This window comes from Streptomyces sp. NPDC055287 (assembly GCF_053646035.1).
In genome coordinates this window covers 384,979-440,540 of sequence record NZ_JBSHNE010000001.1, presented here as the reverse complement: position 1 = coordinate 440,540, position 55,562 = coordinate 384,979, and the positions used below count along the sequence as shown (strand labels likewise).

Below are 55,562 nucleotides of genomic sequence, written 5' to 3'. Positions count from 1 at the left end.
GTTCGTGCGGGTCGCCCTGGGAGAGCGGGACAACCCCTGCGACGGCAGGGAGGCACTGCACGCGCTGCGGATCGCGGAGGCCTGCGAGCTGTCGCGCCGGGAGCGGCGGCCGGTGCGGCTGGGAGAGATCCCCGCGTCATGACGACGGCCGCGGACGACGGGGCGAAGCTCTGGGCGGAGAGATCCGGTGAGGGGGAGCCGGTGATGCTGTGCCACGGCGGCCCCGGACTGTGGGACACGTTCGAGGACGTGGCGCGGCTGCTGGCGGACCGGGGGGCCGCCGTCTACCGCTGGGACCAGCGCGGCTGCGGGCGCTCCGAGCGGCGCGGGCCCTACTCGGTGGCCCGGTCGGTGGCCGATCTGGACGCCGTACGCAGGTACTTCGGGCTGGAGACGGTGACGCTGCTCGGCCATTCCTGGGGCGCGCGGCTCGCCCTGCACTACACGCTCGCGCATCCGGAGCGGGTGACACGGCTGGTGTACGTGTCGGGCACCGGCATCGGGCCCGACTCAGGGTGGCATCCGGAGTTCGTGGGGAATCTGCGCGCCGCGATCGGTGAACGGCTGGCCCGGTGGGAGGAACTCAGGTCCCGGGAGCGGCGCACGGAGGCGCAGGAGCGCGAGATGTGCGTACTCCAGTGGTCGGCGGACTTCGCGGGCCCCGACCGGGAGCGGGCGCTGCGGCTGGCGGAGCGGATGGCGACGCCCTGGTTCGGCGTCAATTTCGAGTGCACCGCGGAGATCGACGCCGAGACCCGGACGATGAGCGAGCATCAGCTCCACGCGGCCTGCGGCGGGCTGCGGATGCCTGTCGTGATCGTGGACGGCGCCGAGGACATCCGGCCGCGCGACGCCGTGGACTCACTGGAGCAGGCCCTGCCGCACGTGTCGCGGGTGACGCTCGCGGGGGCGGGCCACATGCCGTGGGCGGAGTCACCGGTCGAATTCGCGGCCGCGGTGCTGCCCGGCTGACCGCCGCCACAGCGGCGAAGTACAAAAAACTTGACTTCATGTCGGGGCTGCTTGACACTCCAGAGTGTCAGGTTTTCTTTACTTGGGGAGCGAGTGAGCCGAGTGGCATTCGAAGAGAAACGCGCCTGGAGCATGCTCCTGGTCGCTGTCGCGGCGTACGTCGCGTACCTGTCCGTCGTCCTCGTGCGGCCCGGAGACGCGCCCCTCGCCCAGACGCCCTATGTGGCGGCACTGCTGTGGACGGTCGGCGCGGCGATCGCCGCGAACATCGTGCTGCACGTCGCGCTGGCGGCGTTCTCGCCGGAGGACGCGAACACCAAGGACCAGCGCGACCGGGAGATCCACCGCTTCGGCGAGCACATCGGACAGTCGTTCGTCGTGGTCGGCGGCGTGGCGGGGCTCGTCCTTGCCATGGCCGGCCAGGACCAGTTCTGGATCGCCAACGCGATCTACCTGGCGTTCGTCCTGTCGGCGGTCCTCGGCTCCACCGCGAAGATCGTCTCCTACCGGCTGGGCTTCCACCCGTGGTGAAGCCGACCAGGGTCACCAACGCGATCCGAGCCCTGCGCTTCACCCACGGCGAGATGACGCAGGCCGAGCTCGCCGGCCGAATCGGCGTCTCCCGCCAGACCGTCATCGCCATCGAGCAGGGCCGCTACTCACCCTCGCTGGAGATGGCCTTCCAGATCGCCCGGGTATTCGGTGTGCCGCTCGACGAAGTGTTCCAGTACCCCCAGACCAACGCGGGAGAGACCCAATGAAGGCCATCACCCATGCCACCTACGGACCGTCGTCGGTACTGCGCCTGGAAGAGATCGACCAGCCGGTTCCCGGCAGCGGCGAGGTGCTCATACGGGTCCACGCTGCCGCCGTCGACCCCGGTGTCTGGCACCTCATGACGGGGATGCCGTACCTGATCCGCGCCATGGGCTTCGGCCTCCGGTCGCCCAAGGACCACGTCCGGGGCCAGGACCTCGCGGGGCGCGTGGAGGCCGTCGGCCCGGACGTCACCCGCTTCGCGCCGGGCGACGAGGTGTACGGCACCTGCGACGGGTCGTTCGCCGAGTACGCGTGCGCCAAGGAGGAGAACATCGCGCGCAAGCCCTCGAACCTCACCTTCGAACAGGCGGCCGCCGTTCCGGTCTCGGCCGTCACCGCTCTTCAGGCGGTACGCGACGCCGGACGGCTGCGGGCCGGGCAGAGCGTCCTCGTCATCGGAGCGGGGGGCGGGATCGGCCACTACGCCGTACAGCTCGCCAAGGCCCTAGGGGCCCACGTCACCGGCGTCTGCAGCACCGCCAAGGAGGATCTGGTCCGCTCCGTGGGCGCCGACGAGGTCATCGACTACACGAGCGAGGACCCGACGGACGGCACCCGCCGCTACGACCTCGTCCTCGACACGGCCGGCAACCGCCCCCTCTCCGCCCTCCGCCGCGCACTCAACCACCGCGGCACTCTCGTCATCATCGGCGGCGAGGGCGGCGGCGACTGGATCGGCGGCAACGGCCGGCAGCTGCGAGCCCTCGCGGTGTCACCGTTCACCGGCCAACGGCTGCGCGGGCTCGCCGTCATGAAACTGCACCACAGCGACCTCGACGTGCTCACGGAATACATCGAGGCCGGTTCGATGACCCCGGTCATCGACCGGACCTACCCGCTGGCCGACGTCCCCGAGGCCGTCGACTACCTGATGGCGGGTCACGTGCGGGGCAAGGTCGTCGTGCAGGTGTAGGGGGCGGCGTCGCTCACCACCGCACCTCCAGACGGCGCACCCCCCGCATGAGCAGCCCCGGCAGCCATTCCAGCGGTCCGCCGTCCGGGTCGAGCGTGAGGTCCGGGCAGCGTTCGAGCAGCGAACGGACGGCGATGCGGCCCTCCAGGCGGGCCAGTGGCGCGCCGAGGCAGAAGTGCAGGCCGTGGCCGAAGGCGAGATGCCCCGGGCCCTTGCCCGTCACCGCTGTCCGCGTGATGTCGAACCGGTCCGGATCGGGGAAACGAGCGGCATCACGGTCTCCGGCCGCGAGCGATACCAGGACCGGCTCACCGGCGGGAATGACCAGGTCGCCGACCTCGTAGGGCTCGCGGGTGAAGCGGAAAGTGGCGTTCTCCACCGGACCGTCGTAGCGCAGCATCTCCTCGACGGCGCTGTCGATGAGCCCGAAGTCGCCTCGCAGGGCCGCCATTTGATCCGGATGCGCGAGGAGGGCCCGTATCCCGTTGGAGATCAGGTTGACGGTGGTCTCGTGGCCCGCGATGAGCAGCAGGAAGGCCATGCCGATGAGTTCGTCGGCGGCGAGCCGGTCGCCGTCCTCCGCCTGTGTCCTGATGAGCGCGCTCAGCAGGTCGTCGCCGGGCACGGACGAACGCTTGTCCTCGACGAGTTCGGCGAGATAGGCCCCCATGGCCTGTACGGCCGCACCCTCCGCCTCCGCGCCGGTCGGCGCGACGATCTCGTTCGACCAGCCGCGGAAGGAGGCCCGGTCCAGGTCGGGTACGCCGAGGAGTTCGCAGATGACCGTCATGGGCAGCGGGAAGGCGAGCGCCTCGACGAGGTCGGCCGTACGGCCCGAGCCGGAGGTCATCACCTCCAGCAGTTCGTCCGTGACGCGCTGGACCTGCGGCCGCAGCGCCTCTATCCGGCGGGTCGTGAACTCCCTGGCGACGAGCTTGCGCAGCCTCGTGTGATGGGGCGGGTCGGTCTCCAGCATGTTGGTGTTGATCGGGTTGGCGGACGCCTCGTACAGGCCGGAGGTCCGCCAGTCCTTGCTGAGGCGCGGATCGGCGAGCGCACGCCGTGCCTCGTCGTGGCCGACGATCAGCCACATCCGTTCCACGTCGTCCGTCCGGACGAGGTGGGCGGGACCGGCCGCGCGCAGTTTCGCGTAGTACGGATAGGGGTCCGCCGCGAACTCCTCCGCGTGCCCCCTGAGATCGACGACTGTCATACTCCCCCGTCCCTCCGCCGCCCTGCCGGCTGCCTGCTGATCCGATCGTCGGATGCCCGCTGCTCGTTCAGCCTACGTCGCCGCCACGTCGCCACCCTCGTCGAGGAGGCCCGCGTCGTGCACCAACAGGGCGATCTGGACACGGTTGTTGAGGCCGAGCCTGGCCAGGACGCGTGACACGTGGGTCTTCACCGTCGGCACGCTCATGTAGAGCGCCGCGGCGATCTCCGCGTTCGACTGTCCACGGCCGACGGCGACGGCGACCTCCCGCTCGCGTTCGGCGAGTTGGCCGATCCGGTGGGTCGCCGTGTGCCTGCGGGGGGTGGCGGACGCCCCGGCGACATGGGTCATCAACTGCCGCGTGACCGCCGGGGAGAGCACCGGGTCGCCCGCGGCCACCCGTCGTACCGAGTCCACGATCTGCGCGGGCGGGGTGTCCTTCAGCACGAACCCGGCGGCCCCCACGCGCAGTGCCCGCAGCACCTGTTCGTCGGCGTGGAAGGTGGTGAGGACGACGATTTCGGGGGCGTCCGGGCGGCGGCGCAGTACCTCGGTCGCCGCGAGGCCGTCCATGACGGGCATCCGGATGTCCATGAGGACCACGTCGGGGTGGTGCAGATCGGTCATCGCGGTGGCCTCGGAACCGTCCGCCGCCTCCCCCACGATCTCGATGTCGTCGGCCCCGCCGAGCATGAAGGTGAGCCCGGCCCGTACGAGCGGGTCGTCGTCGACGATGAGCAGCCTGATGGTCATGCGGCCCACGGTAGCCAGGCGCCGACCCGGAACCCGCCGTCCGGGGTGGATCCGTGGTCGAGACGGCCGCCGGCGAGCGTGGCCCGTTCGGTCAGGCCGATCAGGCCCTGACCGGATCCGGGTACGGGCGGGGTGTGACCGTCGGGGGCCGGGTTGCGCACCTCGACGGTGAGGCCCTCGCCCGGTGCGCCGGTCAGCGTCACGGTGACCTCGGTGCCGGGTGCGTGTTTGCGGGCGTTGGTGAGGCCCTCCTGGGCGATGCGGTAGACGTTGCGGCCGGCGGCGGCAGGCACGTCCTGGGACCGGTCGATGCGGTTGTCGAGCGTGACCTTCATGCCGGCCTCGCGGGACTCGGCGACGAGAGCGTCGAGGGTCGCGAGCGTGGGCTGCGGCCGGTGCTCCTCGCCGGCCGCCGGTCCGCGCAGTACGCCGATGACGTCCCGCAGGTCGTTCAGTGCCTCGTGCGCGCTGTCGCGGATCACCCCGGCGGCGCGGGCGACCTCGGCGGGCGGGGCGCCGGGGCGGAACTCGAGGGCGCCGGCGTGGACGCTGAGCAGGGTGAGCCGGTGGGCGAGTACGTCGTGCATCTCGCGCGCGATGGCGTCGCGGGCCAGGCGCTGGGCCTGCTCGGCCCGGAGCGCGGCCTCGGCCTCGGCGCGGCGGGCGCGGTCGCGCAGCGATACGACGAGCTGCCGACGGGAGCGTGCGAACATGCCCCACCCGATGACCAGCAGCACGATCACGACGGTCGCGACCATCGAGACCAGGAAGGGCGTGGTGGGGTCGGGACGCAGGACTGTCTGGAGCAGCCCGCCCACGATGGCCGCGGAACCGACGGCGGCGACCGTCCTGAACGGCCGGTGCACGGTGAGGCTGAACAGCGCGACGACCGTGGCGCCGGAGGCGACGGGCGCCACGGTGGAGACGACGACCAGGGCGACCGCGAGGCCCACCGGCCAGCGGCGCCGCAGCCAGAGCGCGCAGCAGGCGGCCGCGCCGACCAACTGGTCCAGCAGGACGATGTACTCCGGGTTCCCGACGCTGTCGGCGACATCGGCCGCGCCCAGCCCGACGAGCGCCGCGAAGAGGAACATGACGAGGTCGACGAACCAGTCGCGCGGAGTACGGCGCGGCCGCTTGCCCCGGTCACCCGGCAGATCGGGGTCGGCCATCGCCGAGGGCTGGAGCCAGCGGTACTCCTGATCGGTCATGTCGACAAAGCTACGGTCGCGGGCGCGCGCCCGGAGCCCCGCGACCGTGTTCGGCGACCAAAGTCGCGAAGACTCAGACTTTCGGCGCACCGCCCGAGCCCGACGGCCGACGCGGGGGTCCGGCCGGCGACGCGAGGATCGGCGCATGAAGAGACTTCTTGAGGTGGCCGGGTTCGTGCTGTTCGTGTCGGGTGCGTCCGGTCTGGTGCACGAGGTGACCGGGTGGATGCCCAGGCTCTTCGGGTTCGTGCGGCTGCTGCCGTTCCTGGAGGGCCACGAGGTGTACACGAACATCGTGCTGGCGGTCGCGGGCGTCGCGCTGATGGCCGCCTCCGATCGCTTCCGGCGGGCGTAAAGAGGCCTGCGGGCGACGCACGGGTGCCGCTGCGGGGTGGGTACGCCATCCCGCGGACCGCCGCGCCGGAAGGTCGCCGGTCCTACGTCCGCGTCCCCGCCCGCCGGCCCCATGTCGTGCCCGCCAGCACCAGTACGCCGCCGACGAGGCCCAGCGCGCCCAGCCGTTCGCCGCCGATCGCGATGCCGGCTGCCGCCGCCCACAGCGGTTCCGTGCCGAGGAGGAGGCTGACGCGGGACGGGGAGCTCCGGCGTACCGCCCACATCTGCGCGAAGAAGGCGTAGAGCGTGCAGAAGACGGAGAGGAACACCAGTCCCGCCCATTCGCGCGGCCCGAAGCCCGCCGCGACCGTCCAGGGCGCGGGCCCGGTGCCGGGGACCGCTGCCAGGACCGCGAACACCGCTACCGCGCCGCCCAGTTGGACCGTCGTGAGCGACAGCGCGTCCGCGCCCCGGACAGACTTGATCCGGGCCATCGCGAGCACGTGGACGGTACGGGCGAGCGCCGCCAGGAGCATCAGCAGGTCGCCGAGCGAGGGCGCCGTGAAGCCGCCGCCCTGGGTCAGCAGCACCACTCCGGCCACCGAGAGGCCTGCCGCGCCGAGGAACGCGCGGGGCGGCCTGGTCCGCGTCACCACGGCCTCGGCGAGCGGCGTGAAGATCATGGTCAGGCTGATGATGAGCCCGGCATTGGTCGCCGAGGTGTGCACGACGCCGTACGTCTCCAGCAGGAAGATCACGCTCAGTGCGAGCCCGAGCGCTCCCGCGCCGCGCCACTGGGCGGACGTCAGCGCGCGCAGCTTCCGCCATCCGACGGCGGCCAGGACGGGCAGCACGACGGCGAAGCGCAGGACCAGGACCGCGACCACGGTCCGGGCGGTCGTGATGTCCTTGGCCGCGAGATAGCTCGCGCCCCAGACGACGGCGACGAGCAGCACCGGCAGGTCGGTGAGCCACACCGCCCGGTCCGGCGGCGACGCGGGGCCGGGAGCGGAAGCGCGTGCCGGTACGGGTGCGGGTAGGGCGGTCGGTGATGGTGCGGCGGCCACTGGCGCGGTCTCCCCCGGAGAGGGTGGTGTGGAGACTTCGGCGGCTCGCACGCGGAACGATCACCGTACCCGCGCGTCCCTCACTGGTCGAGCTCGAATGTGCCGTACGACGGCCTGCCCGCGGGCCGGTAGGTGTGGATGGCGGTGCCCGCCTCGGTGGTGGTGCTGGCGGTCAGTTCGAACGAGGTCGGCAGCCCGCCGTCCGCGAACAGCCGCTGTCCCGCGCCGAGGACCACGGGGTAGGTCAGCAGGTTGTACTCGTCGATGAGGTCGTGCCGCATCAGGGACCGCGCGAGCTCGCCGCTGCCGTGGATCTGGAGTTCACGGCCGGGCTGCGCCTTCAGGCGTCCGACCTCTTCCACGAGGTCACCGGTGACGACGCTGGAGTTGTTCCAGTCGGCCGTGTCCAGGGTCCTGGACACGACGTACTTCGGCAGATTGTTGAGACGGCTCGCGACCGGGTCGTTCTCGTCGGTCACCTTCGGCCAGTAGTCGGCGAAGATCTCGTACGTACGCCGGCCGAGCAGGAAGGCGTCGACGCGGTCGAACACCCCGGTGACGAACCGGCCCATGCCTTCGTCGGCGAAGGGGACCAGCCAGCCGCCGTGCTCGAATCCTCCGCTGGTGTCCTCCTCGCGGCCGCCCGGCGCCTGCATGACGCCGTCGAGCGTGAGGAACGTGGTGAGCGTGATCTTCATGGTCCCAAGCCCTTCTTCGGTACGTGTCACCAGCTCTGACTCCACGCTCGCACGGAACTCATCGGCCGACCCGGACACGGCGTCCGTTTGCCGCCAGCGCGCGCCGCCTGCCGCCGGTTTCATTGAACCCGCAACCATTACTGCGCACCTCACCCCTGCGCAGCTCACTACTGCGGACACACGGAAGAGGCAGCCGACATGGCTTCACTGAACGGCAGGACGGCCCTGGTCACCGGCGGCAGCCGCGGCATCGGCGCGGCGATCGCGCTGCGGCTCGCACAGGACGGCGCGGACGTGGCCCTCACCTACGTACAGGACGAGCAAGCCGCCCGGGAGGTCGTCCAGAAGATCGAGTCGACGGGCAGGCGCGGCATCGCGCTGCGGGCCGACGCGGCGGACCCGGCGGCGGTCACCGCCGTCGTGGGCCTTGCCGCCGACGAGTTCGGCCGGCTGGACATCCTGGTCAACAACGCGGGGATCGGCGTACTGGGCCCGATCGGGACTCTGACGCTCGCGGACGTCGACCGGGTGCTGGCCGTGAACGTACGGGCGATGTTCCTGGCCGCGCAGGCCGCTGCCTCCAGGATGGAGCGCGGCGGCCGGATCATCTCGACCGGCAGCTGCATGGTCCAGCGCGTGCCGGGACCCGGTGGGACGCTGTACGCCATGAGCAAGGCGGCTCTGACCGGCCTGAACAAGGCCCTGGCCCGGGAGCTGGGCGATCGGGGCATCACGGCCAACCTCGTCCACCCGGGACCGGTCGACACGGACCTCAACCCGGCGGACGGCCCGTACGCCGCGCAGCAGAGCGGGTTGACGGCCCTCGGCCGCTTCGGCGCCGCGGACGAGGTGGCGTCGGTGGTCGCGTTCCTGTCGAGCGACGAGGCCGCGTACATGACCGGCTCGGAGGTGGCGGTGGACGGCGGCCACGCGGCGTAGAGCCCCGGGGGCAAGGGGAACGGAGTGCACCGGGGCCGTCGCGACCCGGTGCACTCCGCGTTCGGGGAACCCGCGGGGGTGTCAGCCGGCCAGCTCCTGGTGGCGGGCGGCCAGGCGCGTCGCGCCCGTCCCGGTCAGGGAGCCGAAGAGACGCAGGCGGGAGATGCCGCCGTCCGGGAAGATGTCCATCCGGATCTCGGTCGCCGCCGGGACCGTGTCCAGCACGAATCGGTGGTTCGTGTCGGGCTGGAGCCGGGTCCGGGGCAGGATCTCGGTCCAGTCGCCCTCGGCTCCGTCGCGGACCGAAAGCGCGGCCCAGCCCGCCGAGTTGCCCTTCAGGTACGCCGTGTCGATCTCGACCGCGCGGATCTCGGCCTGCTCCACCAGGTGGTAGTGGATCCAGTCGTTGCCCTTGTCGCGGCGGCGGCGGGTCTCCCAGCCGTCGTCCATCTTGTGCGAACGGCCCGGCTGGATGGTGTTGGTGGCCGGGGAGTAGAAGCGGTCGGAGGCGTCCTCGACGCGGCCGCCGTTCTCGAGGGCGACGAGGTCGAACGTACCGAGAGTGGCCAGCCAGGCCGGGTCGGGTGCGACCTCGCCGTAGACGCGCAGACGGGCGATGCCGCCGTCGGGGTGCTGGTTGACGCGCAGGTGGGTGAAGCGCTGCTCGACGTCGACGGCGAAGCCGTTGGCCGCGTGGCCGCCGACTGCCGTACGGGGTACGAGAGTCACCCACTTCACCTCGCCGGAGAGGAGGTCCTCGGGGGACGGCGAGCCGGGCACCGAGGTGGCCTCGACGGAGACCGCCTGCGGGTAGTTGCCGCGGAAGTGGGCGGTGTCGATGACGACTCCGCGTACGACACCGGGCGCGCCGAGCCGTACGAGGGCCCAGTCGTGGTCCTCGTCGGTCGGGTGGGGCTGCTGGGCGCCGGCACCACGGCGGCGGCGGGTCTCCCAGCCGTCCATGATCTTGCCCTTGTGGCCGAAGTGCTCCGGGTCGAACTCCGCCGCTCCGGGCCGCAGCATGTTCTCGCGCTCGGCGAAGAACTCGTCGTTGGCGGCGATCACGCCCGCGCCGAGCCGCCGGTCGGCGAGGTCCGCGAGGTGCGTGAAGGGGAAGTCCGCGGTGCGGTAGTCGGCGTACGGGTCGCCGCCGCCGTACGGGTTCGCGTCACCGGTGAAGGAGGGGGTCACCACGATCAGTTGTTCCTTTCGAGCAGCCGGCCGGTCGGCTCGGCCAGGGTCCCGTTGTCGGCGATGCGGACGCCGCGCAGCCAGGCCGACTTGACGACGCCGTACAGGGTCTTGCCCGCGTACGCCGTGACCTGGTTGCGGTGCTGCAGCTCCGCCGGGTCGACGGTGAAGGTCTCGTCGGGCGCGAGGACCGCGAAGTCGGCGTCGCGGCCGGCCTCGATGGCGCCCTTCTGCGCCAGGCCCGCGAGCTCGGCGGGCGCGGCGGACATCCAGCGGACGACGTCCTCCAGCGAGCGGCCGCGGCGCCGGGCCTCGGTCCAGATCGCCGGGAGGCCCAGCTGGAGCGAGGAGATACCGCCCCAGGCGGAGGCGAAGTCGGGGGTCTTGAGGTCCGTGGTGCACGGGGAGTGGTCGGAGACGATGCAGTCGATCGTCCCGTCGGCGAGCCCCTCCCACAGCGCGTCCTGGTTCTCGGCCTCGCGGATCGGCGGGCAGCACTTGAACTCGGTCGCGCCGTCCGGGACCTCCTCGGCCGTGAGGGTGAGGAAGTGCGGGCAGGACTCGACAGTGATCCGTACGCCGTCGCGCTTGGCGGCGGCGATCAGCGGCAGCGCGTCCGAGGACGACAGGTGCAGTACGTGGACCCGGGCGCCGAGGCGCTTGGCGTGCGCGATCAGGCCCTCGATCGCGGTGTTCTCGGCGTCGCGCGGCCGGGAGGCGAGGAAGTCGGCGTACGCCGGTCCGCTCTTCTGCGGGGCCGCCTCCAGGTGGTGGGGGTCTTCGGCGTGCACGATCAGCTGGCCGCCGAAGCCGGAGATCTCCGCCATGGACCGGGCGAGCTGCTCCTGGTCGAGCTCCGGGAACTCCTCCACGCCCGAGGGCGAGAGGAAGCACTTGAAGCCGAAGACGCCGGCGTCGTACAGCGGGCGCAGGTCCTTGACGTTGGACGGGATCGCGCCGCCCCAGAAGCCGACGTCGATGTGCGCCTTGCTGCGGGCGACGTCCTGCTTGGTGCGCAGGTTGTCGACCGTGGTGGTCGGCGGCAGCGAGTTCAGCGGCATGTCGAGCAGCGTGGTGATGCCGCCGGCGGCGGCCGCGCGGGTGGCCGTCCAGAAGCCCTCCCACGCGGTGCGGCCGGGGTCGTTCACGTGGACATGGGTGTCGACGAGGCCGGGGAGCAGGACGTCGTCCGCGAAGTCCTCCAGCCGGGCCCCGGCCGGCACCTCGGCGTCGTACGGCAGCACAGCCGTGATCTTCCCGTCGGCGACGGTCACCGATGCGGCGCGCGTCCCGTCGGGGGTGACGACGCGCGTCGAGCGCAGTACCAGGTCAACGTCGGGCACCTTGTCCCTCACTTCCGTACCAAAAACAAGGCTGAGAAATTCAACGAACTGTTGAAGGAGTCTTCACTCCGACACCTCCTCCGTCAAGACTCCCCCCGGCCGGCCCTCTGGCGCCGCCGCGATTTAGAGGTTTCCATGAAGTGGAACAACAATTTCGACCAGCAGAAGGTAGCTACCCACAGGACTGCCGCCCGAGGATCTTCGGAAGTGACGGCCGACACAGGGACAAACACCCTCTGACCGGCGGGGACGTCTTGACGCAGACCGTGTGCTCCGCGCAGGCGGCGGGTAGGCTGCTGCCTTGCCCATCCGCCTCGAAAGGACCGTTGACGTGCCGTCGTCCAACGCCACCACCGACGCTTCAAAATCTGCTGCGCCCAGCGGTGGTGTCCAGTCCCTTGAGCGCGCTTTCGATCTGCTGGAGCGGATGGCCGACGCGGGCGGCGAGGTCGGTCTCAGCGAGCTCTCGGCCAGCAGCGGTCTGCCGCTGCCGACGATCCACCGCCTGATGCGCACGCTCGTCGCCTGCGGTTACGTACGCCAGCAGACGAACCGCCGCTACTCGCTAGGCCCGCGCCTCATCCGCCTCGGCGAGAGCGCGTCCCGGCTGCTCGGCACCTGGGCCCGCCCGTACCTGGCGCGGCTGGTGGAGGAGACCGGCGAGACCGCGAACATGGCGCTGCTCGACGGCGACGAGATCGTGTACGTCGCCCAGGTGCCCTCGAAGCACTCGATGCGGATGTTCACCGAGGTCGGCCGCCGCGTCCTCCCGCACTCCACGGGCGTCGGCAAGGCGCTCCTCGCGCACACCCCGCCGGAGGAGGTGCGCGCCCTGCTCGCCCGCACGGGCATGCCGACCGCCACCGAGAAGACGATCACCACCCCCGAGGGCTTCCTGGACGCCCTGGAGCAGGTCCGCAGGGCCGGTTACGCCGTGGACGACGGCGAGCAGGAAATCGGCGTCCGCTGCCTCGCCGTGCCGGTGCCCAACTCCCCCACCGCCGCGGCCATCTCCATCTCCGGTCCGGCGGGCCGGGTGACGGAGGCCGCGACCGAAAAGATCGTTCCCATACTCCAGGAAGTCGCCCAGGACCTGTCCGTCGTGCTGACCAACAACGGCACACCGGGCTGACCCAGGACGTACGCGCAGGTCAGAGCGATGGGCCGACGGCCGAAACACGGCCGTCCGCTCGTCCCGAGAGGTGGGCCATCACCTGGAGCTGCTCGGCCGAGGTGAGGGAAGGCAGCAGGTTCGGCTGCTGGAAGGCCTGGCCGAGCGCGTCGCGCAGCAGGTCCGCCCCTGCGCGCCTGCACCTCGTCAGCCGCGGCTCCCGAAGAGCTCGACCGCGTTGCGCACCTGCGACATCGCTTCCGCCAGCGCGCTGACCGAGCCGATCGACCCGGCGACCAGCAGCAGCGAACGCCGCAGCCGCATGATCTCGGGCACGCCGCTGAGGGCCATGGCGTGCAGCGACGCCAGTTCGTCCTCAGCGACCCCGCGGTCCGGCAATTCGGCGGGGTGTCCGGCCAGTTCACGGCGCAGCCGCGAGACGGCGGCACGCAGCTCCGTCACGCGCGGGTCCTCACCGTTTCCGGTCACGCACCTCTGTTCCACACTTCTCAACAAGGTCTCTCCCCCTCGCACAGCCACGTGCAGGTCCTGCCAGTGGTTCAGCCCCGTACGCCGCTGGTCGGACGGCGTACACGGGGGCCGGGGGTCAGTTAACGCCAATCGGCGGGCGCTACGCCACTTGGCCCTGCTCAGCTGCCCGAGCCGGTGGCGGCGGCGTTGCGCCAGACGGTCAGGTCCAGCGTCATGTACGTACTGGGCGAATCCTCGGCGGAGAAGCCCTGAACCGTCACGACGCCCATGTGTCCCGTGCCCGTGGTGACGCAGACCTGGCGCCCCTTCGAGAGTTTGTTCACATAGACCGTTTCGGTGAAGCGGGTGTCTGCGCGGCAGGCGGCGAGCGATCCCTGCTGCCCCGGATCGAGCAGCACCAGGGTTCCGCCCTCGCTCTCGGCGTCGAGGTATCCACCGGTGTCGTAGGAGAGGTCGTACGAACCGTCCTCGCCGCTCTGGGGCCGGACGTCGTCGTCGGCGAGGGACAGGTGGTATCCGGCGGTGAGGTTGATGCCCTTGAAGTCGGCGGGCTTCGGGTCCGGCTTGGCCTCGGGCTCGGGCTCGGTCTCCTGAACGGAGCCGGCATCCGCACCCGAGGGAGACCCGGCGGGATCGGCCGCGCCGCCGGCCCCGTCGCTCTGCCGCTCGTCCTGCGACGAGCCCCCGCCCTGCGTCTGCTTCCCGTCGTCCGTGAGCAGGGCGTACGTCAGGCCGCCACCCGCGACGGCGAAGACGAGCACGGCGGCCAGGGCCACGAGCAGGCTCTTGCCCGCGCTCTTCGGCGGCTGGGCCGCCGGCGGCGCGGGGTGTCCGGGGTACGGGTGGGCGTGCGTCGGCAGCTGGGTGGGGGCGTAGGCGTGGGCGTGGGCGTGCACCGGAGGCGGCGTGCTGTGCGGCTGAGCGGCCTGGGGCGCCTGGTGCGGCGCGAGCGGGCCGAAGCCCGGGGGCGGGGTCGCCGGGGCGACCGGTGCGGTGGGTGAGTACGCCGGGGCCACGGGCGCGGTGGGCGAGTAGGCCGCGGGCGCGGCGGCCGGGGGCGGCGGCGTCTGGAGCGGGGCGGGAGCGGCCGCGCGCACCGTGATGTCGGCGGCGACGGCGCCCGGCAGCCAGTCCTCGGGGCGGCGCAGGACGGTCTCGGCGTTGGCGGACTGGCAGAGCCCGATGACCTCGGTGACCGAGGGCCGGTCCGCCGGATCCTTGGCGAGGCAGCGGCTGACCAGCTCCATCAGCCGCTCCGGGACCCCGGTGAGGTCGGGCTCCTCGTGGACGATCCGGTAGAGCACCCCGTGCGAGGTGCCTTCGCCGAAGGCCGGGGATCCGGTCGCCGCGTACGCCGCGACCTGGCCGAGGGCGAAGATGTCGGTTGCGGCCGTCACCTTCTTCCCGGCGGCCTGTTCCGGGGCCATGAACGACGGGGTGCCGATGGTGACGCCGGATCCGGTGAGCGAGGTCGCGTCGGCGGCGTACGCGATGCCGAAGTCGATGACGCGGGGGCCGTCGGCGGCGAGCAGCACGTTGGACGGCTTGAGGTCGCGGTGCACGATGCCCGCGCCGTGGATGACGTGCAGGGCCTCTGCCATGCCGGCGATCAGCAGCAGTACCGCCTCGACGGGCAGCGCCCCGTGCGCGACGACCGCGTCGGCGAGCGAGGGGCCCGGCACGTAGGCGGTGGCGAGCCACGGCTGCGCGCCGTCGGTGTCCGCGTCGATGACGGGCGCGGTGAACAGACCCTGCACACGCTGCGCGGACTGCACCTCCTGCGCGAACCGCCGGCGGAATTCGGGGTCCTCACCGAACTCGGGCCGGATCACCTTGATGGCGACGGGCCGGCCGCCCGGCGTGTACGAGAGATACACCTTGCCCATGCCGCCCGCGCCGAGCTTGGCGGCCAGCCGGTATCCGGCGATGGTGGTCGGGTCGTCACCCGCGAGAGGCTGGAAGACCTGGGAAGCACTGTCCCGGCCCGGCTGCTGACCACTCATCAAACTCATGTCTCCCACGCAGAACGCCGATATCGAACGGCACCCTATCCAAGGAGGGACCGTCCGCGCCTGTTCCGATGAGGTAAGCAGAACCCATGGCACATACAAGAGATGACGGAGCCTCGGGCGTCGCGGGGCTCCTGCTCGCGGCGGGCGGCGGGCGGCGGCTCGGTGGCCGGCCGAAGGCGCTGCTGGAGTACCGGGGGCGGCCCCTGGTCGAACACGCGGTACGGGTCCTGCGCGAGGGCGGTTGCGGCCCGGTGCACGTGGTGCTGGGCGCGGCGTCGGCGCGGGTGCGGGAGCGCGCCGACCTGAGCGGGTGCGTGCTGGTCGACAACCCGGTATGGGACGAGGGAATGGGCTCGTCGCTGCGGGCCGGGCTGGCGTCCCTGGCCGGCACGGGAGCTCCGGCCGCCCTCGTCTCGCTGGTGGACCAGCCGGGGATCGGGGCGGCGGCGGTGGCCCGGGTGGTGGCCGCGTACCGCTCGCCCGCGAGCCTCGTGGCGGCGGCGTACGACGGGAAGCGCGGGCATCCGGTGCTCTTCGGCGCCGAGCGGTGGGAGGACATCGTGACGACTGCGACGGGCGACCGGGGGGCACGCGCCTACCTGAAGGAGCACGAGAGCGCGGTCACGCTCGTCGAGTGCGGGGACGTGGCCGCGGCGTACGACATCGACACGCCGGAGGACCTGTTCCACTTGGAGTGACCGGGGTGGCACTGAGCGACAGTTTCTGTCGACTCGGAGAATCTCGACATCAACAGACCGTTGAACTTCCACCATGAGGAAACTACTATCCACACGTCAGAAGCGCCCTGCACCACCCGGCGGCGCCCGCGACCGTACCTCGGAGCCATGGCACTCTGTGCCGTTCTCAGGCGACCCGGCGGCCGGCAGGCCTCGCCCGCGTAAGGAGTGACAGCTCATGTCCGCACCAGCGCCGTCCCCGCTGGCCATCGTCGATGCCGAGCCCCTGCCGAGGCAGGATGAGGTCCTGACCGACGCGGCTCTCGCCTTCGTGGCCGAGCTGCACCGGCTGTTCACGCCCCGCCGTGACGAGCTGCTCGCCCGCCGCGCCGAGCGCCGCGCCGAGATCGCCCGCACGTCCACGCTCGACTTCCTCCCGGATACCGCACAGATCCGTGAGGGCGACTGGAAGGTCGCGCCGGCCCCGGCCGCGCTCAACGACCGCCGCGTGGAGATCACCGGTCCGACCGACCGCAAGATGACCATCAACGCCCTGAACTCGGGCGCGAGGGTCTGGCTCGCCGACTTCGAGGACGCGTCCGCTCCCACCTGGGAGAACGTCGTCCTCGGCCAGCGCAATCTGATCGACGCGTACGCGCGCCGCATCGACTTCACCGACCCGAAGTCCGGCAAGACGTACGCCCTGAAGCCGGCCGAGGAGCTGGCGACCGTGGTCATGCGGCCGCGCGGGTGGCACCTCGACGAGCGCCACCTCCGGTTCGACGGCCGCCCGGTGCCCGGCGCCCTCGTCGACTTCGGCCTGTACTTCTTCCACAACGCCAAGCGGCTCATCGAGCTCGGCAAGGGCCCGTACTTCTACCTGCCGAAGACCGAGTCGCACCTCGAGGCGCGGCTGTGGAACGAGATCTTCGTCTTCGCGCAGGACTACGTCGGCATCCCGCAGGGCACCGTCCGCGCGACCGTCCTGATCGAGACGATCACGGCGGCGTACGAGATGGAGGAGATCCTCTACGAGCTGCGCGACCACGCGGCGGGCCTCAACGCGGGCCGCTGGGACTACCTCTTCTCCATCGTCAAGAACTTCCGTGACGGCGGAGCCAAGTTCGTCCTCCCGGACCGCAACGCGGTCACGATGACGGCCCCGTTCATGCGGGCGTACACCGAGCTGCTCGTCCGCACGTGCCACAAGCGCGGCGCGCACGCGATCGGCGGCATGGCGGCCTTCATCCCGTCCCGCCGCGACGCCGAGGTCAACAAGGTCGCCTTCGAGAAGGTCAAGGCCGACAAGGACCGCGAGGCCGCCGACGGCTTCGACGGCTCCTGGGTCGCGCACCCGGACCTCGTCCCGATCGCGATGGCGTCGTTCGACGCGGTCCTGGGCGAGAGGCCGAACCAGAAGGAGCGCCTGCGCGAGGACGTGTCGGTGGCGCCGGGTGACCTGATCGCCATCGACTCTCTGGACGCGGTCCCGACGTACGAGGGTCTGGTCTCGGCCGTCCAGGTCGGCACCCGCTACATCGAGGCGTGGCTGCGCGGTCTGGGCGCCGTCGCGATCTTCAACCTGATGGAGGACGCCGCCACGGCGGAGATCTCCCGCTCCCAGATCTGGCAGTGGATCAACGCGGGCGTCGTCTTCGAGAACGGCCAGAAGGCCACCCCGGAACTGGCTCGCAAGATCGCCGCCGAGGAACTGGCCGCGATCCGCGCGGAGATCGGTGACGCGGCCTTCACCGCCGGAAAGTGGCAGCAGGCGCACGACCTGCTGCTCACCGTCTCGCTCGACGAGGACTACGCGGACTTCCTCACGCTGCCGGCGTACGAGCAGCTGCGCGGCTGATCACCGCCGCCCAGCCGTTCTCCGCCCCCGGGACCGCACAGCACCGGGGGCGGAGCCGTGTCCGCCCCCTCACCGGATCGGCTCGCTCAGCTCGCCCCGTAACCGCTGCGCCCGCAGCACCAGTTCGAGTTCGAAGCGGCGGTCCGGGTCGTCGACCTCGTCGCCCCACAGTTCCCGTATCTGCCGCATCCGGTAGCGCACGGTCTGCGGATGCACGCCGAGCCTGGCCGCCACCTCCGGCGCCCCGCCCCGCGTCTCCAGCCACGCCAGCAGGGTCTCCGCGAGCCGTCGCCCCTGTGTGGGTCCGCAGTCGGCGAGCGGCGCGAGGCAGCGGCGGGTGAGGTCGCCGATGAGTTCCTCCGGCGGCAGCAGCACCAGCGCCTCGGTGTACTCGGTGCAGTGCAGCAACCGCCCGGAAGGCAGCAGCCCCCGCTCCATCAGGCGCACGGCGGCCGTCGCCCAGCGCAGCGACTTCGCTGCCTCCGTCAGTGCCACCGCCGGCCCGAGCGCCCCCGACCAGCCCTTCATCGACCGGCGCAGCAGCTCGGGCCGCCCCGCCAGTCCGGGGTCGGGCACGATCATCAACGGCTGCTCGCTCTCCATGTCGAGGAGTACGCCCTGTCCCACGGCCGGTGCGACGCTTTCCCGGGCCGGGCGCAGCAGCACGCCCACGGCGACACGCTCGGGCAGCGCCCAGCCGATCCGGGCGGCGTGCTCGGCGAGCGAGCGGCTGCGCGCGGGGCCGGCGGGCCCGCCGTACTCCGCGATCAGCGCCTGGGTCAGCTTCCGCTGCAGCCGCAGGCGTTCGCCGGCCTGCCGCGCGGCGGCCTCGGCGTACCCGCGCACGGTCTGGTCCACCAGCCCGTCCAGGAAGGCGAATCCGGACTCGGCCAGTTCGTACATCGCGGGTGGCGGGATGCGTACCTGCTGCCCGATCTCGGCGAACCGCCGCCAGGCGAGGCGGACGCCGAGCCGGTACATCGCCTGGAGCGAGTCGAGGGACCGGCCGTGCAGCCCTTCGCCTCGCCCGAACTCCTGGAAGACCTCGAGATGAACGTGCGGGCGCCCTTTTTCCAGCACCAGATGCTGCACGAAGTCCTCGAGAGCGCGCCGGATGCCGACGAGGGCGATCAGCTCGCCCGATTCGTCGACGAGCAGGGGCAGCTTGGGGTGTTCGCGGCAGATGCAGTCGAGGATCTCCTGGGCGAGCGACGGCACTTCGCGCATGGCCCGGTCGGTGAACTGCCGTAACTGGAGGCGGGGTACGTCCGCCCATGCCGAGTCGTCGCCCATCTGTCGCTCCCCGTCCACTGCGGTCGCTTCCACCGCGGTCGCCTCCCCCGGCGGCAGTCCCACCGGGGTCACTTCCGGGGAGTCGCCGACTCGTAGCTGATCAGCGGCACATTGGGCTGGTCCGGGGTGGCGTTGAGCAGTGCCACGACGGCGAGGGCGGCCCCCACGGCGAGGGCGGCGGCAGCAACGATGGTCAGCGCTGCTGCAAGGAGTCTGGACATGGTCGGGTCAGCCTCTCTGACGCTGTGACCCCACCGGTGTCCCGCCGGCCCCGTCCGGCAATGGACCAGTGTTGGCATTGCATTGACAGCCCGTCAAGAGGACGCCTACGGTTCCCGGCCCATACGCATGTGCACGTATCCGCCGAGCCACCCGCCGCCGGCCCCCTCTGGAGTCGCCCGTATGCGTCGCACCGCTTCACCCCTGTCGCTGGCCCTGCTGGGCGCCGGCGTTTTCCTGCTCGTTCTCGCTCCGCTGCTGGCCTGGTACGTCGAGCCACGCGCGAAGCGCACACCGGTCGACGTGGACGTCACCACGGTCTTCACCGGGACCGGCAGCTACTTCGACACCACCGAGATCAAGACCGTCACGGGCGAGAAGCTCACGATCACCCGCCAGGTGCGGGGCGATGTGGCCGACAGCGAGAAGAGCGGCCGGGCCGTCTGGGACGTCTCGACCTCCGTCGACACCGGCACCACCCTCCCCGCCGCCGACACCCACGACTCGCTCCAGTGGACGCTGGAGCGCTGGGTGACCGACCGCCGCACGAACGAGCCCGTGCACTGCTGCGGCGAGAAACCGGCCTTCGACGGGGAGGCGTACCTCAAGTTCCCCTTCGACGTGCAGAAGCGCTCGTACCGCTGGTGGGACAACACGCTCGGCTCGACCGTCCGCCTCCGCTTCGCCGGTACGCGGACGATCCAGGGGTACGAGGGCTACCGCTTCACCGGCGCCGTCGAACCCAGCCGGACCGGCACCCGGATGGTGCCGGGGCGGCTCGTCGGGCTGCCGAAGCGCAGCCAGGTGCTGGCCGAGGAGTGGTACGCCAACCACGGCATCGAGCTGGTCGTCGACCGGCGCACGGGCCGCATCGTGAACGCCGCGATCGGCCCGCGCAAGACGCTGCGCGCACCCGGCGGGAAGCGCGACAAGGTGGTCCTGCTGGACAGCCGCCGGCTGGAGTTCACGCGCTCGACGCAGCGCGCCCAGATCGACCTGGCGTCGTCCGACAGCGACCGGCTGAAACTGGTGGGGGAGACACTGCCGATGGGCGGCGGCGGGGCGGGAGCGCTGCTGGCGGCGGCAGGGGCGGTGTTCGTCGTCCGCGGGCGGGAACCGCGAAGGAGCACGCCCGTCATCACGATGTGATGACACATCAGCTCACACTGGGCCGGAAATTGTCACCAAGGTGAGTAGCCGCATCGAACAGCGTGCCGAAAACTGTCCTCCCCACCCCGAGCACGGCCCCACCGGTTCCGCACCCCTGAAACGAGTTGGAGCTCGCATGCCCCAGCACGTGCCCCCCACCCTGCACGATGCGAAACCCCAAGAGACCCGCACCGCGCTTCCCCACCCCACTTCCCCCCACCCCCGCCGGATCGTGTTCCTCTCCCGCCGGGATCTCGGCAACCCCGCCGCCGGCGGTTCCGAACTCCTGGTCGACCGCCTCGCGGACGGCCTGACGGCCCTCGGCCACCAGGTGACCCTGCTGTGCGGCGGCCCGGCGGCGTACCGCGACTACCGGGTCGTCTCCGCGGGCGGCGACCTCGGCCACTTCATCAAGGCCCGCCATGCCTTCGCCCGGCAGGTCGGCGACTGCGACCTGCTGGTCGAGGTCTGCAACGGCCTGCCGTACCTCACCCCCCTCTGGCACCGCGGCCCCACCCTGTGCCTGGTCAACCACGTGCACACCGAGCTGTGGGGGATGCGCTACCCGGGTCCGGCCGCCGGTCTCGGACGCCGCCTGGAGCACTGGGCGCTGTCGGCGGCGCAGCGCGAGAACCTGCTGGTCGCCGTATCGACATCCACCGCGGCCGCGCTGGGCGCGCTGGGTGTGGACCCCGCCCGCATCCGGGTCGTGCACAACGGGGTCGAGCAGCCGGTGGAACGCGCCCCGCGTTCCACGGAGCCCCTCTTCCTGGCGATGGGCCGCCTGGTCGAGTACAAGCGCATCGATCTCCTCCTGCGCCTCTGGGAACGGGTGAGACCGGTCACCGGCGGCAGGCTGCTGATCATCGGCGAGGGCCCCGAACGCCACCGTCTGGAGGCGCTCGCCGGACCGGATGTAATCTTCAAGGGCCACGTCTCCGAAGCCGAGAAGCACCAACTCCTCTGCGCGGCACACCTCTTGCTCCACCCGTCCGCGGTAGAAGGATGGGGCCTGGTGGTCACCGAGGCGGCGACCCGGGGCACCCCCGCGATCGGCTTCGACGTACCCGGCCTGCGGGACTCCATAGCCGACGGCGTGACCGGCGTACTAACCCAAGGCGAGAGTTCGTTCGCCGCCGCCTGGTGCACGCTCGCCCTGAGCACCGAACGCCGCGAGGCGATGGGCCGCGCGGCCGCAGCGCGGGCCGCGCACTACCGGTGGAGCAGTACGGTGCGCCAGTTCCGGGCGGTGGCGGCGGAGGCGGCCCTCTCCCACCGGCGGCGGTGAGCCACGGTGAAGGACCCTTCCCTGCACAGGTCCGTCACCCTCTTCCGGGCCTTCATGCACGAGCAGTCGGACCCCGACCGGTGCTACGCACTGCTGGCCCGTGACGCCGCCGACCAGCTGGAGCGGTACGAGCCGCTGGCGGGCAGGGTCGTCGTCGACGTCGGCGGCGGAAGCGGCCACTTCACCGAGGAGTTCCGCAAGCGCGGGGCGCACAGCTTCCTCTTCGAACCGGACGTACGGGAACTGAAGGGCCGCAGCCCCGAGGGTGCCGTCGTAGCCGACGGCTATCTGCTCCCCCTCGCGGACGGCGCGGCGGACATCTGCTTCTCGTCCAATGTCCTGGAGCACGTCGAGGACCCGCGCACCTTCCTCAGCGAACTGGTACGCGTCACAGCGCCCGGCGGCCTGATCTACGTGTCGTTCACCAACTGGTACTCCCCGTGGGGCGGCCACGAGTGGGCGCCCTGGCACTACCTGGGCGCCGAACGGGCCCGCCGCCGCTACGAACGCCGCACCGGGCGCGGCGCCAAGCACACCCTCGGCGAGAACCTCTTCGCCATCCACATCGGCACCACCCTGCGACAGGTGCGGGCGCGCACCGACGTGCAGCTCGTCACGGCACGCGCCCGCTACTGGCCGTTCCTCCCCGGCGTCGTACCGAAAATCCCCTTGCTGCGCGAGTTCGCCACCTGGAATCTCCTCCTCATCCTCCGGCGGTGTCCATGACGACCACCCTCCAGGCACCTCCCAGGACGCCACCGCCCCCACCCGCCGCCGGCCCACCCCAGCCCCGCTCACGCCGCTGGCTGCTGGGCTTCTGGGCGGCGACGTTCATGGCGTTCCTGGCAGCGGCACCGGGCAGGATGACGTTCGAGACCAAACTCGGCGTGGCGCTCGACCCGTTCAGGTTCCTGTCCGACCTGGGCGAGCTGTGGCACAGCAGGGCCGGCTTCGGCGGCATCTTCGACCAGTACGTCGGCTACGCCTTCCCGATGCTGCCGTTCTACGCCCTGGCCGATCTGCTGCACGTGCCGGTGTGGCTGGCGGAACGCCTGTGGCTCTCCATCGTCGTGACCACCGCGTTCTGGGGCGCGCTGCGCCTGGCCGAGCGCCTGCGCGTCGGCTCGCCCGCGACCCGCCTCCTGGGCGCGGCGGCGTACGCCCTGTGGCCGACGTACACGATCGTCATCGGCTCGACGTCGGCGGCCGCACTGCCGGGAGCGCTCCTCCCCTGGGTCCTGCTGCCCCTCACGAACCCCCGCACCACACCCCGAGTCGCAGCGCTCCGCTCGGCGCTCGTGATCCCCTGCATGGGCGGAGTGAACGCGGCGTCGACCCTGGCCGCTCTCCTGCCGGTGGCGCTCTACCTCCTCTCCCGTCCGCCGACACCCCGCCGCCGCGCGCTGATCGCGTGGTGGGTGCCGGGAGTGCTGCTCGCCACAGCCTGGTGGGTCGTCCCACTCCTCCTGCTCGGCGTACACGGCGAGAACTTCCTGCCGTACGTCGAACAGGCGGAGACCACCACGGCGACCATGTCCGCCACGGAGCTGCTGCGCGGCGCGGGCAACTGGACCGCCTATCTGCACTTCGGCGAGGCGTGGCTGCCCGCGGGCTGGACGGTCGCCACGGCAGCCGTGACCGTCCTGGGCTCGGCCCTCGCCGCCGCGCTGGGCCTCGCGGGCCTGGCCCGCCGGGACATGCCGGAGCGGCGCTGGCTGCTCCTGATCACCCTCTGCGTGGCAGCCGTCACCCTGGCGGGATACGGCGGTTCCCTGGGCGGGCCGTTCCACTCCACGGTCCAGGACTGGCTGAACGGGCCGCTGGTCCCCTTCCGCAACATCTACAAGTTCCAGTCGGGCCTGGCCCTGGCCCTGTTCCTGGGCCTGGCGCACATGACGGCGACGGCCACCGCCCCGAAGCGGGTCCGCCGTCTGGCACCACCCCTCACCGCGCTGCTCGTCCTCCCCGCCCTGGCCCTCCCGTACCTCAACGGCAACATCCTCCAGCCCGGTTCCTTCACCGGGCTCCCCGCGCACTGGAAGGCGACGGCCGGCTGGCTGGAGGAGTACTCGCCGGACAGCCGCGCCCTGGTGGTCCCGGCCACGGCGCACGGCCTCTACACCTGGGGCTCCCCCATCGACCAGCCGCTCGACGTGCTCGCCGAATCCCGCTGGGCGCAGCGCGACTATGTGCCGTTCGGTACACCCGGCAACCGCCGCGCCATGGACGCGGTCGAGCAGGCACTCACCACCGGTGCCGAAGTGCCGGGTCTGAGCGACTACCTGAGCCGTGCGGGCCTGCATTACGTAGTCGTACGCAACGACCTGGACCCGGACCAGATGGGCTACGTACCCCCGCAGACGGTGAAGCGCACGCTGGAGGAGTCCGGCTACCGCCGCACCACGGGCTTCGGCCCCGTGCTCACCGGCGGCCGCATCCCGGACGACACCCCTGTCCAGGTGGAGGGCCTCTACCCACGGCAGCAGGCGGTGGAGATCTACGAGCCGCCCGCGTCCACCAAGCGCCCCGGCCGGGCGGACATCACCCCGGTGGCCGACACCACGATCGTCAGTGGCGGCCCCGAGGCACTCCTGCGCCTGTCGGGCGACCCGGCCATGCGCAGGCGTCCGGCCGTACTCACCGGCGACAGCCACCCCGGCCTGGGTGATCCGGCGGTCCAGGCGGCGGCCGACGGTCTGCGCCGCGCCGACACCCGCTTCGGCCTGGTCAATTCGAACACGTCCTACACCTACACCGCCACCGAGAAGAACCACCCGCAAAGCCTCCAGGACCCGGGCCGCGCCCCCCGTCAGATCCTTCCGACCCGAGGCATCGAGCACCAGACCACGGCGGTACTGCGCGGTGCCAAATCGGTGCAGGCGTCGAGCAGCGGCAACTGGCTGTTCCATCTGCCGCAGTACGACCCGGTGAACGCCTTCGACGGAAACCCCGACACGGCGTGGGCGGAGGGCAGCGCGGCAGAACCCACCGACGAATGGCTGCGCATAGCCTTCACGTCCCCCACGTCACTCCCCTCACAGATCCGCGTGACGCCCCTGCCGTCCGACGGAGTGAGGGCCGCACCCACAGCCGTACGCGTGGAGACGGACAACGGCAGCAGGACGAGCCCCCTGCACCCCAACGGCACCACCCAGCAGATCAACGTCCCACCGGGCACCGCCACTTACCTTAAACTGACCATCACGAGCGCCCAGCAGGGCCGTCCAGGCCTCATGGGCGCGGGCTTCACCGGCATCGACATCCCGGGTGTGCAGGTGACCCGGCTCCTCGCCCTCCCGCAGGACGGGGACCCGGACCTGATCTCCCTGCACCGGGGCAGCGACCCGGGCGGCCTCTCGCCCGTATCGGCGGAAGTGGGCCTGCACCGCCAGTTCTCGACCACCACGAAGGGCACGTACGCCCTCCGCGCGACGGCGCTGCCCGTGCCGGGCGACGAGCTGGACGAACTCCTCTACAGCCTCGCCCCCGAACAGCGCCGGCGGCTGACGGCCACGGCGGACTCGACGTCCCGCCTGGGCGCCTCCCTCAGCCCGCGCAACCTGGTCGACGGTGACCTCACCACGGCGTGGACGGCCGGCAACAATCCGACCCTGCACCTGCGCTGGCCGGGCAAGCGGTCCATCGGCGAAATCGTCTTCGCCGCGGCCGGCGGCCTGTCCACCCGCCCGGAACAGGTGGAGATCAGTTCCCCCGACGGAGCCGCGACGGCCTCGGTGGACGAGAACGGCCTGGCCCGTTTCGAACCGATCAGGACCGACCGCCTGGACATCAAGATCACCCGCTCGGCGCCCCTCACGGTCCACAACCCGGTCGCGGACGGCGAGATGCAGCTCCCGGTGGGCCTGAGCGAGGTGTACGTACCGGCACTGGACGAGTTCCGGGTCCCGCAGCCGGAGCCCACGGAAACCTTCCGGCTCCCCTGCGGCCAGGGTCCGGTCCTCGCCATCGACGGCACCCTCCACGCCACAACGGCGGAGGGAAAACTGAGCGACCTCACGGAACGCCGCCCCATCCAGGTCTCCCTCTGCGCGGGCCCCCAGCGCAACGGCAAGGCAAGCCTGTCCGCCGGCACACACCGCGTGGAGGCCGGCGACAAGGGCCCGCTGGCCCTGACCGACATCACACTCACCAGGAACAAGGCCACGCCACCCGCGAAGCAGTCCCGCGCTCTGAAGGTCCAGGACGCCGCGGGCGACCGCCGGTCCCTGACGGTGGGCGCGGGAGAAGCGTCGTACCTCCAGACGTACGAGAACGCGAACGCGGGCTGGGAGGCCACCCTCAACGGCCGGAAACTGCCCTCGGTCCGGCTGGACGGCTGGCAGCAGGGATGGCTGGTCCCGGACGGCGCGGGCGGCGAGGTGCGCATGGAGTACAAGCCGGCGCGGGTGTACGAAGCGGGCCTGATAGGCGGCGCGGTGGCCCTGGCGGCCCTGGTGGCCCTGACGCTGTACCGCCGCAGGACCCCCGCCCCACCCACGGACCCCACTCCCGTGCCACCCCCACCGGGTCCCGTCCTCGGCCTGGCGGCGTTGACCCTCGTCCTGGCCATAACGGCGGGCCCGCTGGCCCTGCTGGTCCCGCTGCTGGCAGTAGTGGCCCACTTCCGCCACACCCTCCTTCCCCCCACAGCCCTGCTGGCGATGACGGCGGCGGGCATCGCAGCGGCCCTGCAGGCGGGCGCTCCCGCCTCGGCCTCGGAGGGCGCGTTCGGCCCCGCGGCCCAACTCCTGGCCCTGACGGCGCTGACAGCGGCCCTGGTGACAACGGCCAGGGCCCCGAGCACCGCCACCGGCATCCCGGGGGTGCCGGGTGAGGACGTGCCGGGGCGCTCCCCGCAGGGCGTCGAACCCAACGAGCCCGAACCCTCAGGCACCGCAGCCCCCGGGGCCCCGGGCACAGGCACCCCGCACACGGACACCGGGACCCCGGACCAAGGGGCCGGCCCCGGCGAGGAGAAAACCAAGTGACCGCGCTAGAGCACCCCGCCCGCCCCGGCAGCCACCCCCGCCGCGTCCCGTTCACCGTCGTGGACGAAGTCACCCGCCACTGCCTGCACCCCCGTGTGCCCGAGACCGTGCACATCGAGGTGCACCTGCCCGCCCGCCCCGACCCCGCCCGCCTGCGGGCCGCCTTCCACGAGGCCCTGCGGCGCCACCCCCGCATCCTGATGCGGGAGGCCCCCGGCCCCTGGTACCGACGCCGGTACGAATGGGAACTCACCCCCGGCCCCGACACCACGGTCGTGACGTTCCCCCCGCCCACCCCTGACGCCCTCACCGAGGCCCGGGCCCGAGCCCTCTCCTTCGCACCCCCGCTCACCCTCTCCCCACCCGTACGCCTGGAGGTCGTGGACCGCGTACTCCTTCTCACCATCAACCACACCGCCCTCGACGGCCCCGCCTGCCTCCGCATCCTGGCCACCGCCGCCGAGATCTACGGCGGCCGGGACAACTCCCCCGCCACCGCGCCCCCCACGCGTGCCCCCGCCCCCCACGCCACCCGGAACCAGCCCGCGCCCACCCCCCGCACCGGCTTCGCCCCGGTCGCGCGGGTAGCCCGCGGCACACCCGCCTCAACCGCCCCCAACGGCATGCTGACCGCCGACCTTCCCCTGCCGACCCGCCCGCGCGACGCGCCGTACACGGTCAACGACCAGCTCATGGTGGCTACCGCCCGCATGATCGCCGCGTGGAACCGTGAGCACGGCACCCGGCCGCGCCCGATGCGGATCACGATGCCGGTGGACGACCGCTCGCGGGGCCTGGACATGCCCATCGGCAACGGCACCCGCCTGGTGGAGGTCCCGTACGCCCCCGAGGAGCTGCCCCACTCCCCCGACATCCCGGAGCTGCTGCGCCGCACAGCGCTGCGCACCCGCACCCTGAAGGCAGTCCCGCGCCCCCAACTGGGCCACGGCGCCGCCCTGCTCACCGCCCCCGTACTGCCCGTCGCACTGCGGGCGGCGTTCACCCGCACGCTGCGCCGGACAGCCGCGCCGTGGACGTCGACCACCCTCCTCAGCAACATCGGCCGGGTCCCTTACCCGCTGGACTTCGGCGAGGGCACGGGCCGGGCGACGGCCGTCTGGTTCTCGGCGCCCGCCCGCATGCCGCGCGGCCTCACGGTCACCACGGCAAGCACGGCGGGCCGCCTGCACCTGGCCCTGCGCTGGTCGTGCGCCCTGCTCGGCACGGCGGACGGCGAACGGCTGCGCGACCTTTTCGCCGAGTACCTGGACGCCACGTCCGGAGGAGCCACATGACAGCAGCGACAAGGGCCACCCCACCCACCCTCCAGGACTTCTACGAGAACCCGGCCGTCCCGGTGGCCTCCGGCACCCCCCGCACCCTGCGCCAGGCCCGCATCCTCGCCGCCGCCCTCCCCGCCCCGGGGGCGACCGTCCTGGACATCGGCTGCGGCGACGGCACAGCGGCCGCCACCGCCGCGCCACTCCTCCGCGGCCACCGCCTCATCGGCGTCGACTGGTCCCAGGACGCGCTGCGCCGGGCATCCGCCCACCTCACCCATGTAGTACGAGGAGAACTGACCAACGACGGCCTGCCGTTCGCCTCGGGAACAGCGGACGCGATCCTCTTCAGCGAGGTGATCGAGCACTTGGTGGACCCCGACAGCGCACTGGACGAACTGCGCCGAGTCCTGGCCCCCGGCGGCCACCTCATGCTCTCCACGCCCAACCTCGCCGCCTGGTACAACCGGGCCCTGCTGCTCACCGGAACCCAGCCCGTCTTCTCGGAGGTGAGCCTGCGCGCCGTCCACGGCCGGCCCGGCAGCGAGGTGGTGGGTCACCTCCGCCTCTACACGGCCCGGGCCTTGCGCCAATTCCTCACCAGCTCGGGCTTCGAGGTCGTCCGCATCACCGGCGCCCCCTTCCACGGCGTCCCCCGGCCCCTGCGCCCGTTCGACCGGCTTATCTGCTCCGCCGCCCCCTCCGCCGCGTCGATCCTCCTGGCGCACGCCCGCCGCCGCCCCGGGGGCTGAGCGCGATGTGGTGGGGCGTGGCAGCCGCGCTGCTGGCGAACGTCCTGTACAGCACCGGCTTCGTACTGGAGAAGCGCGCCCTGGCCAAGCTCCCCGCGCTGAACGTACGCCGCCCCGCCCACCTGCTCCGCCACCTCCTGCGCAGCCCGCTGTGGATCGCCGGCTCACTGGCCCTGGCGGGCGGTTTCGCGGCGCAGCTCATCGTCTACCGAACCCTGCCCATGGCCGCGTCACAGGCCCTGTTCGTCTCGGGCCTGGTCCTGCTGCTCCTCCTCTCCCACCGCTTCCTCGGCGAACGCACATCGCGCCGAGAGCGCTGTGCGCTGGCCGCGGTCCTCCTGGCCCTGCTCATGGTGGTCGGCTCCCTGCGCCAGGACGCGGACAGCGTCGGCCGCAGCTCCCCCTACGCCCTGATCCTGCTGATCAGCGCCATGTCCCTCGGCGCAGCCTTCGCTCTGTACGCCACCACAGAGCGCCGCAGCTCCCGCAGACACCGCGCACCCACCACGAACGGCGTCGAGTACGCGGTGGCCGTCGGGTTCGTCTACGGCGTGAGTTCCCTGGCCATCAAGGGAGTCTCGGCCCACCTCACCCCCGCCGCCCTGGACGACCCGGCCGCAGCCGCGCAGGCCCTCCTCACGAGCCCGTACCCGTACCTGCTCCTGATCACGGGTGCGACCGGCCTGCTCCTCTCCCAGACAGCGCTCCAGCGCTGCCGGGCATCCCTGGTCGTCCCCGTCTGCACGACAACGTCCTGTCTGTACACCGCGGTTGTCGGCACCTTCGCCTTCGGTGAGTCCCTCCCCGACGACCCCCTCCTCCTGGCCCTGCGCCTGACCGGAGCCACGCTCGCGGTGGCGGTCCTCCTGACCCTCACGGCGAACCAAGAAACACCCCAGCCACGCCAGGCACCGCCAACACCCCACACACCCGAGATGCCCGACACCCAGGAGCTGAGCCGTGACCCCCGATGACCCGCTGCTGAAGATCCTCGCCTGTCCGCTGGACAAGGGCCCGCTCACCCTCCTCGCACCGGAGAACGCCCTCTACAACCCGCGCCTGCGCCGCCGCTACCCGATCGTCGACGGCATCCCCCAGCTGCTTCCCTCCTCGGGCGAGCAGGTCCCGGAAGCCGAGCACAACCGCCTCCTGGCCCTGACACCCACCGACTGAGCGGGCCGCACCGGAACCCGCTCACCCCCTCGGCGGGAACGGAATCCCGGCCAGCACGGGGATGAGCGACGCCTCCTCGTAGTCGAGGTGGGCGGTGAGTTCCTCGGTCATACGGGCCAGTTCCGCGCGGAACCGCTCCGGTTCCGCGCGCCCGATGTCATTGAGCAGGGCCAGCAGCTCGCCCTGGAGCCGGGCGACCGTCACGTGCTCCTCCCGGAGCCGCTCGAACGCCTCGCTCAGGTGGGGATACTGCCGGGCGAGCCCGGGAAACACATGCGCGTCCTCGCTCCGGTGGTGGAATTCCAGGGACTGGCAGAACGCCAGGCAGTGCTGCCGGATCTGAAACCCGAGGGCGGGCGCCGGCGGCGGTTCGCCGGGCCCCCGGCGGGCGGCGGCACGCGCGGCGAAGTGGGCATCGGTCTCGTCACTGACGTGCTTCAGCTGCGCGCGCAGCCACGCGTGGACCTCCATGAGCTTGTCGGCGAGACTGGCCACCTCCCGGGGCCCGTCCTCCTCCTCGTACGCGACACGCTCCAGCACCACGACCGGCAGCACCCGGCTGATCCCGGCCTGATATTCCCCGTATCCGGGCTCCGCGCCCACCACCTGGGCGAAGAGCTCGTCGCGCCGGGCACCTTCGGCGGGAACGGCGACGGCTTCGTATTCCTCGGCGCCGATTTCCACCCGGACCAGAGGGTGCGCGAGCAGGTTGTGGTACCAGGCGGGATGCCGGGGCGCGCCGGCGGCGGAGGCGACGACGAGCAGCAGCCCGCCGTGGCGGACGTAGCCGAGAGGCGTGGTGTGCGGCTTCCCGGACTTGGCGCCGGTGGTGGTCAGCAGCAGAAGATCGCCGCCCTCGAAGGGACCGCCGACCTTCCCTCCTCGGGCACGGAACTCGTCGATGACGGACTGGTTGAACGAAGTGGGCATGCGGAGCGGGTCTCCAGGCAGAAGGGGTTCCGCGCAGCGGTGACCGTGCGCGGAGAACGTCAGGAAGGGTGTCGGAAGGGCACGACGCCCAGCGGCCGACGGCGAATGCGCCCGGACCGGACGGCGTGCGAATGCGCCGAGACGTCAGGCGCGGGGAGCGGAGTGTGAACTCATGGCACGGTCCCTCGGTGATGGTGTTCGCCCGACCGCCGGCCTGCCCACTTCTTTTTGGCCGGCGTCACGCGACACGCGGCCCATTACAACCACCCGCCGACCGGCTGTCAACACCGGCCGGGGGCAAGCGGCGCCGCTCAGCACCGGCCGGCGCCTGTCAGGTCCGCTCAGCGCGTCACCACGGTCCGCTGCGCCGAGAAGTCCCCCCACTTCCCGTCGGGCAGCTTCGCGCGCAGCTTGATGCTGTATCGCGTACCGGGCGGCTCGGCGACCGTGAAGTGGTACGCCGCGGTACCCTCCGGCGGGGCCGCACCCCACACGATCGTCGTGGCCAACTCGCCGTTGAGGAAGAGCTGGTGCTCCCGTATCCCGCCCTCACTCCCCACCCGCGGCGGCGTCCACTCGAGCTCGATCTCCCGCACGCCGCCCGTGGTACGAGCTGTCGCCTTCATGTCCCGGGGCGCGGTGGACGGCCCCTCACCCCGCCCCGGAGCGGTGGTCAGGTCCAGGGCGTTGCTGTCCCCGGAGGAGTTCTCGGCGGCGTCCCGCGCCCGCACGGTGAAGGTGTAGACGGTCCCGGGCCGAAGCCCGGTGACCCGGGCCGTGGTGGTGGCGCCGCGCACGCTGTGGATGCGGGAGTCCTCCTGGTAGATGTCGTACGACGTGACGGCCGTGTCGTCGGCGGCCCGCTCCCAGGACAGACTCACCGCGCCGGTCCCCTCGACGCGCCCGCGCAGTTTCGCGGGCGCGGAAGGCACCTTCCGGTCGTCCGGCGTGGCGGCCGGGGTCGTGACGGGGACGGCGCCGCCGGGAGCGGAGAGGTTTCCGGCGGCGTCGCGGGCGCGGACGGTGAACGCGTAGGCGGTCGAGGGAGTGAGCCGGTCGATGTCGACCATGTGGCGCGAGCCCGTCACGGCCTTGACCTTGGTCCCGTTCTCGTAGACCTCGTAACCGGTGACCGCCTTGTCGTCCCTCGACCGGTCCCACATCACATGAACCGACGTGGCACTGCCCGCCTGGGCCGTCACCCCGCCCGGTCTGGAGGGTCTCTCGGTGTCGCGGTCCGGTCCGGTCACGGCGCAGCCGACCGCCGCGATCGTGAACAGAGCGGCGGAGCAGGCCAACACGGCGCAGACGGTGGGGCGTTGCACGGCCGGACCCCTCATTCGAAGGCAATGGTCCAGACCTGTATCCCACGGGTGGCGACGCCCGGCAAGAGCCCGCGCCAACCCCGCTATTAGGCTGACGCCCCAGAACGGACCGGATCACGAAATAGGGGGGCCGCCTTCATGGCGATCACGTACAGAATGCTCGACCCCCGCAGCCACACCTCCCGCGGCCGCGACACATCCATCGGCCTCAAGCCCGGCGCGCCGGTCGTGGTCGTGGCCGACGACGGTACGTCGCAGGGCCCGCGACCGGTGGCGTACCTGCTGCGCAACACCGCCGCCGACGGCCCGAACGCGTACCTCCCGGGTGCCCGGGAGATCCTTCTGTACGGCGACGAGCGGTGCCGCGAGGTCCTCGCGTCGGTGACGACGGAACACGGCACGGGCTTCGGGTTCGGCGGCCCCCGCTTCGCCTACCGGGTGCTCGGCCCGGACGGCACGCCGATCGGCCGCATCTCCCTGCGGCGCGGGCGGATCTTCCGGATTGGCCGTTCGCACTGGACCATGGAGCAGGCCGGCACGCCCCCGGTGCGCGGCTCGGCGGGCCGCCTGATGTGGTGGGCGCTGTGGTGGACGGTGCTGCTGCCGCTCAACGTCGCCCTGCTCTTCGCCGCTTTCACGGGCATCGCGCAGGACCCGGTCACGACCCCGCGCCGCATCGTCTGGCGGGACGGCGCGGGCCGGGCCGTGATGTCCTTCCGCGGCCTGGCGGGCGACTACCGCGTACTGGGGGACCACTGGGACCCCCGGATGGTGGCGTCATTGGTGGCGATCCATCAGACGTACGTCTCGATCGCCATCAGCGACAGCACGGACTGGTACCACCGCTGACAGCCGCCGGACGCGGGCAGAACCGTCAGGCGTTGCGGTACACCAGCAGGTACCTCCAGAAAAGCAGCCTGCGCACCGCGCACCCCGGGAGCAGTTCCGCCGCAGCCCGCCTCACCTCGGCCAGCGGCGTGACGGGCCGGCGCACCGGAGCCATGACTCGCTCCTCGCTCCTCCCCGACACCCGCTCCCGTGCGGCCACCGCGAGCCGGGCGGCCGCGTTCACCGGCACGGCGGCGAGGCTCCAGGCCCAGTCGGTCCTGGAGGCCTCGGGGGCGACGCCGAGGACGACGAGGACCCCGCCCGGGGCGAGAGCTTCGCGCAGTGCGGTGAGCGCGGTGAACGGTATGTGGTGCAGGCTCGCCAGACAGGAGATGAAGTCGTAGTGCTGCCGGGGCAGGGCGACTTCGGTGATGTCGGCCTGCCGGTAGCGCACGGGACCGCCCGCCGCGCGGGCCGCTTCGAGAGCCTCCGCGGCCGGGTCGACGGCGTCGACCTCGATGCCGAGGGCCGCGAGCCGGCGGGCGAACCGGCCGGTTCCACAGCCGACGTCCAGAGCGGTGAGCGCGGAGCGCGGCACGTACCTGAGCAGCAGCCGGTGGTAATGGTCGTTGTGATCGAACGGCATGTCACCGACCCTGGCACGAACCGGGCGGCCCGCGCGGGCGTCTTGAAGATCAGCCGGTACGAGGTGACCTCGGCCGGTGTCAGCTGGTCATGAACTCGGTGACCTCATGCGCGAACGGGCGGGGGCGCTCCTCATGTACGTAATGACCGGCCGGGATGGTGATCAGCCGGCAGTCGGGAATGAGCGCGGCCATGTCCGGCAACCGGTCCTGGGGCATGGAGCTGTCGGGACCGCCGGTAATGATCATGGTCGGTGCGACGATCTCGCCGAGGCTCTCGGCCCAGTCCGGGTCGGGCTCGGCGAGCTGGCGCGAAATGGCCGGCACGACGGGCCAGTCGTAGTCGAGCGGCTCGTCGGGGCGCTCGACCGGCACCTCCATGCCGCTCGGGAACGGCGGCGGGGTCTCCTCGAGGACGAGCCGCTCCACGCGGTCCGAGTTGTCCTGCGCCAGCAGGTGGGCGACGACGCCGCCCATGCCGTGGCCGACCACGCCGACCCGGTCCAGTTCCAGCTCGTCGAGGAAGCCGATGACGTCGTCCCGCATGAGCTCGACGGAGTACTCGTCGGGCCAGTCGCTCTCGCCGTGCCCGCGCAGGTCGATCGCGTAGACCCGCCATTCCTCGCCGAGCGCCTGCCCGGCCTCTTCCCAGCTCGCCGACGACGAGCCCAGTCCGTGCAGGAGCACGACCGGCGCCCCGTACGAATCGCCCCAGGTCCGGTAGGCCAGACGTACGTCGCCGACATCAACTACAGAGTGCTCACCCATGCCCCCGACGCTACAGGCCGGGGCGGCGCGCTCCGACCGCGCGGGTGCGTGACCTCGTGAAAGGTCCCCGCGACGTGAAGCCGACCGTCACCGTCCGTCTGCTCCTGGTGATGCTCCTGCTGGCGCTGTCCGCCTCCCTTTCCGCCTGTACGACCGGCGGCGGTGAGGGCGACGCGAAGCCGGGGGCGGGGCCCGGGCCCGGGGCCGGGGCCGGGGCCGGCCTCCGCGACCCGGCGAAGAAGGACATCGCCATGCGGCTCGTCTCGAGCGCCGAGAACTCCTCGCTGGACTGGAGGGCGCAGTACAAGTACATCGAGGACATCGACGACGGGCGGGGCTACACCGGCGGCATCATCGGCTTCTGTTCCGGCTGCGGCGACATGCTGAAGGTCGTCGAGGGCTACGCGCGGGCCGAGCCTGGCAATCCGCTGGAGGCGTTCCTTCCGGCGCTGCGCGCGGTCAAGGGCAGCCCGTCGCACAAGGGGCTGGGACGGCCGTTCACCAGGGCGTGGGCGCGGGCGGCGCAAGACCCGGCCTTCCGCAGGGCGCAGGACGCCGAGCGGGACCGGCACTACTTCGACCCCGCCGTCGCCCGCGCGAAGCGCGACGGGCTCGGTGCGCTGGGGCAGTTCATCTACTTCGATGCCTACGTGATGCACGGCGCGGGTGACGCCACGGGCACGGTCGGCTTCCGCACGATGCGCCGCGAGGCCATGGCGGCGGCCCGTCCGCCGTCGCGGGGCGGCGACGAGACGGCGTACCTGAACGCGTTCCTGGACGCCCGCGTGGCGGCGATCCGCCGCGAGCCGTCCCACTCGGACACCAGCCGCATCGACACAGCGCAGCGGGTGTTCCTGCGCGAGGGCAGGCTCGGCCTCGAAACGCCGCTGCGCTGGCAGGTGTACGGCGACAGGTACCGCATCGACGGCTGACCGCAAGGCGGGGCCCGCGTGCATGCGCGCGGCCTACACGCGAGCGGGCCGGGCCACAAGAGCGTGAGCAGCGCACTTTCCACCGGGGGCCGGGCTCCCGCACGCCCAGTGACGGTACGTACAGGTGACGATACTTTTAGTGACGACTCAAGATCGTGGGCGGCCGGACACCGCGCACGGAGAAAGGGGACCACGTGACCACGACGTCACTTGCCGCACGCCTCGCCAGTGACGGCTTGCAGCAGCATCTGTTCACCGCGCCCACGACGGTCGCGGCGGCGTGCGAACCGTTCGCAGACGCGTGCTGGAGCACGTCCGAGTGCTTCGGTGACTGCGGCGGCTGGACGTTCATCCGCGCATAGACAAGGAGGACCGGGCTCGCCGGAGCCCCCGCGTCCGCGGCGCGCCTGCTCCGGCGGGCCGTGTCCCCCGCCCACCGCACTCACCACTTCCTCGCCACTTTCCTCACCCCTTGTTCCACCGCTTGTTCCACCGCTCGTCACTGTGCTCAGGGAGGGCCTTTCTTGTTGCTGGTGAAAGCGGCGCGCGGCGCGCGCCGGTTCGTGGAATCCGTCAAGGGCGAGGACGGTTCGTACCGCCTCGACCACTGGCCGCAGGTACAGCGCATCAGGCGCCCGGGACGCGGTCCCGGGCGCCGGGACACCGGGGCCGTCGTCATGCGGCTGCGGTTCGCTCAGCGTCTGACGATGGGGTTCCTCGACCCGGTGGACGACGCCCTGTTCCTGGTGGCCGGGCTGCGGCGCATGGGCATCCCCGCCACCTTCCACCTGGGCCGCGAGATGGTCCCGGTCACGCCGCCCTCGGGTTTCTACGCGTGGGTGCAGTGCGGGGAAGCGGTGGTGAGCACTTCGCTGCCGGTACGGGAGACCTATGTCGAGGTCCATCGATCGGGGCGGGACTGATGACGGAAACGAAAACCGGAACAAAGTCGGAAACGACGGACCCGAGGGACCCGACCCAATCGCGGACCGGACCGGCCGTCGCGCTCGGAGGCCTGGCCGCGACGCGCGGCGAGGCCCGCCGCACCGGCCCCGGCCCCTGGGCGGAGCCCGACGGCGTACGGATCGAGCGACCGTCGCCGGACGTCTTCCGGCTGAGCCGCGACAGCCCGGGAAGCCGGGCCGTGTACTACAGGGTGCGGTACGGGCATGTCGAGTGGGGCGACGACCTGGGCGCGTTCGCGACCGGCGGGCTCCACCGGCCACCCGGCCCCGGGCAGTTGCTCGCGCTCATCCACGGCACGGTGCCCCCGCCCGACGCCACGCTGATGCCGGGCGTGCGGCGCCTGGCCGTGGGCACGGTCGTACAGGTGGACCCGGCCGGGGTCACCGTCACACGCCGGCGGCCGGAACTGCCCGAGCCGGGCACGGGACCGGCCGAGGCGGTGGCGCGCGCCCTGCGCGGCCTGAACGGTGACTACGCCATCGCGTACAGCGGCGGGCTCGCCTCGGCGTTCCTCGCGGTGTGCGCTCTGGCGGCGGGCCACCGGCCCGTACTGCTGCACGCGGACCTCGGGGGTGCCTGGGGAGAGGGGTCTCCCGCCTGGCCACCGCCGATTCCCGGCCTGGAGATCAGGCATGTCCGTATCGATGCGGCCGAGTTGCTGGCTCACGAGCCGGTCGGCGGAAACGAACCCGTGCCGCCGCTGCCCGACACCCACGCGCCCCAGCGGCTGATGGACCGGCTGAGCGAGAGCTGCGGGCTGCCGGTGGTGAGCGGCGGGCTGCTCAAGGATCTGATGTCGGCCAGGCTGCCGGAGGCGGACACAGGCTGCCGGGGATGGCGGCTGCTGGGCTGCGAGCCCTTCCACATCACCGACACCTTGCGCGGGCTGGCCGAGGCCCGTGAACTGCTCAGCAGGAACGCGGTGTTCTCGCCGGGCCTGGGCGGCCGGAAGGTCCCGGACGGACGGACGGCACGGAAGCCGGCTCCGCCCAGACCGGCCGGCGCCGCGCCGCTGCCCGGACTCACCCAGGAGGGAGAGGAGGCGCTGTCCTCCTCCCGGCACGGGATGCTGGCGGTGTGGAAAGACCATCTCGACTTCCTCGACCCGGTGTCGGGCCGGGTGGTCGCGGGGCTCGAGGAGCGCGGCACGGGCGGGGCTCTGCTGCCCGCGCTGGACCCGGAGGTGATCGCGGCCGTGGCCGCGCTGCGCCCGGCGAAGCTGGGACGCATCCACCGCGGGGCCTTCCACAACCACCTGCCGCTCGAACGCGCCCTCAGCAGGCGGAAGGTGTACGACGTCTGCCGCGCGCCGTCGGGACACTGGCTGCGGCTGGCGGCGGTCGCCCATCTGCACCGTGAACGCGGACGCATCCATGCCTGGCTGGAGCAGGAGAGCGCGCTGGCCGATCTCGGCGTACTCGACGTGGGCCGGGTCCTGGCTGTGCTGCGCGACGGGCGCGAACTGGCGGATCACGCCCTGCCGATGCTGCGTCTGGTGTGGGTGTGCCAGTGGCTGCGAGGGCGCCGATGACGTCTCCCGGCACCGGACTCTGCCCCGCATCCGGACCCGGTCCCGTACCCGTGGCCGTGCCGGCCGTACTGCGGCTGGCACCGGACGTGACCCTCACCCGGCTGCCGTACGGCGGGGCCGTGCTGCTCAACGTGGTGACGCTGACGCTGGCCGAGTGCGGCGAGCCGCAGGCCATGGTCATCGACCGGCTGCTGGCGTCCGGCCTGTCCACGGCGGACCGCGAAGCACCGCCTGCCTACCTGGCCGCCGAACTCGTCGGCAACGGGTGGCTGACCGTGTGCCTCTCGCCCGTCCCCTCCCCGCCCGCGCCGGGAGCGGTGGAGTAGGGACGGGAGCAGGGACGCGGGACGACGTGTGGCGCGTACGGCACCGGGAAGTGCCGTACGCGCCGGACACGGTCGTGTCAGTGGGCGGTCGCCGGGATCTGGTCCGGGATCTCCGGCTGGGTGGCGTTCTCGTCCTGGCTGTCCTTCTTGCCCAGGTGGTTGAAGGCCAGGTTGAGGACGATGGCCACCACGCACCCGGTGCTGATGCCCGAGTCGAGGACCACCAGCAGGTCCTCGGGGAACGCGTGGTAGAAGGTCGGCGCCGCGATCGGGATGAGGCCGATTCCTAGAGCCGCGGCGACGATCAGCGCGTTCTCGCCCTTCTCCAGCGCTGCCGTGGCGAGCGTCTGGATGCCGCTGGCCGCGACCGTACCGAAGAGCACGATCCCGGCGCCGCCGAGCACCGGCAGCGGTACGAGGGCGATCACGGAGGCCAGGACCGGGCACAGGCCGAGCAGGATCAGGATGCCGCCGCCGGTGGCGACGACGAACCGGCTGCGGACCTTCGTCATCGCGACCAGGCCGATGTTCTGCGCGAAGGCGCTGCACATGAAGCCGTTGAACAGGGGGCTGATCGCGCTGCCGAGGGTGTCGGCGCGCAGGCCGCCCTCGATGGTCTTCTCGTCGGCCGGGCGGCCGACGATCTTGCCGAGGGCGAGCATGTCGGCGGTCGACTCGGTCATGCACACCAGCATCACGATGCACATGGAGATGATCGCCGCGACCTCGAACTGCGGGGCGCCGAAGTGGAAGGGGGTCGGGAAGCCCACCAGGTCGGCGTTCTTGATGGCGTCGAAGTGAGTGATGCCCACCGGGATGGCGATGAGCGTTCCCGCGACGAGGCCGAGGAGGATCGCGATCTGCTGGAGGAAGCCGCGCAGCAGCTTGCGCAGCGCGAGGACGATCACGAAGGTGACGGCTGCCATGCCGATGTTGGTCATCGAACCGTAGTCGTCGGCCTGGGAGTTGCCGCCCTGGGACCAGTTGAAGGCGACCGGCAGCAGGGACACACCGATCAGGGTGATGACGGTGCCGGTGACCACGGGCGGGAAGAAGCGGACGAGTTTGCAGAAGTACGGGGCCGCGAAGAAGCCCAGTACACCGGCGACGATGATCGCTCCGAAGATGATCGGTATCGCGTTGTCGCCCTCGCCCTTGCCGATGGCGATCATCGGGGTGACTCCGGCGAACGAGACGCCGTTGACGAAGGGGAGCTTGGCACCGATCTTCCAGAACCCGAGGGTCTGGAGGAGGGTGGCTATGCCGGCGGTGAAGAGGCTGGCCCCCATGAGGAAGGCCGTCTCCTTGGCGTCGAGTCCCACGGCGGGGCCGACGATCATGGGAGGGGCGACCACACCGGCGTACATCGCGGCCACGTGCTGGAGGCCGCTGGTGAACATCTTGCCGGGCGGCAGCTTCTCGTCGACCGGGTGCTTCGGGTCGGGTCCGGGCGGGGGGCCGGACGGGGAGTCGGATTCGGCGGATGCATCTTTGCGAAACCTGGGCTTGGCGGCCACGGCGGTTCCTCCGGTCGGTTACACGCCTGCGGGGACGTGGGTGTCTTGGAGGTGGTGCGGAGTGGTGCGTTGAAGCAGGTGGTGCAGACGTGCATGACGCATGGGGGGTATGCGGGCTGTGGGGTCTCGGGGCCGTGGGGTTTTGGGCCAGTGGGGCCTTGGGGCAGTGGGGCCTTGGGGGCGCGGGGCGGCCGCACCCCTGACGTATCGTCACCGTCCCCGGAGGCGCGAGCACTTGGGCACGCGCCCCCGGGCACAGCTGCCGTGGACCCCGCTCGGGTCCGCGGCCGCCGGCTGAGGGCCGTCCCCCTCAGCCGGACTTCCATGGGGGTGGTCAGCCCTGCGCGACGATCCGCGCGAGGCGCTGCGCCTCGGCCCGCGCGTCGCGGGCGATGGCGTCCTCGTCCACCGTGATCAGGCGGTTGTCCTCGACGACGGGCTTGCCGTTGACGAGCGACAGGGTGACCGGGGCCGCGGCGCCGAAGACGATCGCGGTGACCGGGTCGGCGATGGTGGAGTGGCCGAGGCCGTCGATCTTCCACATCACCAGGTCGGCGAGCTTGCCGGCCTCCAGCGAACCGATCTGGTCCGCGCGGCCGAGCACCTGCGCTCCGCCGTACGTTCCGAGGCGCAGCGCCTGGCGGGCGTTGAGGGCCGCCTCACGGTGCGCGCCGAGGCGGTTGATCAGCAGGGCGTTGCGCAGTTCGGTGTGCAGCTCGCCGGACTCGTTGGACGCCGTACCGTCGACGCCGAGGCCGACCGGGACGCCGGCCTTGAGCATGTCCGGGACGCGGGCGATGCCGGCCGCGAGGCGGGCGTTGGAGGACGGGCAGTGGGCGACGCCCGTGCCCGTACGGGCGAAGGCGGCGATGTCGGAGTCGTTCATGTGGACGCAGTGGGCCATCCACACATCGCTGCCGAGCCAGCCGGTCGACTCGAAGTAGTCGGTCGGCCCCATGCCGAACAGTTCCTTGCAGAACTGCTCCTCCTCGACCGTCTCGCTGCCGTGGGTGTGCAGGCGCACACCCAGGCGGCGGGCCAGTTCGGCGCCCTGCCTCATCAGCTCGGTGGAGACCGAGAACGGCGAGCAGGGGGCGACGGCCACCTGTGTCATGGCGTCGAAGGACGCGTCGTGGTGCTTCTTGACGGTCTCCTCGGTCGCGGCGAGCGCGCCTTCGAGGGTCTCGACGGCGAAGTCCGGCGGCAGGCCGCCGTCCTTCTCACTGCGGTCCATGGAGCCACGGGCGAGGGTGAAGCGTACGCCCATGTCGGAGGCGGCCCCGATGACGGCGCCGGACAGGTCGCCGGAGCCCTTCGGGTAGACGTAGTGGTGGTCCATCGCGGTGGTCACACCGCCGCGGGCCATCATCGCCAGCGAGCCCTGCGCGGCCGCCTTCACCATGGGCTCGTCGATGCGCGCCCAGGTCGGGTACAGCGCGACCAGCCAGTTGAAGAGGTTGTGGTCGGTGGCCAGGCCACGGGTGATCCACTGGTAGAAGTGGTGGTGCGTGTTCACCAGGCCGGGGGTGACCAGGTGGCCCGTGCCGTCGATCCGGCGTACCACGTTCTCCAGGCCCTCGGGGGCCTTGCCCGCGCCGATCGACTCGATGCGGTTGCCGACGACCACGACGTACCCCGAGGCGTACTCGGTGTCGTTGGCGTCGACGGTGGCGATGGCACAGTTCTCGATGATGATGCGCGCGGCTGCCGATGCTGCCATGGTGCGTCCTTCTCTCAGTGATGTGGGCACGGCAGGACCCTAGGAGGATTTGAGTGCCGCAGCCGCGTGGCTCCGGGTGCCGAGATGGTGAAAGAACAGGTTGAGCAGGACCGCGACCAGGGCGCCGGCGCTGATTCCGGAGCCGAGCACGGTCTGGGCCCAGGCGGGGAAGTCCGTGTAGAAGGTGGGCGCGGCGAGCGGGACGATGCCCGCGCCGAGCGCGACCGCCACGAGGATGATGTTGGAGCTGTCGTCCAGTCCGGCCTCGGAGAGCGTACGGATGCCGCTCACCGCGATCGAGCCGAAGAGGACGATCCCCGCACCGCCGAGTACCGGCATCGGGACGGTGGAGACGACCGCGCCGAGCACCGGGAAGGCGCCGAGGACCAGGAGGGCGCCGCCGGCGACGGCGACGACGTACCGGCTGCGTACGCGGGTGAGCGTGACGACGCCGACGTTCTGTGCGAACGCGCTGGTCGGGAAGCCACCGAGGACCGGACCGAACAGGGTCGCGATGCCGTCGGTGCGCAGGCCGCGGGTGATGGTCCGCCCGTCGGTCCTGCGGTCGCAGATCTCGCCGAGCGCCAACATGCCGGCCGACGATTCCGTCATCAGTACGAGCATCACGATGCACAGCGAGAGGATCGCGGCGGGCTGGAACTCGGGGGCGCCGAAAGCGAAGGGGGTGGGCAGCGCCGCGACCGGCGCGGACTTCAGGGCGCCGAAGTCGGCCATGCCGAAGGGGATCGCGGCGAGCGTGCCGATGAGCATGCCGAGCAGCAGGGCGACTTGTTTGACGAAGCCTTTCCCGAAGCGCTGGATCAGCAGGATGACCACCAGGGTGAAGGCGGCCAGGGCCAGGTACTTCATGGCGCCGAAGTCGGCGGCGGTCTTGTCGCCGCCCTGCGCCCACGTGACGGGCACGGGCATCAGGGTGACGCCGATGAGGGTGATGACGACGCCGGTGACCAGGGGCGGGAAGAAGCGGAGCAGCCGGCCGAAGAAGGGCCCGACGGTCAGGCAGAAGACACCGGCGACCATCACAGCTCCGTAGATCGCCGGGAGCTGGTGTCCGGGGGCGCTGGTCTCGGCGATGGCGAGCATCGGGGCGATGCCGGCCGATGAGGCGGCGTTCACGAACGGCAGCCGGTTTCCGGCGAAGCCGCCGATGCCGATGGTCTGCAGGATGGTGGCGAGACCGGCGATGAGCAGACTGGCGGCGATCAGCCGGGTCATGCCAGCGGCGTCCAGGCCGACGGCCTGGCCGATGATGAGCGGAGGGGTGACGACGCCCGCGTACATGGCGGCGATGTGCTGGAGCGCGGCGGGGACGAGCCGCGAGGTGGGGAGCTTCTCGTCCACCGGGTGGACGACCGGACCGGCGACCGCGTCGAAGCCCGGTCCTGCTGGTCCTGCCGGTGGGACGGAACACGGGCCGTCTGCTGCTTCTGCCGGCCCCATTGCAGGCTGTGCCATGGGATGTTCCCTCCGGTCCGGTGCGCCCCCGCCCTACCGCACAGCGGGGCGGGGGACGTACCGTCCCGCGTCAGAGGTTGGTCATGTCGACCGGGATCTTCGGCTCGACGCCGTCCCGCAGGATGGTGGCCTCGATGAGGCCGTACGGGCGGTCGGCGGCGAAGTAGACCTCGTTGTCGTTCTTCAGCCCGAAGGGCTCGAGGTCGACCAGGAAGTGGTGGTTGTTCGGCAGCGAGAAGCGGATCTCGTCGATCTCGCTCCGGCTGTTGATGACGCGCGAACCCATCTGGTAGAGGGTCTGCTGGAGCGAGAGGGAGTACGTCTCGGCGAAGGCCTGCAGGATGTGCTTCTTGGCCTGCGCGTACGACTTCTCCCAGTTGGGCATCCGGTCCGCGTCGCTGGTCCAGTTGTAGCGCCAGGCGGCGGAGACGTCGGTGCACAGGATGCGGTCGTACGCCTCCTTGAGCGTCGTGTACCGGTCCTTGACGTAGCCCCAGAACTCCGAGTTGGTGGAGTTCATGACCGTGAGGTCCTTGAGGCCGGAGATGATCTCCCAGTTCTCACCGTCGAAGGTGATCTGCGTGGTGCGCAGCTCTTGGCCCTTGCGGACGAAGGAGTGGTTGACCTCGTCGGAGCCGATGAACTTGGAGTTGTTGTCCGAGGTCGCGATGCGGTCCCAGGAGTACTCCTCGATCCGGATCCGGGCGCGCTGGATCGGCTCCTGCGACGTCACGAAGTGGCGGGCGAGGTGGATGCCGAACTGCTCGGCGGACTCGATGCCGTACTCCTTGGCGAACGCGTACACCGTGTTCTTGGTGGTGTCCGTCGGCAGGACGTTCGCGTTCGAGCCGGAGTAGTGCACGTCGTCCATGTCGCCGGAGAGGGCGACGGAGACGTTCAGGTCCTTGATGTGGTGGGTGTCGCCGTCCCGCGTGATCTTGACGACGCGGTTCTCTGCTTTGCCGTACTGGTTCTGGCCGAGAATCGTGGGCATGTCGGTGCTAGCTCCCTCGGTATACGGAGTAGCCGAACGGGTTGAGCAGCAGCGGTACGTGGAAGTGTTCGCCCGGCACGACGGCGAACGTGATCGCCACCTCCGGGAAGAACGCGCCGCTGTCCCTTACGCGGGGGGCGTCCTGCTGTGCCTCGGCTTGCTTCTTGGAACTGTGCTTATTACGGAAGTACGCCTCGGTCTCGAAGTCGAGACGTACGTGGGTCGTGCCTTCCGGCAGGGCCGGCAGGTCCTTGCAGCGCCCGTCCGCGTCGGTCGCGGACCCGCCGAGCGCCGCCCACTCGGCCTCACTGCCACTGCGGGCGGTGAGCGAGATGGCGACACCCTCGGCGGGGCGTCCGATGCTGGTGTCCAGGATGTGTGTGGACACCGAAGCGGTGGTCGCGGTGCTCATCAGTCCTCAGTCCTCTTCTGCGAGACGGGTCAGCCGGATTCGGTTGATCTTCCCGAGTTCGGTGCGCACGATCTCGCGCTCCGCCTCGGCCGTGTTGCCGATCCGGTCCCGCATCGCGTCGCGCATCTGCTCACCGGTCGCACCGGTGGCGCAGATCAGAAAGACATGTCCGAACTTCTCCTGGTAGGCCAGGTTCAGTTCGAGCATCTCGGCTTTCAGTTCCTCGGACGCTCCGGCCATCCCCCGCTGTTCGCGGGAGGAGGTCGGGTCACCGGGCTTCGGCCGACCGATCGGCGGGTGGCCCGCCATCGCTTCGGCCAGGTCCTCCGCGGCCAGTTCCGCCATGGCGGCGTCACTGGCGAGGAAGAGGGCTTCCGCGTTGGCGTACGGGCGCTGGGCGAGCATCTTGCTCCCCCACGCCGAGCTGGCGCACACCTCGTGGAGCGCGGCCGAGGCCTCGCTGTCCGCCGAGGTGTTGAACCGGGCGAGGCCCGGCGTCGAACCTGAAGTCACGGGAGCCTCCGTGGCGTGCTGGACGGGCTGCGCATAGCTAACGCCCTCAAGAACAACTCGTCAACACTTTGTTGAAATATCGCGAACGCAAAAGCCGCCGACCCGTTGTCCGGACGGCGGCCTCTGCGAATGATCGATCAAATATGCCCACTTACTGGACAGCCGGGCTAGTCGCTCTTGGCCGCGTTGGCGGCGTTCTCCCTGTTCAGGTAGTTGTAGACGGTGAAGCGGCTGACCCCCAGGGCGCTCGCCACCGTCTCCACCCCGTGCCGCACGGAGAAGGCGCCGCGCGCCTCCAGGATTCGTACGACCGACTGCTTCTCCTTGCGCTCGAGCTCCGCCAGCGGCATCCCGTGCCGGCGCTCCAGCGCCGCCAGGATGTGGTCGAGGGAGTCCGACAGCTGGGGCAGCCGTACGGCGACGACGTCCCGGCCCTCCCAGGCCAGCACCACGTCGTCGCCCCGCGCCTGCTCCGGCACCATCATCTCGCCGCCCATGGCGTCGACCAGAGGCTTGACCGCGGTGACGAGGGGATGGTCCTCAGGCCCGCCGAGATCCGTCACTTCTCGCCCTCCCCGATCACGTTGACCTGCAACGAGACCCGGGTGGCTCCCGCGTCCAGGGACCTGCGCAGCAGCGCGTCGACCGCCGTCAGCACCGCGTCCGCGCCACCCTCGGCGGTGTTCCCGAACGGGCCTACGTCCACAGCGTCCAGCTCGGCCGCCTGGATGACCTCGCGGGCTGCCAGCGCGTGCGCCGGCGCCTCGTCGAGATCGAAGGGCTCCGTCGTGAACTCCACTCTCAATCGCACCATGCCCCCACGGTACTGGCGGCGGGCACGGCCCCGTCAGCCCCCGCCGTCAGCCGGTCGCCAGCGCGGTGGTCGGCGAGACGCGCGCGGCCCGCATCGCCGGGTACAGCCCGGCGACGGCCCCGATGACCAGGGTGCCCGCAGCGCCGGCCAGCACCGCGCTCGCGGGCAGCGCGACGGGCCAGCCGCGATGCTCGGCGTACACCGTGGTGATCAGCAGCCCGAGGGCCGCGCCGCCGCATCCGCCGAGCCCGGAGAGCACCAGGGACTCGGTGAAGAACTGGTTGCGGACCTGGCCGCGGGTGGCGCCGAGAGCGCGGCGCAGGCCGATCTCGCCGCGCCGCTCCAGTACCGCGATGACCATCGTGTTGGCGACCCCGATCCCGCCGACCAGCAGGGCGACCGCCCCGATGCCCAGCAGCAGCCCGGTGAACGCCTCGTCGGCGGCGAGCTTCGCGGCCAGCGCGTCGGAGGGGCGGGCCACCCGTACCGCGTCCGGCTGCTCCGGATTGACCGTACGGGCGAGGACGTCCCGTACGTCGGTCACGGCGTTCTCGTCGGCCCGCACGTACACGGCGGTGGGATGGCCGTCGAAGCCCAGGGTCCGCTCGGCCGCTCCGAAGCCGATCAGGGCCGCGCTGTTCAGCTCGGGCGCGAGGACGACCGGTTCGATGACCCCGATCACCGTGAAGCGATGGCCGCCGATCAGGACCTGGACGTCCGGATGGGCTCGTACGACACCCAGCCTGCGGGCCGCGGCGGAGCCGAGCACGACGGCCGGGTACTCGCCGGTGGCCCGGTTGAGCCAGGTGCCGCTGGAGGTGCGTGCGCCCAGGGGCGCCAGGAGGTCGGGGTGCGCCGCGAAAACCTCCAGGGCGTTGGTCTCCTCGCGGGGGATCAGGTCGGAGCGGTACACCTTGGCGTCGATCTTGCCGACGGCGCTCACCTCGTTGACCGGCGGCACACGCCGCACCATGGCGGTCACCCCGGTCGGCAGTTTCGCCTCCCCGCCGGTCAGGGACTCCCCCGCCTCGGCGTGCAGCAGGTTGGTGCCGAGGGTGTCGAGGGTGGCCTGGAGTTCGGCGCGGCTGGAGGTCGAGATGCCGACCACGGCCACCATCGCGGCGATGCCGATGGAGATGCCGGCCGCGGAGAGGACGGCGCGCAGGGGTTTCGCACGCAGCCCGGACAGGCTCAGCCTCAGGACGTCGAGCGGGCCGAGCCGGGCGGGGCGCAGCGGGGGCCGGGACGGCGAGCGGGTCGCGGAGTCGGGCACGGGCGGGGTCATCGGGCGGCCTCCTGGGTGGTACGGGGGGCGGCGGCGCCGCGGTCCTCGACCAGCCGCCCGTCGCGCATGACCACCCGGCGCGGCAGCCGGGCGGCGAGCTCCGTGTCATGGGTGATGACGACGACGGTGGTGCCGTCGGCGTTGAGCTCCCGCAGCAGTTCGACGACGCGTGCCCCGGACGCGGTGTCGAGGGACCCCGTGGGTTCGTCGGCGAGCAGCAGGGAGGGGCGGCCGGCCACCGCGCGGGCCAGGGCGACGCGCTGGCGCTCGCCGCCGGACAGCTCGTGCGGGCGGTGCCGCAGCCGGTGGCCGAGACCGACCCGGCGCAGGCTCGCGGCGGCGGCGGCTGTTCTGGCCCGCCGCGACAGTCCGGCGTACAACAGCCCTTCCGCCACGTTGTCGACGGCGCTCACGCCCTGGGTGAGGAAGAACTGCTGGAAGACGAAGCCGATGTGCTCCGCCCGCAGCGCCGACAGCTGACGGTCGGAGAGCCGGTCCACGGGGTAGCCCGCGATGCGCACCCGGCCGCCGGTCGGCCGGTCGAGCGTGCCGATCAGGTTGAGCAGGGTGGACTTTCCCGACCCCGAGGGACCGACCACGGCGAGGAGTTCGCCGGGCAGGACCCGCAGGGAGAGGTCGCGTACGGCGTGCACGGGCGGGGTGCCCGGGTAGCTGCGGGTCACGTCGGTGAGTTCGATGACGGGCTCGGGCGGCCGCGGGCCGCCCGGCCCGGCGGCCGGCGCGTTCGTCGCCTCGCTGACGGCGTTCACAGCGCGGGCGTCCCGACCTTGAGGCCCTCGGTGATGCCCTCCCCGGACACCTCGACGCGGCCGCCGCTGAACAGCCCGGTCGTGACCGGGACGATGCGGTCGGGGTCCCCGGGGCCGTCCCCGACGACCTGCACGCCGTAACCGCCTTCGCGCAGCGCGAGGAGCGCGGCGACGGGCACGGACAGGACGTCGCGGTGCCGTTCGTTCTCGGCCTCGACGCGGACCGGCGAGTAGGTCAGGGAGCCGGCGGCCTTCTGGTCGACGAGGGCGATGCGTACGGTGACGGTCTGGTCGCCGCCCTGGGGGTTCTGTCCGCCGCCTTCGCCGTTGTCGCCGCCGCCCTCGTCGTCACCGCCCTTGTCTCCGCCACCGCCGACGACGGTGCCGACCGAGGTGACCTTGCCCGCGACCGGCTTGTCGCGGCCGGGGATCGTGACGGTCACCTTCTTGCCCACGGGCAGCAGGCGCTGCTGGGACATTTTCGCCTTCACCGTCACGGTGCGCTCGGCCCTGGTCGTGTCCAGTACGGGGCTGCCGCCCTGTGCCTCGTCACCGGGTTTGCGGTCGGCCTCGCCCGCCCGTACGGACTGCGGGGCGAACAGGACCCGGCCGAGTTCGAGCTGTCCGGTGCGCGGCAGACCGAGGGCGCGCTGCCAGCGTTTCACCGCGTACGCCGTGTAGTCGGTGTACGTCTCGTCCACGGTGAAGCCGGTGTAGCCGAGGGCGGCGAGGTTCTGCTCCAGCTGGCGTACGTCACCCCCGTCGGACATGCCCGGGGCGAAGGCCCGGTACGCCGGGATCCGTCCGTACAGCAGCACGACGGGCTTCTCGTCGATGCGGTAGAGGACGCCGCCCCGGGCGACCGTCGCTCCGGGGCGGGCCGTCCAGGTGACCGTGCCGGTCAGCCGGTTGGGCAGGTACACCTCGTCGGCGTACTCCAGGGTCCCGTCCAGGGTCTCCCTCGCGGTCAGGTCGCCGCGGGTCACCGGGGCGGTGGCCGCGGACGGCGGGAGCTTCGGCGGGGGCGCGCCGTCGGCGCGGTCGCGGACCACCACGACGGCCGCGGCACCCGCGGTCAGCACGACCACGCAGGAGACGATCAGCCTGCGGGCGCGGCGGGGGCGCGGCCCGAGGTCCTCGGTGTCACTCACAGCCGTCCGGGCCCCGGTCTCGGTCTCGTGCTCGCTCACTGTCCCGCACCTGGCACCGGACCGGCTTCCTTGTAGCACGCCTTCGACGCCTTCTCGTGGGCCGCGCGCTCGCTCTCCGCGACGCTGCCGATCTTGAAGCCCTTGTCCCGCAGACAGCGTTCGACCTTGAGCCGCCACACCTTCTGTTCCTCGGTCTCCTTGCCGCCGCCGGCCGCGCCGCCGCCACCGCTGCCGCCCTCGTCCATGAACTGCTTGCAGGCGTTCTGGGCCTTGCTGATCTTGGCCTGGTCCTGGGTGTCCGTGACCTGGATGGAGACGTTGCCGTTCGTCTCCGGGTCCTCGACCTCGATGTCGTTCTCGCGCAGGCACCGCACGAACTTGAGGACGTCGGCGTCCGGATCTCCGGCGCCGGGCTTTTGGGTGCTGCCGCCCGACGACGTCTTCCCGCCGGCGGAAGGCACGTCGCTTTTCTCGTCCGATCCGCATCCGGTCAGCAGCGCCAGCGGAAGAAGTACGGCGAGAGAGGAGACACCCAGCCGGGTTAAAGGTTGCAGATTCAACGTAGGCTCCTTGTCGAATTCCGGTGTGACTCATGAATAGCAACGCCCTCCAGAGAGATCGCTGAGAGATTTATGAGATTCATCTGAGAACAACGGGAAGAGATCATTCCCCAATGCGCCGAACGCGAGAAGGCCGAATCCAGGACTGTCCGGACAGTCCTGGATTCGGCCTTCTTCAGCCGGCGCCCCGAAGGCGGCCGACTGCGAGGATCAGCCGCCGATCGAGCCGCCCCAGACGGCGTTGGTGCCGGAGGGACAGGTCAGCGTGTGGTTCCACGTGCCGTAGTAGTACGTCCCGAAGGTGTACCGGTAGCCGTTCGAGCAGTCCACGTAGACCCGGTAGCCGTTGCCGGAACAGGTCATGTAGAAGTTTCTGCCCGACCTGCTGCCGTTCCAGCAGCTGGCGTTGATGTTCACGTCGCCCTGCGAGGCAGCGGCGGCGCCGCCGGCCTTGCTGAGGGACTTGGTGCCCACGCCGGACTTGACCTGGCCCTTGGACGACTGCGAGGTGGAAACCGCCTGGCCGTCCCCCACGGAAGCCGCGCTTGCGGCGGGCGCGAGGCCCACCCCGGCACCCAGCATCAGCATGGCACCGGCCCCGACGAGACCCAGATTTTTGCGGATCGTCATCTTTTCCCCATTCAACGCGTCTTGTTGAACCCGTTGCCCACTTCGTTGAGCGAGCGACGCGATTCTGCTCAGAGCAATGCGGGCATGTCAATTCTCATTTCCTTCTCATGAAGGCACACCGCACTGCGAATCAGTCATTCCGCACAGGTCCAGGCCACCGTTCGACACAAGGGCACAAAATGCCGTTCTCGCCGGTAAACACGTCGGCCACAAAAATGAACTATGCATTCCCTATGCGCTTCCTGTGAGCCGCGACCGAATACCGGCCATATAGAAGACCGACCACGACGGGAAGCGGCCCGTCACCCTTCAGCCACCCCCCTGGCCACCACCGCCCCGGGGGCACCTTCCGCACCGTCAGGCCGCCCGGCCGGGACACACCCTCTTGACAGGCCTCCGGACCACCAGGCAACATTCCATCAGGCAGAAAACAACTTCCGCGATACGGAAGGAGCGCCGAAACCCTCATGGGCTACACGGACCAGCGCTTCGATGTGAACCTCTCGATCCTCTTCACGGAACTCCCGCTCCTCGAGCGCCCGGCGGCCGCCGCCGCGGCAGGCTTCAAGGCGGTCGAGCTGTGGTGGCCCTGGATCGAGACCCCCACCCCCGACCAGGCCGAGCTCGACGCCCTCAAGAAGGCGCTCGACGAGGCCGGCACCCAGCTGGTCGGCCTGAACTTCTACGCCGGGCAGCTGCCCGGCCCGGACCGCGGCGCGCTCTCCGTGCCCGGCGAGGAGTCGGACCGCTTCCGCGCCAACATCGACGTCGCGGCGGACTTCGCCGCCTCGGTGGGCTGCAAGGCGCTCAACGCGCTCTACGGCAACCGCGTGGAGGGCGTCGACCCGGACGTACAGGACGAACTCGCCCTCGAGAACCTGGTGGTGGCCGCCCGCGCCGCCGACCGGGTGGGCGCGATCCTTCTGATCGAGACGCTCAACAAGCCGGAGTCGCCGCTGTACCCGCTGGTGAGCGCACCGGCCGGCATCGCAGTCGTCGACAAGGTGAACGAGGCGACCGGGCTCGGCAACGCCAAGTTCCTCCTCGACATCTACCACCTGTCGATGAACGGCGAGAACCTCCCCGAGGTGATCGCGGCGTACGCCGACAAGACCGGCCACGTGCAGATCGCCGACAACCCGGGCCGCGGCGCGCCCGGCACCGGCTCGCTGCCCCTGGAAGAGCTGCTCGACCAGCTCAAGAAGGCCGGTTACGACGGCTGGGTGGGCCTGGAGTACAAGCCCGGCGACCGCCCGAGTGCCGAAGCCTTCGGCTGGCTCTCGAACTGACCATTTTTAGCGCGTGAAAGAGGCACCCATCATGAGCAACCTCCCCAAGATCGGCTTCATCGGCCTCGGCATCATGGGCTCCCCCATGTCCGAGAACCTGCTGAAGGCGGGTTACGACGTCACCGGCTACACCCTGGAGCAGCCCAAGATCGACCGCCTCGTCGCCGCGGGCGGCAAGGGCGCGTCCTCGATCGCCGAGGCCGTCAAGGACGCCGACGTCGTCATCACGATGGTGCCCGCCTCCCCGCAGGTCGAGGCGATCGCGTACGGCGCGGACGGCATCCTGGAGAACGCCAGGAAGGGCGCCCTCCTGATCGACATGTCCTCGATCACCCCGCAGACCTCCGTCGACCTGGGCAAGGCCGGCGCCGAGAAGGGCCTGCGCGTCCTGGACGCCCCGGTCTCCGGCGGCGAGGCCGGTGCCATCGAGGCCGTACTGTCGATCATGGTCGGCGGTTCGCAGGAGGACTTCGACGCCGCCAAGCCGGTGCTCGAGGCGCTCGGCAAGACCATCGTCCTGTGCGGCCCGCACGGCTCCGGCCAGACGGTGAAGGCCGCGAACCAGCTGATCGTCGCGGTCAACATCCAGGCGTGCGCCGAGGCCGTCGTCTTCCTCGAGAAGTCCGGCGTGGACCTCGAGGCGGCGCTCGACGTCCTCAACGGCGGACTGGCCGGCTCGACCGTGCTGACCCGCAAGAAGGCCAACTTCCTGAACCGGGACTTCGCCCCCGGCTTCCGGATCGATCTGCACCACAAGGACATGGGCATCGTCACCGACGCCGCCCGCAATGTCGGTGCGGCCCTCCCCGTCGGCGCGGTAGTCGCCCAGCTGGTCGCCTCGCTGCGCGCCCAGGGCGACGGTGGCCTCGACCACTCAGCCCTGCTGCGCTCCGTCGAGCGCCTCTCCGGTCAGCCCGCCCAGAGCTGATCACCCCCTGATTTCCGGGTGGCGGCAGCGCTGACACCTGTCCTGTCGCGCCCAGGCGCCGCCGCCGCCCGGATTCAATTTTTTTCGCCTCCGTCCGCGCCGATCCCTCTCTTCAACTTCAACAAACTGTTGACGTCACGCTCGGTGCGTACTTACGCTCCTCACGCCGCCAGCAGATTTCCGCAGGAAGGTCCCCATGTCGAAGCGTGTGCTCACGACCGAGTCAGGCGCCCCGGTCGCCGACAACCAGAATTCCGCCTCCGCCGGTGTCGGCGGCCCGCTCCTCCTCCAGGACCAGCACCTGCTGGAGAAGCTGGCCCGGTTCAACCGTGAGCGCATCCCGGAGCGCGTCGTCCACGCCCGCGGCTCGGGTGCGTACGGCTACTTCGAGGTGACCGACGACGTCACCGGCTTCACCCACGCGAACTTCCTCGGCGAGGTGGGCAGGCGGACCGAGACGTTCATCCGCTTCTCGACCGTCGCCGACAACCTGGGCGGCGCGGACGCGGTCCGTGACCCGCGCGGCTTCGCGCTGAAGTTCTACACCGAAGAGGGCAACTACGACCTCGTCGGCAACAACACCCCGGTGTTCTTCATCAAGGACCCGATCAAGTTCCCCGACTTCATCCACTCCCAGAAGCGCGACCCCTTCACGGGCAAGCAGGAGCCGGACAACGTCTGGGACTTCTGGGCGCACTCCCCCGAGTCGACGCACCAGATCACCTGGCTGATGGGCGACCGCGGCATCCCCGCCTCGTACCGCCACATGAACGGCTACGGCTCGCACACCTACCAGTGGACGAACGCCCAGGGCGAGGCCTTCTTCGTCAAGTACCACTTCAAGACGAACCAGGGCATCCGTTCGCTGTCGTCCGAGCAGGCCGCCGAACTCGTGGGCAAGGACGCCAACTCGCACCAGACAGACCTGCTCCAGGCCATCGAGCGCGGCGTGAACCCGTCCTGGACGCTGTACGTCCAGGTCATGCCGGCCGCCGAGGCCGCGGACTACCGGTTCAACCCGTTCGACCTGACGAAGGTCTGGCCGCACTCCGACTACCCGCTCCAGCGGGTCGGCCGGCTGGTCCTCGACCGGAACCCGGACAACGTCTTCGCCGAGGTCGAGCAGGCCGCGTTCTCCCCGAACAACTTCGTTCCGGGCATCGGCCCCTCGCCCGACAAGATGCTCCAGGGCCGCCTCTTCGCCTACGCGGACGCCCACCGCTACCGCCTCGGTGTGAACCACACCCAGCTGCCGGTGAACGCCCCGAAGGCGACCGTGGCCGACAACTACGGGCGCGACGGTCTCTACGCCACGCGCTACGGCTCGCGCCACGACAAGAACTACGAGCCCAACTCGTACCAGGGCCCGGCCCAGACGGACGCGGCGCTCTCCGCCCCGCTCGCGCTGACCGGCTGGACGGGCACGCACGAGGCGCCCGCCCACGTCAAGGACGACGACTTCTTCCAGGCCGGTGAGCTCTACCGGCTGATGTCGGACGAGGAGAAGTCCCGTCTGATCGCGAACATCGCCGGTGGCCTCTCGCAGGTCAGCCGCGACGACGTGATCGAGAAGAACCTCGCGCACTTCCACGCCGCGGACGCGGAGTACGGCAAGCGCGTCGAGGAAGCGGTCCGCGCCCTGCGCGAGGACTAGAACACCGAGACCGCATCGCGGGCCTGACGGGAGGTCGGGCCGGTGGTGCAGTCCGTACCGTCGGCCCGAATGAGGGGTGGCCGAGGGTCACGGACGGAATGGGTGCCGCGGCGGCGAGCGAGCCAGTGCGGTGGTCAAGGCTCCAGGTGCGCCCTCCTCGACCTGAGGGGAGGACGCCCGAAAGCTCATCGCCCCCGCCGCGGAACCCCTTCCTCAACAGCTCCGCCCGACGGCGCGAACGTCCTGTCGCGCCAGTCTCGTGCCGTCGGGCGGCATCAGGTTCCCCCTGCCAGGGCGCGGGGTGGGTACGGACGGTCCCGTACCCGCCCCGCGCCCTTCAGGCGTTCCCGGGCACTCGGGGGCCGGGGGTCAGCCCACCGACACCGCGGCCTCAACGGCCCGCGCGGCCGCGGGGACGGCGGCCGGGGCGGCGCCCACCCACCGGCCGATGGCGGTCTCCGCCGTGATGCCGGGCCCGAATCCGGCGATGAGCCCGCCGGCGCCGTTCTCTACGGTGCCCTCGTCGAACAGCCGGGCCAGCGCGTCGAAGACGACGGAACTGGCGATGTTCCCACGTTCGGTGAGCGTGGCCCGGCTGAACCGGAACATCTCCGGCGGGAGGTCCAGGTAGTGGCACAGGTCGTCGAGGATGCGCGGCCCGCCCGCGTGGACGATGAAGAAGTCCATCTGTGCCACCTCCCAACTGTGCTGGGCCACCAGCGACTTGAGGGCCGGGGCGAGCATCTCCATGGTTCCGGGGACCCGCTTGTCGAGCAGGAAGTGGAACCCGGTGTCCCGTACGGCATACGAAATCCAGTCCTCGGTGTTCGGCACGAGATGGGAGCCGTTGCGCTCGATCCGCATGCCGACGCCCCCCTCGCCGCGCACCACGGCCGCCGAGATCGCGTCGCCGAACAGACCGTTGGAGAGCAGTGAGCCCACCCCGAGGTCGGTCGGCTGGTAGCACAGCGAGCAGAACTCGCAGGACACGATCAGCACATTGGCCTGCGGATACGCGGTGCAGAAATCGTGGGCACGGTTGATCGCGGCACCCCCCGCCGCGCAGCCGAGCTGGGCGATGGGCAGCTGTCTGGTCTGCGACCTGAAGCCCATCGTGTTGATCAGCCAGGCGGTCAGCGACGGCATCATGAAGCCGGTGCAGGAGACATAGACGATCAGGTCGATGTCACCCGGCTCCACCTCGGCGTGGGCGAGCGCCTGACGTACGACGCCGGGAACACGTGACTTCGCCTCGGCCTCGTACAGCCGGTTGCGGGTCTCGAAACCGGGGTGCCGGAGGGTGTCCTCGATCGGCTGGACGAGGTGGCGGGTGAGGACACCCGTGTTCTGGATGAGGCGCAGGACGAGGTCCCGCTGCGGATGGTCCGCGTGTGTCTCGCGGGCCAGCTCCAGTGTCTGCTCCATCGTGATGACGTGGTCGGGTACGGCGACGGACGGTCGGCACAGTGTGGCCATGTTCTTCCTTGTCTCATGCCGGGCAGCGGTGTCGCCGCGCGGTCGTCACCACTGGGCGGTCGTCACCACAGGCGGTCGTCACCACGCGACGGGCAGGCCGAGCGGGTAGCGCCAGATCGACGTCGTGTTCCAGCGCACCTCGGACGGCTCCACCGCGAGCCGCAGCCCGGGAAAGCGGTCGAGGAGCGCGGCGAACACGACCTCGAGCTCCATCGCGGCGAGAGGCGCTCCGAGACAGTGGTGCGCGCCCCAGCCGAAGGTCATGTGGGGGACGGTGGCCCGGTCCACGTCCAGTTCGTCGGGCCGGTCGAACTTCCGCTCGTCCCGGTTCGCGGTGAGGTACGAGACATGGACGACGTCCCCGGCCCGGATCAGC

General features: G+C 71.2%; 56 protein-coding genes and 2 pseudogenes (2 of these 58 only partly in view). 27 read left to right on the top strand and 31 right to left on the bottom strand.

Going from position 1 to position 55,562, the window contains the following annotated elements; all coding sequences use genetic code 11:
- The 5 genes from ACWIHY_RS01910 to ACWIHY_RS01890 all read left to right on the top strand — a co-directional run.
- Positions 1-142, top strand: partial view of a Gfo/Idh/MocA family protein gene (locus tag ACWIHY_RS01910; protein WP_454373584.1) — the 3' end only. It extends 863 nt beyond the left edge of the window; 142 of the gene's 1,005 nt are visible here — the last part of the coding sequence; the start codon falls outside the window, past its left edge; it ends in the stop codon at positions 140-142.
- Positions 139-972, top strand: a complete 834-nt coding sequence (locus ACWIHY_RS01905; protein WP_454373583.1) for an alpha/beta fold hydrolase — start codon at positions 139-141, stop codon at positions 970-972. The genes ACWIHY_RS01910 and ACWIHY_RS01905 overlap by 4 nt, the downstream gene beginning before the upstream one ends.
- 102 nt (positions 973-1,074) lie before the next feature.
- The gene (locus tag ACWIHY_RS01900) at positions 1,075-1,503 is read left to right on the top strand and encodes a hypothetical protein (RefSeq protein WP_454373582.1); all 429 of its coding nucleotides are present in this window, start codon (positions 1,075-1,077) and stop codon (positions 1,501-1,503) included.
- Positions 1,497-1,733 (top strand): helix-turn-helix transcriptional regulator, encoded by a 237-nt coding sequence (locus ACWIHY_RS01895; RefSeq protein ID WP_454373581.1) that lies wholly within the window; start codon positions 1,497-1,499, stop codon positions 1,731-1,733. The genes ACWIHY_RS01900 and ACWIHY_RS01895 overlap by 7 nt, the downstream gene beginning before the upstream one ends.
- Positions 1,730-2,704 carry an NAD(P)-dependent alcohol dehydrogenase gene (locus ACWIHY_RS01890; RefSeq protein WP_454373580.1) on the top strand — a complete coding sequence of 325 codons (975 nt, stop codon included), beginning with the start codon at positions 1,730-1,732 and terminating at the stop codon, positions 2,702-2,704. The genes ACWIHY_RS01895 and ACWIHY_RS01890 overlap by 4 nt, the downstream gene beginning before the upstream one ends.
- 13 nt (positions 2,705-2,717) lie before the next feature.
- On the opposite strand, the gene ACWIHY_RS01885 is transcribed toward ACWIHY_RS01890, so the two are convergent.
- The 3 genes from ACWIHY_RS01885 to ACWIHY_RS01875 form a co-directional block, all read right to left on the bottom strand.
- Positions 2,718-3,917: a cytochrome P450 family protein gene (locus ACWIHY_RS01885; RefSeq protein WP_454373579.1), complete on the bottom strand. Its 1,200-nt coding sequence runs from the start codon at positions 3,915-3,917 to the stop codon at positions 2,718-2,720.
- A 72-nt stretch (positions 3,918-3,989) separates the two neighbouring features.
- Positions 3,990-4,670, bottom strand: a complete 681-nt coding sequence (locus ACWIHY_RS01880) for a response regulator (protein WP_454373578.1) — start codon at positions 4,668-4,670, stop codon at positions 3,990-3,992.
- Positions 4,667-5,881: a sensor histidine kinase gene (locus ACWIHY_RS01875; protein ID WP_454373577.1), complete on the bottom strand. Its 1,215-nt coding sequence runs from the start codon at positions 5,879-5,881 to the stop codon at positions 4,667-4,669. The genes ACWIHY_RS01880 and ACWIHY_RS01875 overlap by 4 nt, the downstream gene beginning before the upstream one ends.
- Positions 5,882-6,026: 145 nt before the next feature.
- Between ACWIHY_RS01875 and ACWIHY_RS01870 the strand changes: the two genes are divergently transcribed.
- Positions 6,027-6,236: a hypothetical protein gene (locus ACWIHY_RS01870; RefSeq protein WP_454373576.1), complete on the top strand. Its 210-nt coding sequence runs from the start codon at positions 6,027-6,029 to the stop codon at positions 6,234-6,236.
- An 82-nt stretch (positions 6,237-6,318) separates the two neighbouring features.
- On the opposite strand, the gene ACWIHY_RS01865 is transcribed toward ACWIHY_RS01870, so the two are convergent.
- Together ACWIHY_RS01865 and ACWIHY_RS01860 are read right to left on the bottom strand one after the other, a co-directional pair.
- Entirely contained in the window at positions 6,319-7,284 is a 966-nt protein-coding gene (locus tag ACWIHY_RS01865; RefSeq protein WP_454373575.1) for a DMT family transporter, read from the bottom strand.
- A gap of 80 nt (positions 7,285-7,364) precedes the next feature.
- On the bottom strand, positions 7,365-7,982 hold the full coding sequence (locus tag ACWIHY_RS01860; RefSeq protein ID WP_454373574.1) for a dihydrofolate reductase family protein: 618 nt from the start codon (positions 7,980-7,982) through the stop codon (positions 7,365-7,367).
- Between the two features lie 198 nt (positions 7,983-8,180).
- Between ACWIHY_RS01860 and ACWIHY_RS01855 the strand changes: the two genes are divergently transcribed.
- Positions 8,181-8,921 carry an SDR family NAD(P)-dependent oxidoreductase gene (locus ACWIHY_RS01855; protein ID WP_454373573.1) on the top strand — a complete coding sequence of 247 codons (741 nt, stop codon included), beginning with the start codon at positions 8,181-8,183 and terminating at the stop codon, positions 8,919-8,921.
- A gap of 81 nt (positions 8,922-9,002) precedes the next feature.
- Here ACWIHY_RS01855 and alc read toward each other — a convergent pair whose 3' ends face one another.
- Both alc and allB read right to left on the bottom strand, forming a co-directional pair.
- Positions 9,003-10,118, bottom strand: a complete 1,116-nt coding sequence (gene alc / locus ACWIHY_RS01850) for an allantoicase (protein WP_454373859.1) — start codon at positions 10,116-10,118, stop codon at positions 9,003-9,005.
- On the bottom strand, positions 10,118-11,455 hold the full coding sequence (gene allB, locus ACWIHY_RS01845; protein WP_454373572.1) for an allantoinase AllB: 1,338 nt from the start codon (positions 11,453-11,455) through the stop codon (positions 10,118-10,120). Before allB ends, alc begins: the two co-directional genes overlap by 1 nt.
- A gap of 331 nt (positions 11,456-11,786) precedes the next feature.
- Between allB and ACWIHY_RS01840 the strand changes: the two genes are divergently transcribed.
- Entirely contained in the window at positions 11,787-12,587 is an 801-nt protein-coding gene (locus tag ACWIHY_RS01840) for an IclR family transcriptional regulator (RefSeq protein WP_454373858.1), read from the top strand.
- Between the two features lie 58 nt (positions 12,588-12,645).
- On the opposite strand, the pseudogene ACWIHY_RS01835 reads toward ACWIHY_RS01840, so the two are convergent.
- The 3 genes and pseudogenes from ACWIHY_RS01835 to ACWIHY_RS01825 all read right to left on the bottom strand — a co-directional run.
- Positions 12,646-12,759 (bottom strand): annotated as a pseudogene (locus ACWIHY_RS01835) (ABC transporter ATP-binding protein); the annotation flags it as partial.
- A gap of 14 nt (positions 12,760-12,773) precedes the next feature.
- A complete protein-coding gene (locus tag ACWIHY_RS01830) occupies positions 12,774-13,082 on the bottom strand; it encodes a DUF5955 family protein (RefSeq protein WP_454373571.1) in 309 nt (102 codons plus the stop codon).
- A 134-nt stretch (positions 13,083-13,216) separates the two neighbouring features.
- Entirely contained in the window at positions 13,217-15,061 is a 1,845-nt protein-coding gene (locus tag ACWIHY_RS01825) for a serine/threonine-protein kinase (RefSeq protein ID WP_454373570.1), read from the bottom strand.
- 95 nt (positions 15,062-15,156) lie between these two features.
- Here ACWIHY_RS01825 and ACWIHY_RS01820 point away from each other — a divergent pair, with 95 nt between their 5' ends.
- Both ACWIHY_RS01820 and aceB read left to right on the top strand, forming a co-directional pair.
- Positions 15,157-15,768, top strand: a complete 612-nt coding sequence (locus ACWIHY_RS01820) for a nucleotidyltransferase family protein (protein ID WP_454373569.1) — start codon at positions 15,157-15,159, stop codon at positions 15,766-15,768.
- A gap of 217 nt (positions 15,769-15,985) precedes the next feature.
- Positions 15,986-17,605, top strand: coding sequence for a malate synthase A (gene aceB, locus ACWIHY_RS01815; protein WP_454373568.1), 1,620 nt, complete (start codon positions 15,986-15,988; stop codon positions 17,603-17,605).
- A gap of 69 nt (positions 17,606-17,674) precedes the next feature.
- Here the strand turns inward: aceB and ACWIHY_RS01810 are convergent, their stop codons facing one another.
- Positions 17,675-18,898, bottom strand: a complete 1,224-nt coding sequence (locus ACWIHY_RS01810) for a PucR family transcriptional regulator (protein WP_454373857.1) — start codon at positions 18,896-18,898, stop codon at positions 17,675-17,677.
- A gap of 68 nt (positions 18,899-18,966) precedes the next feature.
- Positions 18,967-19,119 carry a hypothetical protein gene (locus ACWIHY_RS01805; RefSeq protein WP_454373567.1) on the bottom strand — a complete coding sequence of 51 codons (153 nt, stop codon included), beginning with the start codon at positions 19,117-19,119 and terminating at the stop codon, positions 18,967-18,969.
- 181 nt (positions 19,120-19,300) lie between these two features.
- Between ACWIHY_RS01805 and ACWIHY_RS01800 the strand changes: the two genes are divergently transcribed.
- From ACWIHY_RS01800 to ACWIHY_RS01765, 8 genes are all read left to right on the top strand, one after another.
- Complete coding sequence (locus ACWIHY_RS01800) at positions 19,301-20,266, top strand: DUF3068 domain-containing protein (RefSeq protein ID WP_454373566.1); 966 nt, start codon at positions 19,301-19,303, stop codon at positions 20,264-20,266.
- 136 nt (positions 20,267-20,402) lie between these two features.
- A complete protein-coding gene (locus ACWIHY_RS01795) occupies positions 20,403-21,554 on the top strand; it encodes a glycosyltransferase family 4 protein (RefSeq protein WP_454373565.1) in 1,152 nt (383 codons plus the stop codon).
- Between the two features lie 6 nt (positions 21,555-21,560).
- The gene (locus ACWIHY_RS01790) at positions 21,561-22,280 is read left to right on the top strand and encodes a class I SAM-dependent methyltransferase (RefSeq protein ID WP_454373564.1); all 720 of its coding nucleotides are present in this window, start codon (positions 21,561-21,563) and stop codon (positions 22,278-22,280) included.
- Positions 22,277-26,542 (top strand): alpha-(1->3)-arabinofuranosyltransferase domain-containing protein, encoded by a 4,266-nt coding sequence (locus ACWIHY_RS01785; protein ID WP_454373856.1) that lies wholly within the window; start codon positions 22,277-22,279, stop codon positions 26,540-26,542. Before ACWIHY_RS01790 ends, ACWIHY_RS01785 begins: the two co-directional genes overlap by 4 nt.
- A complete protein-coding gene (locus ACWIHY_RS01780) occupies positions 26,539-27,837 on the top strand; it encodes a condensation protein (protein ID WP_454373563.1) in 1,299 nt (432 codons plus the stop codon). Before ACWIHY_RS01785 ends, ACWIHY_RS01780 begins: the two co-directional genes overlap by 4 nt.
- A complete protein-coding gene (locus ACWIHY_RS01775; RefSeq protein ID WP_454373562.1) occupies positions 27,834-28,574 on the top strand; it encodes a class I SAM-dependent methyltransferase in 741 nt (246 codons plus the stop codon). The genes ACWIHY_RS01780 and ACWIHY_RS01775 overlap by 4 nt, the downstream gene beginning before the upstream one ends.
- 5 nt (positions 28,575-28,579) lie before the next feature.
- Positions 28,580-29,548 (top strand): DMT family transporter, encoded by a 969-nt coding sequence (locus ACWIHY_RS01770; RefSeq protein WP_454373561.1) that lies wholly within the window; start codon positions 28,580-28,582, stop codon positions 29,546-29,548.
- Entirely contained in the window at positions 29,535-29,747 is a 213-nt protein-coding gene (locus ACWIHY_RS01765; protein ID WP_454373560.1) for a Trm112 family protein, read from the top strand. Before ACWIHY_RS01770 ends, ACWIHY_RS01765 begins: the two co-directional genes overlap by 14 nt.
- 21 nt (positions 29,748-29,768) lie before the next feature.
- On the opposite strand, the gene ACWIHY_RS01760 is transcribed toward ACWIHY_RS01765, so the two are convergent.
- Entirely contained in the window at positions 29,769-30,677 is a 909-nt protein-coding gene (locus ACWIHY_RS01760; protein WP_454373559.1) for a nitroreductase/quinone reductase family protein, read from the bottom strand.
- A 341-nt stretch (positions 30,678-31,018) separates the two neighbouring features.
- Entirely contained in the window at positions 31,019-32,017 is a 999-nt protein-coding gene (locus ACWIHY_RS01755; RefSeq protein ID WP_454373558.1) for a fibronectin type III domain-containing protein, read from the bottom strand.
- A 123-nt stretch (positions 32,018-32,140) separates the two neighbouring features.
- Between ACWIHY_RS01755 and ACWIHY_RS01750 the strand changes: the two genes are divergently transcribed.
- Entirely contained in the window at positions 32,141-32,851 is a 711-nt protein-coding gene (locus ACWIHY_RS01750; RefSeq protein WP_454373557.1) for a hypothetical protein, read from the top strand.
- A 25-nt stretch (positions 32,852-32,876) separates the two neighbouring features.
- Here ACWIHY_RS01750 and ACWIHY_RS01745 read toward each other — a convergent pair whose 3' ends face one another.
- The gene (locus tag ACWIHY_RS01745) at positions 32,877-33,476 is read right to left on the bottom strand and encodes a class I SAM-dependent methyltransferase (RefSeq protein WP_454373556.1); all 600 of its coding nucleotides are present in this window, start codon (positions 33,474-33,476) and stop codon (positions 32,877-32,879) included.
- Between the two features lie 79 nt (positions 33,477-33,555).
- Positions 33,556-34,242 (bottom strand): alpha/beta fold hydrolase, encoded by a 687-nt coding sequence (locus tag ACWIHY_RS01740; RefSeq protein WP_454373555.1) that lies wholly within the window; start codon positions 34,240-34,242, stop codon positions 33,556-33,558.
- A gap of 110 nt (positions 34,243-34,352) precedes the next feature.
- On the opposite strand from ACWIHY_RS01740, the gene ACWIHY_RS01735 reads away from it, so the two are divergent.
- The 5 genes from ACWIHY_RS01735 to adfB all read left to right on the top strand — a co-directional run bounded on the left by ACWIHY_RS01735 (position 34,353) and on the right by adfB (position 37,997).
- The gene (locus ACWIHY_RS01735) at positions 34,353-35,174 is read left to right on the top strand and encodes a chitosanase (RefSeq protein ID WP_454373855.1); all 822 of its coding nucleotides are present in this window, start codon (positions 34,353-34,355) and stop codon (positions 35,172-35,174) included.
- A gap of 194 nt (positions 35,175-35,368) precedes the next feature.
- The gene (locus ACWIHY_RS01730) at positions 35,369-35,536 is read left to right on the top strand and encodes a hypothetical protein (RefSeq protein ID WP_454373554.1); all 168 of its coding nucleotides are present in this window, start codon (positions 35,369-35,371) and stop codon (positions 35,534-35,536) included.
- A gap of 171 nt (positions 35,537-35,707) precedes the next feature.
- On the top strand, positions 35,708-36,097 hold the full coding sequence (locus tag ACWIHY_RS01725; RefSeq protein ID WP_454373854.1) for a lasso peptide biosynthesis protein: 390 nt from the start codon (positions 35,708-35,710) through the stop codon (positions 36,095-36,097).
- Positions 36,097-37,671: a hypothetical protein gene (locus tag ACWIHY_RS01720; protein WP_454373553.1), complete on the top strand. Its 1,575-nt coding sequence runs from the start codon at positions 36,097-36,099 to the stop codon at positions 37,669-37,671. The genes ACWIHY_RS01725 and ACWIHY_RS01720 overlap by 1 nt, the downstream gene beginning before the upstream one ends.
- The gene (adfB, locus tag ACWIHY_RS01715) at positions 37,668-37,997 is read left to right on the top strand and encodes an actinodefensin-associated protein B (protein WP_454373552.1); all 330 of its coding nucleotides are present in this window, start codon (positions 37,668-37,670) and stop codon (positions 37,995-37,997) included. The genes ACWIHY_RS01720 and adfB overlap by 4 nt, the downstream gene beginning before the upstream one ends.
- 77 nt (positions 37,998-38,074) lie before the next feature.
- Here the strand turns inward: adfB and ACWIHY_RS01710 are convergent, their stop codons facing one another.
- The 13 genes from ACWIHY_RS01710 to ACWIHY_RS01650 form a co-directional block, all read right to left on the bottom strand.
- Positions 38,075-39,514, bottom strand: coding sequence for a nucleobase:cation symporter-2 family protein (locus ACWIHY_RS01710; protein ID WP_454373551.1), 1,440 nt, complete (start codon positions 39,512-39,514; stop codon positions 38,075-38,077).
- Between the two features lie 334 nt (positions 39,515-39,848).
- Positions 39,849-41,234, bottom strand: a complete 1,386-nt coding sequence (locus ACWIHY_RS01705; protein ID WP_454373550.1) for an 8-oxoguanine deaminase — start codon at positions 41,232-41,234, stop codon at positions 39,849-39,851.
- Between the two features lie 39 nt (positions 41,235-41,273).
- Entirely contained in the window at positions 41,274-42,710 is a 1,437-nt protein-coding gene (locus ACWIHY_RS01700) for a nucleobase:cation symporter-2 family protein (RefSeq protein ID WP_454373549.1), read from the bottom strand.
- 70 nt (positions 42,711-42,780) lie between these two features.
- Positions 42,781-43,704 (bottom strand): factor-independent urate hydroxylase, encoded by a 924-nt coding sequence (pucL, locus tag ACWIHY_RS01695; RefSeq protein WP_454373548.1) that lies wholly within the window; start codon positions 43,702-43,704, stop codon positions 42,781-42,783.
- 7 nt (positions 43,705-43,711) lie between these two features.
- Positions 43,712-44,116 (bottom strand): hydroxyisourate hydrolase, encoded by a 405-nt coding sequence (gene uraH, locus ACWIHY_RS01690; RefSeq protein ID WP_454373547.1) that lies wholly within the window; start codon positions 44,114-44,116, stop codon positions 43,712-43,714.
- A gap of 6 nt (positions 44,117-44,122) precedes the next feature.
- Positions 44,123-44,629 carry a 2-oxo-4-hydroxy-4-carboxy-5-ureidoimidazoline decarboxylase gene (gene uraD / locus ACWIHY_RS01685; protein WP_454373546.1) on the bottom strand — a complete coding sequence of 169 codons (507 nt, stop codon included), beginning with the start codon at positions 44,627-44,629 and terminating at the stop codon, positions 44,123-44,125.
- 167 nt (positions 44,630-44,796) lie between these two features.
- Positions 44,797-45,126 (bottom strand): helix-turn-helix domain-containing protein, encoded by a 330-nt coding sequence (locus tag ACWIHY_RS01680; RefSeq protein WP_454373853.1) that lies wholly within the window; start codon positions 45,124-45,126, stop codon positions 44,797-44,799.
- A 62-nt stretch (positions 45,127-45,188) separates the two neighbouring features.
- On the bottom strand, positions 45,189-45,440 hold the full coding sequence (locus ACWIHY_RS01675) for a hypothetical protein (RefSeq protein ID WP_454373852.1): 252 nt from the start codon (positions 45,438-45,440) through the stop codon (positions 45,189-45,191).
- Between the two features lie 49 nt (positions 45,441-45,489).
- Positions 45,490-46,728 (bottom strand): ABC transporter permease, encoded by a 1,239-nt coding sequence (locus ACWIHY_RS01670; protein WP_454373545.1) that lies wholly within the window; start codon positions 46,726-46,728, stop codon positions 45,490-45,492.
- Positions 46,725-47,498, bottom strand: a complete 774-nt coding sequence (locus ACWIHY_RS01665) for an ABC transporter ATP-binding protein (protein ID WP_454373544.1) — start codon at positions 47,496-47,498, stop codon at positions 46,725-46,727. Before ACWIHY_RS01665 ends, ACWIHY_RS01670 begins: the two co-directional genes overlap by 4 nt.
- Positions 47,495-48,688 carry a peptidoglycan-binding protein gene (locus ACWIHY_RS01660; RefSeq protein WP_454373543.1) on the bottom strand — a complete coding sequence of 398 codons (1,194 nt, stop codon included), beginning with the start codon at positions 48,686-48,688 and terminating at the stop codon, positions 47,495-47,497. Before ACWIHY_RS01660 ends, ACWIHY_RS01665 begins: the two co-directional genes overlap by 4 nt.
- Entirely contained in the window at positions 48,685-49,209 is a 525-nt protein-coding gene (locus tag ACWIHY_RS01655) for a hypothetical protein (protein WP_454373542.1), read from the bottom strand. The genes ACWIHY_RS01660 and ACWIHY_RS01655 overlap by 4 nt, the downstream gene beginning before the upstream one ends.
- 210 nt (positions 49,210-49,419) lie before the next feature.
- Positions 49,420-49,839, bottom strand: a complete 420-nt coding sequence (locus ACWIHY_RS01650) for a hypothetical protein (RefSeq protein ID WP_454373541.1) — start codon at positions 49,837-49,839, stop codon at positions 49,420-49,422.
- Positions 49,840-50,306: 467 nt separating this feature from the next.
- On the opposite strand from ACWIHY_RS01650, the gene ACWIHY_RS01645 reads away from it, so the two are divergent.
- From ACWIHY_RS01645 to ACWIHY_RS01635, 3 genes are all read left to right on the top strand, one after another.
- Positions 50,307-51,128 carry a TIM barrel protein gene (locus ACWIHY_RS01645; RefSeq protein WP_454373540.1) on the top strand — a complete coding sequence of 274 codons (822 nt, stop codon included), beginning with the start codon at positions 50,307-50,309 and terminating at the stop codon, positions 51,126-51,128.
- 28 nt (positions 51,129-51,156) lie between these two features.
- Positions 51,157-52,056 carry a 2-hydroxy-3-oxopropionate reductase gene (locus ACWIHY_RS01640; protein ID WP_454373851.1) on the top strand — a complete coding sequence of 300 codons (900 nt, stop codon included), beginning with the start codon at positions 51,157-51,159 and terminating at the stop codon, positions 52,054-52,056.
- 196 nt (positions 52,057-52,252) lie between these two features.
- Complete coding sequence (locus ACWIHY_RS01635) at positions 52,253-53,710, top strand: catalase (protein WP_454373539.1); 1,458 nt, start codon at positions 52,253-52,255, stop codon at positions 53,708-53,710.
- A gap of 369 nt (positions 53,711-54,079) precedes the next feature.
- Here the strand turns inward: ACWIHY_RS01635 and ACWIHY_RS01630 are convergent.
- Both ACWIHY_RS01630 and ACWIHY_RS01625 read right to left on the bottom strand, forming a co-directional pair.
- Positions 54,080-55,192: pseudogene (locus ACWIHY_RS01630) on the bottom strand (type III polyketide synthase); the annotation flags it as partial.
- Between the two features lie 72 nt (positions 55,193-55,264).
- Positions 55,265-55,562, bottom strand: partial view of a cytochrome P450 gene (locus ACWIHY_RS01625; protein ID WP_454373538.1) — the end only. Its footprint extends 908 nt past the window's final position; 298 of the gene's 1,206 nt are visible here — the last part of the coding sequence; the start codon falls outside the window, past its right edge — the gene reads right to left on this strand; its stop codon occupies positions 55,265-55,267.

Bases quoted from the DNA above. Each gene is read 5' to 3' on its own strand.
- ACWIHY_RS01800 (WP_454373566.1), top strand. From the start codon at position 19,301: ATGCGTCGCACCGCTTCACCCCTGTCGCTGGCCCTGCTGGGCGCCGGC.
- ACWIHY_RS01810 (WP_454373857.1), bottom strand. From the start codon at position 18,898: ATGGGCGACGACTCGGCATGGGCGGACGTACCCCGCCTCCAGTTACGG.
- aceB (WP_454373568.1), top strand. From the start codon at position 15,986: ATGTCCGCACCAGCGCCGTCCCCGCTGGCCATCGTCGATGCCGAGCCC.
- ACWIHY_RS01745 (WP_454373556.1), bottom strand. From the start codon at position 33,476: ATGCCGTTCGATCACAACGACCATTACCACCGGCTGCTGCTCAGGTAC.
- ACWIHY_RS01795 (WP_454373565.1), top strand. From the start codon at position 20,403: ATGCCCCAGCACGTGCCCCCCACCCTGCACGATGCGAAACCCCAAGAG.
- ACWIHY_RS01860 (WP_454373574.1), bottom strand. From the start codon at position 7,982: ATGAAGATCACGCTCACCACGTTCCTCACGCTCGACGGCGTCATGCAG.
- ACWIHY_RS01875 (WP_454373577.1), bottom strand. From the start codon at position 5,881: ATGACCGATCAGGAGTACCGCTGGCTCCAGCCCTCGGCGATGGCCGAC.
- ACWIHY_RS01870 (WP_454373576.1), top strand. From the start codon at position 6,027: ATGAAGAGACTTCTTGAGGTGGCCGGGTTCGTGCTGTTCGTGTCGGGT.
- ACWIHY_RS01775 (WP_454373562.1), top strand. From the start codon at position 27,834: ATGACAGCAGCGACAAGGGCCACCCCACCCACCCTCCAGGACTTCTAC.
- ACWIHY_RS01785 (WP_454373856.1), top strand. From the start codon at position 22,277: ATGACGACCACCCTCCAGGCACCTCCCAGGACGCCACCGCCCCCACCC.
- ACWIHY_RS01650 (WP_454373541.1), bottom strand. From the start codon at position 49,839: ATGACGATCCGCAAAAATCTGGGTCTCGTCGGGGCCGGTGCCATGCTG.
- ACWIHY_RS01805 (WP_454373567.1), bottom strand. From the start codon at position 19,119: ATGTCCAGACTCCTTGCAGCAGCGCTGACCATCGTTGCTGCCGCCGCC.
- ACWIHY_RS01635 (WP_454373539.1), top strand. From the start codon at position 52,253: ATGTCGAAGCGTGTGCTCACGACCGAGTCAGGCGCCCCGGTCGCCGAC.
- ACWIHY_RS01890 (WP_454373580.1), top strand. From the start codon at position 1,730: ATGAAGGCCATCACCCATGCCACCTACGGACCGTCGTCGGTACTGCGC.
- ACWIHY_RS01760 (WP_454373559.1), bottom strand. From the start codon at position 30,677: ATGCCCACTTCGTTCAACCAGTCCGTCATCGACGAGTTCCGTGCCCGA.
- ACWIHY_RS01705 (WP_454373550.1), bottom strand. From the start codon at position 41,234: ATGGCAGCATCGGCAGCCGCGCGCATCATCATCGAGAACTGTGCCATC.
- pucL (WP_454373548.1), bottom strand. From the start codon at position 43,704: ATGCCCACGATTCTCGGCCAGAACCAGTACGGCAAAGCAGAGAACCGC.
- ACWIHY_RS01825 (WP_454373570.1), bottom strand. From the start codon at position 15,061: ATGAGTGGTCAGCAGCCGGGCCGGGACAGTGCTTCCCAGGTCTTCCAG.
- uraH (WP_454373547.1), bottom strand. From the start codon at position 44,116: ATGAGCACCGCGACCACCGCTTCGGTGTCCACACACATCCTGGACACC.
- ACWIHY_RS01645 (WP_454373540.1), top strand. From the start codon at position 50,307: ATGGGCTACACGGACCAGCGCTTCGATGTGAACCTCTCGATCCTCTTC.
- ACWIHY_RS01755 (WP_454373558.1), bottom strand. From the start codon at position 32,017: ATGAGGGGTCCGGCCGTGCAACGCCCCACCGTCTGCGCCGTGTTGGCC.
- ACWIHY_RS01740 (WP_454373555.1), bottom strand. From the start codon at position 34,242: ATGGGTGAGCACTCTGTAGTTGATGTCGGCGACGTACGTCTGGCCTAC.
- ACWIHY_RS01905 (WP_454373583.1), top strand. From the start codon at position 139: ATGACGACGGCCGCGGACGACGGGGCGAAGCTCTGGGCGGAGAGATCC.
- ACWIHY_RS01820 (WP_454373569.1), top strand. From the start codon at position 15,157: ATGGCACATACAAGAGATGACGGAGCCTCGGGCGTCGCGGGGCTCCTG.
- ACWIHY_RS01885 (WP_454373579.1), bottom strand. From the start codon at position 3,917: ATGACAGTCGTCGATCTCAGGGGGCACGCGGAGGAGTTCGCGGCGGAC.
- ACWIHY_RS01855 (WP_454373573.1), top strand. From the start codon at position 8,181: ATGGCTTCACTGAACGGCAGGACGGCCCTGGTCACCGGCGGCAGCCGC.
- ACWIHY_RS01700 (WP_454373549.1), bottom strand. From the start codon at position 42,710: ATGGCACAGCCTGCAATGGGGCCGGCAGAAGCAGCAGACGGCCCGTGT.
- ACWIHY_RS01735 (WP_454373855.1), top strand. From the start codon at position 34,353: ATGCTCCTGCTGGCGCTGTCCGCCTCCCTTTCCGCCTGTACGACCGGC.
- ACWIHY_RS01750 (WP_454373557.1), top strand. From the start codon at position 32,141: ATGGCGATCACGTACAGAATGCTCGACCCCCGCAGCCACACCTCCCGC.
- ACWIHY_RS01680 (WP_454373853.1), bottom strand. From the start codon at position 45,126: ATGGGCGGCGAGATGATGGTGCCGGAGCAGGCGCGGGGCGACGACGTG.
- ACWIHY_RS01770 (WP_454373561.1), top strand. From the start codon at position 28,580: ATGTGGTGGGGCGTGGCAGCCGCGCTGCTGGCGAACGTCCTGTACAGC.
- ACWIHY_RS01720 (WP_454373553.1), top strand. From the start codon at position 36,097: ATGACGGAAACGAAAACCGGAACAAAGTCGGAAACGACGGACCCGAGG.
- ACWIHY_RS01880 (WP_454373578.1), bottom strand. From the start codon at position 4,670: ATGACCATCAGGCTGCTCATCGTCGACGACGACCCGCTCGTACGGGCC.
- adfB (WP_454373552.1), top strand. From the start codon at position 37,668: ATGACGTCTCCCGGCACCGGACTCTGCCCCGCATCCGGACCCGGTCCC.
- ACWIHY_RS01670 (WP_454373545.1), bottom strand. From the start codon at position 46,728: ATGACCCCGCCCGTGCCCGACTCCGCGACCCGCTCGCCGTCCCGGCCC.